The 57,671-nt window shown below is 33.4% G+C and carries 56 protein-coding genes and 1 pseudogene (2 of these 57 running past the window's edge); 53 read left to right on the plus strand and 4 right to left on the minus strand.

Annotated features, from left to right (window positions below):
• On the plus strand, positions 1-797 hold the 3' portion of the coding sequence (locus tag RBU61_RS05975; protein WP_308878703.1) for a Cfr family 23S rRNA (adenine(2503)-C(8))-methyltransferase. It extends 238 nt beyond the left edge of the window; 797 of the gene's 1,035 nt are visible here — the last part of the coding sequence; its start codon lies off the left edge, out of view; it ends in the stop codon at positions 795-797.
• A gap of 250 nt (positions 798-1,047) precedes the next feature.
• On the plus strand, positions 1,048-1,860 hold the full coding sequence (gene ant(9) / locus RBU61_RS05980; RefSeq protein ID WP_308878704.1) for an aminoglycoside nucleotidyltransferase ANT(9): 813 nt from the start codon (positions 1,048-1,050) through the stop codon (positions 1,858-1,860).
• Positions 1,861-2,027: 167 nt separating this feature from the next.
• Here the strand turns inward: ant(9) and RBU61_RS05985 are convergent, their stop codons facing one another.
• On the minus strand, positions 2,028-2,408 hold the full coding sequence (locus RBU61_RS05985) for a VOC family protein (protein ID WP_308878705.1): 381 nt from the start codon (positions 2,406-2,408) through the stop codon (positions 2,028-2,030).
• Between the two features lie 100 nt (positions 2,409-2,508).
• Here RBU61_RS05985 and RBU61_RS05990 point away from each other — a divergent pair, with 100 nt between their 5' ends.
• From RBU61_RS05990 to RBU61_RS06015, 6 genes are all read left to right on the plus strand, one after another.
• On the plus strand, positions 2,509-2,838 hold the full coding sequence (locus RBU61_RS05990; protein ID WP_308878706.1) for a helix-turn-helix domain-containing protein: 330 nt from the start codon (positions 2,509-2,511) through the stop codon (positions 2,836-2,838).
• Positions 2,839-3,830: 992 nt separating this feature from the next.
• The gene (locus RBU61_RS05995) at positions 3,831-4,460 is read left to right on the plus strand and encodes a TetR family transcriptional regulator (RefSeq protein ID WP_308878707.1); all 630 of its coding nucleotides are present in this window, start codon (positions 3,831-3,833) and stop codon (positions 4,458-4,460) included.
• Between the two features lie 27 nt (positions 4,461-4,487).
• Positions 4,488-5,036 (plus strand): GNAT family protein, encoded by a 549-nt coding sequence (locus RBU61_RS06000; protein ID WP_308878708.1) that lies wholly within the window; start codon positions 4,488-4,490, stop codon positions 5,034-5,036.
• A gap of 674 nt (positions 5,037-5,710) precedes the next feature.
• Complete coding sequence (locus tag RBU61_RS06005; protein ID WP_308878709.1) at positions 5,711-6,115, plus strand: cytidine deaminase; 405 nt, start codon at positions 5,711-5,713, stop codon at positions 6,113-6,115.
• Positions 6,116-6,206: 91 nt separating this feature from the next.
• Positions 6,207-6,599 (plus strand): GNAT family N-acetyltransferase, encoded by a 393-nt coding sequence (locus RBU61_RS06010; RefSeq protein WP_308878710.1) that lies wholly within the window; start codon positions 6,207-6,209, stop codon positions 6,597-6,599.
• A 259-nt stretch (positions 6,600-6,858) separates the two neighbouring features.
• Positions 6,859-7,596, plus strand: a complete 738-nt coding sequence (locus RBU61_RS06015) for a class I SAM-dependent methyltransferase (protein ID WP_308878711.1) — start codon at positions 6,859-6,861, stop codon at positions 7,594-7,596.
• 41 nt (positions 7,597-7,637) lie between these two features.
• Here the strand turns inward: RBU61_RS06015 and RBU61_RS06020 are convergent, their stop codons facing one another.
• Positions 7,638-7,940 (minus strand): LPS biosynthesis protein, encoded by a 303-nt coding sequence (locus tag RBU61_RS06020; RefSeq protein WP_308878712.1) that lies wholly within the window; start codon positions 7,938-7,940, stop codon positions 7,638-7,640.
• Between the two features lie 132 nt (positions 7,941-8,072).
• Here RBU61_RS06020 and RBU61_RS06025 point away from each other — a divergent pair, with 132 nt between their 5' ends.
• From RBU61_RS06025 to RBU61_RS06205, 39 genes and pseudogenes are all read left to right on the plus strand, one after another.
• Positions 8,073-8,969 (plus strand): AraC family transcriptional regulator, encoded by an 897-nt coding sequence (locus RBU61_RS06025; RefSeq protein WP_308878714.1) that lies wholly within the window; start codon positions 8,073-8,075, stop codon positions 8,967-8,969.
• 256 nt (positions 8,970-9,225) lie between these two features.
• The gene (locus RBU61_RS06030; protein WP_308878715.1) at positions 9,226-9,933 is read left to right on the plus strand and encodes a class I SAM-dependent methyltransferase; all 708 of its coding nucleotides are present in this window, start codon (positions 9,226-9,228) and stop codon (positions 9,931-9,933) included.
• Positions 9,934-10,243: 310 nt separating this feature from the next.
• Complete coding sequence (rlmD, locus tag RBU61_RS06035) at positions 10,244-11,419, plus strand: 23S rRNA (uracil(1939)-C(5))-methyltransferase RlmD (protein ID WP_308878716.1); 1,176 nt, start codon at positions 10,244-10,246, stop codon at positions 11,417-11,419.
• 323 nt (positions 11,420-11,742) lie between these two features.
• Entirely contained in the window at positions 11,743-12,243 is a 501-nt protein-coding gene (locus tag RBU61_RS06040) for an NUDIX hydrolase (protein WP_132983287.1), read from the plus strand.
• 211 nt (positions 12,244-12,454) lie between these two features.
• Complete coding sequence (locus RBU61_RS06045; protein ID WP_072973756.1) at positions 12,455-12,958, plus strand: RNA polymerase sigma factor; 504 nt, start codon at positions 12,455-12,457, stop codon at positions 12,956-12,958.
• A complete protein-coding gene (locus RBU61_RS06050) occupies positions 12,945-13,832 on the plus strand; it encodes a zf-HC2 domain-containing protein (RefSeq protein ID WP_308878717.1) in 888 nt (295 codons plus the stop codon). Before RBU61_RS06045 ends, RBU61_RS06050 begins: the two co-directional genes overlap by 14 nt.
• 302 nt (positions 13,833-14,134) lie before the next feature.
• The gene (locus RBU61_RS06055) at positions 14,135-15,001 is read left to right on the plus strand and encodes an AraC family transcriptional regulator (protein WP_308878718.1); all 867 of its coding nucleotides are present in this window, start codon (positions 14,135-14,137) and stop codon (positions 14,999-15,001) included.
• 3 nt (positions 15,002-15,004) lie between these two features.
• The gene (locus RBU61_RS06060) at positions 15,005-15,460 is read left to right on the plus strand and encodes a GyrI-like domain-containing protein (RefSeq protein ID WP_308878719.1); all 456 of its coding nucleotides are present in this window, start codon (positions 15,005-15,007) and stop codon (positions 15,458-15,460) included.
• A gap of 1 nt (position 15,461) precedes the next feature.
• The gene (locus RBU61_RS06065) at positions 15,462-16,412 is read left to right on the plus strand and encodes an ABC transporter ATP-binding protein (RefSeq protein WP_308878720.1); all 951 of its coding nucleotides are present in this window, start codon (positions 15,462-15,464) and stop codon (positions 16,410-16,412) included.
• Complete coding sequence (locus RBU61_RS06070) at positions 16,412-17,167, plus strand: ABC transporter permease (protein ID WP_308878721.1); 756 nt, start codon at positions 16,412-16,414, stop codon at positions 17,165-17,167. Before RBU61_RS06065 ends, RBU61_RS06070 begins: the two co-directional genes overlap by 1 nt.
• Positions 17,168-17,471: 304 nt before the next feature.
• The gene (locus RBU61_RS19530; RefSeq protein ID WP_374212488.1) at positions 17,472-17,693 is read left to right on the plus strand and encodes a TetR/AcrR family transcriptional regulator C-terminal domain-containing protein; all 222 of its coding nucleotides are present in this window, start codon (positions 17,472-17,474) and stop codon (positions 17,691-17,693) included.
• A 341-nt stretch (positions 17,694-18,034) separates the two neighbouring features.
• Positions 18,035-18,982 (plus strand): GNAT family N-acetyltransferase, encoded by a 948-nt coding sequence (locus RBU61_RS06075; protein ID WP_308878722.1) that lies wholly within the window; start codon positions 18,035-18,037, stop codon positions 18,980-18,982.
• 495 nt (positions 18,983-19,477) lie between these two features.
• The gene (locus RBU61_RS06080; RefSeq protein WP_308878723.1) at positions 19,478-20,011 is read left to right on the plus strand and encodes a histidine phosphatase family protein; all 534 of its coding nucleotides are present in this window, start codon (positions 19,478-19,480) and stop codon (positions 20,009-20,011) included.
• A gap of 239 nt (positions 20,012-20,250) precedes the next feature.
• Positions 20,251-21,809 (plus strand): IS3 family transposase gene (locus RBU61_RS06085; RefSeq protein WP_308878724.1). Its coding sequence is split into 2 segments (ribosomal slippage): positions 20,251-20,884 and positions 20,884-21,809, totalling 1,560 coding nucleotides; the frame shifts between segments, so codons are not numbered across the junction.
• A 362-nt stretch (positions 21,810-22,171) separates the two neighbouring features.
• Positions 22,172-22,585 (plus strand): hypothetical protein, encoded by a 414-nt coding sequence (locus tag RBU61_RS06090; RefSeq protein WP_308878725.1) that lies wholly within the window; start codon positions 22,172-22,174, stop codon positions 22,583-22,585.
• Between the two features lie 737 nt (positions 22,586-23,322).
• On the plus strand, positions 23,323-24,150 hold the full coding sequence (locus RBU61_RS06095; RefSeq protein ID WP_308878726.1) for an exodeoxyribonuclease III: 828 nt from the start codon (positions 23,323-23,325) through the stop codon (positions 24,148-24,150).
• Positions 24,151-24,505: 355 nt separating this feature from the next.
• The gene (locus RBU61_RS06100) at positions 24,506-24,916 is read left to right on the plus strand and encodes a hypothetical protein (protein ID WP_308878727.1); all 411 of its coding nucleotides are present in this window, start codon (positions 24,506-24,508) and stop codon (positions 24,914-24,916) included.
• A gap of 422 nt (positions 24,917-25,338) precedes the next feature.
• Positions 25,339-27,324 carry an ABC transporter substrate-binding protein gene (locus RBU61_RS06105; RefSeq protein WP_308878728.1) on the plus strand — a complete coding sequence of 662 codons (1,986 nt, stop codon included), beginning with the start codon at positions 25,339-25,341 and terminating at the stop codon, positions 27,322-27,324.
• 14 nt (positions 27,325-27,338) lie between these two features.
• Complete coding sequence (locus tag RBU61_RS06110) at positions 27,339-28,289, plus strand: ABC transporter permease (protein ID WP_308878729.1); 951 nt, start codon at positions 27,339-27,341, stop codon at positions 28,287-28,289.
• Positions 28,289-29,239 carry an ABC transporter permease gene (locus RBU61_RS06115; protein WP_308878730.1) on the plus strand — a complete coding sequence of 317 codons (951 nt, stop codon included), beginning with the start codon at positions 28,289-28,291 and terminating at the stop codon, positions 29,237-29,239. Before RBU61_RS06110 ends, RBU61_RS06115 begins: the two co-directional genes overlap by 1 nt.
• A 24-nt stretch (positions 29,240-29,263) precedes the next feature.
• Positions 29,264-30,310: an ABC transporter ATP-binding protein gene (locus RBU61_RS06120; RefSeq protein WP_308878731.1), complete on the plus strand. Its 1,047-nt coding sequence runs from the start codon at positions 29,264-29,266 to the stop codon at positions 30,308-30,310.
• Between the two features lie 3 nt (positions 30,311-30,313).
• Complete coding sequence (locus tag RBU61_RS06125) at positions 30,314-31,270, plus strand: ATP-binding cassette domain-containing protein (protein WP_308878732.1); 957 nt, start codon at positions 30,314-30,316, stop codon at positions 31,268-31,270.
• Positions 31,271-32,035: 765 nt separating this feature from the next.
• Positions 32,036-32,527 (plus strand): prolyl-tRNA synthetase associated domain-containing protein, encoded by a 492-nt coding sequence (locus tag RBU61_RS06130; protein WP_308878733.1) that lies wholly within the window; start codon positions 32,036-32,038, stop codon positions 32,525-32,527.
• A gap of 113 nt (positions 32,528-32,640) precedes the next feature.
• Positions 32,641-33,348 carry a GNAT family N-acetyltransferase gene (locus RBU61_RS06135; RefSeq protein ID WP_308879768.1) on the plus strand — a complete coding sequence of 236 codons (708 nt, stop codon included), beginning with the start codon at positions 32,641-32,643 and terminating at the stop codon, positions 33,346-33,348.
• 144 nt (positions 33,349-33,492) lie between these two features.
• The gene (locus RBU61_RS06140; protein ID WP_308878734.1) at positions 33,493-33,729 is read left to right on the plus strand and encodes a hypothetical protein; all 237 of its coding nucleotides are present in this window, start codon (positions 33,493-33,495) and stop codon (positions 33,727-33,729) included.
• Positions 33,730-34,015: 286 nt separating this feature from the next.
• Positions 34,016-34,264 (plus strand): hypothetical protein, encoded by a 249-nt coding sequence (locus RBU61_RS06145; RefSeq protein ID WP_308878735.1) that lies wholly within the window; start codon positions 34,016-34,018, stop codon positions 34,262-34,264.
• 351 nt (positions 34,265-34,615) lie between these two features.
• Positions 34,616-36,979 carry an excinuclease ABC subunit UvrA gene (gene uvrA / locus RBU61_RS06150; RefSeq protein WP_308878736.1) on the plus strand — a complete coding sequence of 788 codons (2,364 nt, stop codon included), beginning with the start codon at positions 34,616-34,618 and terminating at the stop codon, positions 36,977-36,979.
• A 237-nt stretch (positions 36,980-37,216) separates the two neighbouring features.
• Positions 37,217-37,651 (plus strand): MarR family transcriptional regulator, encoded by a 435-nt coding sequence (locus tag RBU61_RS06155; protein ID WP_308878737.1) that lies wholly within the window; start codon positions 37,217-37,219, stop codon positions 37,649-37,651.
• A gap of 377 nt (positions 37,652-38,028) precedes the next feature.
• Complete coding sequence (locus tag RBU61_RS06160; RefSeq protein ID WP_308878738.1) at positions 38,029-38,700, plus strand: response regulator transcription factor; 672 nt, start codon at positions 38,029-38,031, stop codon at positions 38,698-38,700.
• Positions 38,700-40,001 carry a HAMP domain-containing sensor histidine kinase gene (locus RBU61_RS06165; RefSeq protein ID WP_308878739.1) on the plus strand — a complete coding sequence of 434 codons (1,302 nt, stop codon included), beginning with the start codon at positions 38,700-38,702 and terminating at the stop codon, positions 39,999-40,001. Before RBU61_RS06160 ends, RBU61_RS06165 begins: the two co-directional genes overlap by 1 nt.
• Before the next feature lie 30 nt (positions 40,002-40,031).
• A complete protein-coding gene (locus tag RBU61_RS06170) occupies positions 40,032-40,712 on the plus strand; it encodes a hypothetical protein (protein WP_308878740.1) in 681 nt (226 codons plus the stop codon).
• Between the two features lie 284 nt (positions 40,713-40,996).
• On the plus strand, positions 40,997-41,191 hold the full coding sequence (locus tag RBU61_RS06175; RefSeq protein WP_308878741.1) for a helix-turn-helix domain-containing protein: 195 nt from the start codon (positions 40,997-40,999) through the stop codon (positions 41,189-41,191).
• Positions 41,188-41,874, plus strand: a complete 687-nt coding sequence (locus RBU61_RS06180) for a response regulator transcription factor (RefSeq protein ID WP_308878742.1) — start codon at positions 41,188-41,190, stop codon at positions 41,872-41,874. Before RBU61_RS06175 ends, RBU61_RS06180 begins: the two co-directional genes overlap by 4 nt.
• A complete protein-coding gene (locus tag RBU61_RS06185) occupies positions 41,861-42,850 on the plus strand; it encodes a HAMP domain-containing sensor histidine kinase (RefSeq protein ID WP_308878743.1) in 990 nt (329 codons plus the stop codon). Before RBU61_RS06180 ends, RBU61_RS06185 begins: the two co-directional genes overlap by 14 nt.
• An 82-nt stretch (positions 42,851-42,932) precedes the next feature.
• The gene (locus RBU61_RS06190) at positions 42,933-43,616 is read left to right on the plus strand and encodes an ABC transporter ATP-binding protein (RefSeq protein ID WP_308878745.1); all 684 of its coding nucleotides are present in this window, start codon (positions 42,933-42,935) and stop codon (positions 43,614-43,616) included.
• On the plus strand, positions 43,613-46,153 hold the full coding sequence (locus RBU61_RS06195; RefSeq protein ID WP_308878746.1) for an ABC transporter permease: 2,541 nt from the start codon (positions 43,613-43,615) through the stop codon (positions 46,151-46,153). Before RBU61_RS06190 ends, RBU61_RS06195 begins: the two co-directional genes overlap by 4 nt.
• Before the next feature lie 508 nt (positions 46,154-46,661).
• On the plus strand, positions 46,662-46,931 hold the full coding sequence (locus RBU61_RS06200; protein WP_308878747.1) for a hypothetical protein: 270 nt from the start codon (positions 46,662-46,664) through the stop codon (positions 46,929-46,931).
• Between the two features lie 103 nt (positions 46,932-47,034).
• Positions 47,035-47,376 (plus strand): annotated as a pseudogene (locus tag RBU61_RS19535) (lysostaphin resistance A-like protein); the annotation flags it as partial.
• A gap of 672 nt (positions 47,377-48,048) precedes the next feature.
• Positions 48,049-49,023 (plus strand): GNAT family N-acetyltransferase, encoded by a 975-nt coding sequence (locus RBU61_RS06205; RefSeq protein WP_308878748.1) that lies wholly within the window; start codon positions 48,049-48,051, stop codon positions 49,021-49,023.
• A gap of 336 nt (positions 49,024-49,359) precedes the next feature.
• Here RBU61_RS06205 and RBU61_RS06210 read toward each other — a convergent pair whose 3' ends face one another.
• Both RBU61_RS06210 and RBU61_RS06215 read right to left on the minus strand, forming a co-directional pair.
• Positions 49,360-50,145, minus strand: a complete 786-nt coding sequence (locus tag RBU61_RS06210) for a type II CAAX endopeptidase family protein (protein WP_308878750.1) — start codon at positions 50,143-50,145, stop codon at positions 49,360-49,362.
• Between the two features lie 352 nt (positions 50,146-50,497).
• On the minus strand, positions 50,498-51,403 hold the full coding sequence (locus tag RBU61_RS06215) for a DUF2935 domain-containing protein (RefSeq protein WP_308879770.1): 906 nt from the start codon (positions 51,401-51,403) through the stop codon (positions 50,498-50,500).
• A gap of 782 nt (positions 51,404-52,185) precedes the next feature.
• On the opposite strand from RBU61_RS06215, the gene RBU61_RS06220 reads away from it, so the two are divergent.
• The 6 genes from RBU61_RS06220 to RBU61_RS06245 form a co-directional block, all read left to right on the plus strand.
• Positions 52,186-53,019, plus strand: a complete 834-nt coding sequence (locus tag RBU61_RS06220; RefSeq protein WP_308878751.1) for a MerR family transcriptional regulator — start codon at positions 52,186-52,188, stop codon at positions 53,017-53,019.
• Between the two features lie 131 nt (positions 53,020-53,150).
• Positions 53,151-54,137, plus strand: a complete 987-nt coding sequence (locus tag RBU61_RS06225; protein WP_308878752.1) for a serine hydrolase — start codon at positions 53,151-53,153, stop codon at positions 54,135-54,137.
• Positions 54,138-54,686: 549 nt separating this feature from the next.
• Positions 54,687-55,058: a DUF1232 domain-containing protein gene (locus RBU61_RS06230; RefSeq protein WP_308878753.1), complete on the plus strand. Its 372-nt coding sequence runs from the start codon at positions 54,687-54,689 to the stop codon at positions 55,056-55,058.
• 45 nt (positions 55,059-55,103) lie between these two features.
• On the plus strand, positions 55,104-55,445 hold the full coding sequence (locus RBU61_RS06235; protein ID WP_308878754.1) for a hypothetical protein: 342 nt from the start codon (positions 55,104-55,106) through the stop codon (positions 55,443-55,445).
• Between the two features lie 149 nt (positions 55,446-55,594).
• Positions 55,595-56,476, plus strand: a complete 882-nt coding sequence (locus RBU61_RS06240; RefSeq protein WP_308878755.1) for an MBL fold metallo-hydrolase — start codon at positions 55,595-55,597, stop codon at positions 56,474-56,476.
• Between the two features lie 381 nt (positions 56,477-56,857).
• Positions 56,858-57,671 carry the 5' portion of an AraC family transcriptional regulator gene (locus RBU61_RS06245; RefSeq protein ID WP_308878756.1) on the plus strand. Its footprint extends 92 nt past the window's final position, so the window shows 814 of its 906 coding nt (coding positions 1-814); the start codon lies at positions 56,858-56,860; its stop codon lies beyond the right edge, outside the window.

The raw sequence follows: 57,671 nt of genomic DNA on the forward strand, positions 1-57,671 counted from the left end.
TATTCGAATTGACTGATGGAGAAAGAATAGAAGCTGTTGGACTAAAGTATAAACAGGGGTGGGAATCGTTTTGTATTTCTTCCCAATGTGGCTGTGGTTTTGGATGTCGTTTTTGTGCAACGGGAAGTGCGGGATTTAAACGCAATCTTACTGCTGATGAGATAACTGACCAATTACTTTATTTCTATTTCAATGACCATAGATTGAATAGTATTTCATTTATGGGAATGGGTGAGGCTTTTGCAAATCCGGAGTTATTTGCTGCAGTAAAAATTTTAAGTGATCAAAATTTATTCGGGTTAAGTCAACGAAGAATTACTATTTCAACAATTGGCATTATACCGGGAATTCAAAGATTGACCAAAGAATTTCCACAAGTGAATCTGGCTTTTTCACTTCATTCACCATTTGAAAGTCAACGAAGTGACTTAATGCCTATAAATAAAAGATTTCCATTGAATGAGGTAATGAAGACATTAGATGAGCATATCATTCATACGGGGCGACGAGTGTTTATTGCTTATATTATGCTTGAAGGAATTAATAATTCGAAAGAGCATGCAGAGGCAGTTATAGGTTTATTGAAAAATCGTGGTTCATGGAAGCATTTATATCACATTAACTTGATACCTTATAATGCTACAGACAAAACAACTTTTAAATTTCAATCTTCAAGTGCTATCAAACAATTTTACAATACACTAAAGAAAGCTGGTATTAGTGCAACTGTTAGAACACAATTTGGTTCTGAAATTAGTGCTGCTTGCGGACAGTTGTGTTATGAAAATGAATTATGATGTTAGCTCAAAAATATCCATTTGAGTAAAGAAATAGTCTCATTTTAAAGATCTTGAAAATTTTTAATTAAATATTGAAGAGTGTTGTAAGTCCCTCAGATTTTAGATTTGAGGGACTTTTTGGTTAAGATAGATAAACTTTTATACAAGACTAAAGATTAACGTTTATTTTGCTTTATTAATTTTTGCAGTTATAATAAAACTAAATGTGTAAATACAAGAGATTTTGAGGATGGAGGAGGAAAATTACATGGCAAATAATATACACCTTAAAAGTGCACCAAATCAAGCCCTTCAGGTATTGGAAGTAATCGAAGAGCTATTTGAGAATCAGTTGATAGGAATTTATCTATATGGTTCAGCGATACTTGGAGGTCTGCATATTAACAGTGATGTGGACATTTTAGTGATTATTAATCAAGATTTGACAGAAGCAACAAGAAACGAGTTGACTAAGCGCTTAATGTTTATATCCGGAAAAATTGGATGTAAAAACTTAAAAAGACCCCTTGAAGTGACTGTAATAAATCAAAATGATATTTCTCCTTGGCAGTTCCCACCTAAATGTGAATTTATGTATGGAGAGTGGCTAAGGGAGCAAATGGAGGCAGGGGATATTCCCCAAGCATATTATGACCCTGACGTGGCAATACTCTTGTGGCAGGCAAGAAGCCATAGTTTATCTTTGAAAGGACCGGAAGCGATTAAAGTAATAGAGCACATACCAATGAAAGACATCCAAAAAGCAATTAGATGTTCTTTACCAGAATTGATTGCTGGTGTAAAAGGTGATGAACGGAATGTGCTTTTGACATTAGCCAGAATGTGGTTTACAATATCCACTGGTGAAATTTGTTCAAAAGATATGGCAGCAGAATGGGCAACTCCCAGACTTCCACAAAATCTTGCTGTACTACTTGAAATAGCTCGAAAAGCTTATCTGGGTGAATGTGATGATTGCTGGAGCGATTTAGAAGCTGAGATAACTTCACTTGTTACCTTTATGAACAAGTCCATTGAAAGTTTGCTTGATAACATAGATAATTCCGATTTAACGAAGTAATTTTTAAAAGGATGAAAACTCTTTGGAGAGTAATAGTAAATTAAAGGTAATTTTAAATAAGACAATAAAAAACCACGACAATTTGTAATTGTCGTGGTTTAACTGTACTTTTAAAACGGTAAATAGACAAGATTTAGAACTTTAAGTAGTTCTTTACTTGATTTGACTTAACCACGAAATTCGATATGTTCGTCGTCTGGGCCTTTAAAGACTACTCTTTTCCAACCTTTTTCTCGAGGAGTTCTGGGCCTGGTGATATGCGGCTTGGTCACAACAGGCACACCCGCTTTTATGAGTCTATCGTAATCTGCATCGAAGTCATCGCTAATAAGGCAAAAGTGGTATCCGGAATTCACTTTTTTATTTGTCCAATTCTCAAGTTCTAATACAGTCTCACCTAGCTGAAGATAGACAACTTTTTCAATCTCGGGTATACCAGGAACATCATGTTCAAAATATTTTTTAAATCCAAAGTTTTTTTCATAAAATTCAATAGACTTTTTTCTGTCTTTTACAGAAATTGCAATATGATCAATGTGTGTAAACATTTATCTAGCCGGCCTTCTTTGAATATTTCTTTACGGGCACTTTTCAGTTCAATACTAACCAAATAGTAAGTATTAAATAAATATAATTGGAGGAAGCACAATGTCGTGTGATAAATCATGTCCGATTGAACATACTGTAAATTTGATAGGGCATAAATGGAAAGTCTTAATAATAAGAAATCTGGTTAATAACGGAACTCAAAGATTCTCTGAACTAAGTAAAGGAATTAGTGGAATAAGCCAGAAGATGCTAACACAGCAACTGAGACAGTTGGAGTCAGACGGAATAGTTCATAGAAAGGTTTATCCAGAAGTACCACCGAGGGTAGAATACTCACTAACTGAACTTGGACACTCATTGAAACCAATCTTGGATTCTATGAACACATGGGGTGTTGAACACATTAAGCAAATCAGTATTAAACAATAAAAATCAATCCTAGTAATTTTTAAAAATGTCACCTTCTAAGGAGCTATTATATTTTTAAACATACCTATCTAGAAAGATATCCTACAACCTACTGGGGATATCTTTATTTTCATCAAATTATACTATTAATAATAACCTATGTAACGCCTGGAATTTGAGACACCTTGAGGATATATCAAGTTCTTGATTCATCAATCTTAAATAACTTAGCTTAATTTGGCACTACATTTTTACACTTGAGTAATAATGTTAATCTAGGCGAAGGCTTATGGAAGGTCTCTAGTTATCTTTAAGGTCTATTGTAAAGTTTGCTGTTGAAAGTATAAATATAAGAGTCTAGAGATTCATTTGCATCCTCGATGTTATGAATATCATGAAACCTGTTGAATAGTTTTTAAACTAATTAAAATGGTAATAACGTGAGCATTAGCTCCTGTAGGTGAATTAAAACTGAACTATAAGAAATCTTCGCAAGATGGATTTGGGGATTTAAACTATAGTATAACTGGAAAACCTTCGCAAAAGAACTTATGGGAAGATATACTCCAAATCAAATGACTTTAAAACAGGGAGATTAGTATTGAATAGCGATCAACCGAACTTGGTACTGTATTAATCGCTCTGACTATGTCCATATAGTTGATGAATTTTGGGTTGATTAAAAAAAGGAGAATATTATGATTAATATAATAACCAATCCACGTTGAAATAGGACAGATAAACCACTATATGTAGTGTTTTTTTAGAGCAAAAAATAAGCAAAAAAATGAGCTAAAAAAGTGTATTTTTCGGCTCGTTTTTTTGCCCAATTTATAGATGATATCGAGTTTTTGATCAAAAAACAATAATCCCTCGCTTTCTAGTTCCTTTAATTGCATGCTTAGGTAACTTGCTTAAACGAAACCATATTAAAATTATAACTTGACTTAGATATTACTGCTGCTTATAATTAAAATAGACATGGATATCTATTTTGGAAGGAGGGAGATTAAATGTCACCTAGGGTCGGAGATATGTATAAACAAAATAGAAAAGAAGAAATACTTGAAGCAGCAAAACGTGTTTTTATTATGTTCGGATATAATAAAGCTACAATGCAAGATGTAATTGAAGAAGCTAAAATGTCAAGGGGAGGTGTCTACGCTTACTTTGATAATATTGAACATGTATTTGTAGAAGTTCTGAAGCTTGATGATAAGAAGGATTCCAAAGTTTTTATAGAACCAGTTAAAGGGATATCATTATGGACTCAGCTGGATGAATTTTTACAATTACAGCAAACAGAAGTCGAAAATGTTAAAGATTCGCTTGTACGTGCGAAATCAGAGTTTTTTTTACGGTTAGACTCTATTAAGAACAAAGAATCCGTGCATTATATCACAAAAAGATATATCAAATTGAAAAATGCGATTGAGAAGTTTATTAATATGGGGATAGTACAAAATGAATTCAATCCTGTTCTTCCACCTGAAAGTATAGCTCTATATATGATTTCATTTATTGACGGGTTGACACTCAATTCGCTTAATATTGGTAAAAAAGAAACCAGAATCGACGATCAGCTAGCTGCATTCAAGCACTCTCTAAGATCAATACTTAGGCCTGAAACAGTAAAAGAATAAAAATAAATCAATGAAAGGAATGTTCATATGCTATTTGAATCAGATAGAATCATTTTACGTAAGATGACATCAGAAGACACAGAATTATATCATCAATGGAGAAATGATATAGAGGTTATGCAGTCTACTGCACCGCTTTTAGATGTTTACAATATTAAAGAAACAGAAGAATTTGTTACTCATGTGATATTAGGGTCACATTTTTCCAAGAGCTATATTATAGTCGAGAAAAAATCTAAGAAACCAATTGGAGTTACTTCTTTGATCAATATTGATTATAAGAATCGCAATGCCGAATGTATTATTGATATTGGAGATAAAGAAGCATGGGGTAAGGGTTATGGAGCGGAGGCTATGAAATTACTTCTTGATTTCAGCTTTTTAGAAATGAATTTACACAGAATATTCTTAAGAGTTTTTTCTTTTAATGATAGAGCTATAAAACTATACGAGAAATTAGGCTTTCAACAGGAAGGAAAATTACGGGAAACCATTTTTCGTGGTGGGCAATGGCACGATATTCTCCATATGTCAATTTTGGAAAATGAATACGCAGAAAAAAGGAAAAGTCAGTAAAAAAAATGCAAAGAAATACATATTGTATATGTGAGAATATAAGAAGATTGTCACTGAATGTGTCAATTATCAAAGAGCCAGACGTTAAGACGCAGAGTTGATAACCATTGAGAAAACTCATGGTCATCGGCTCTTTCATATGTCCGCCAAATAAAAAAACGTATCCAATGATCATCTCATTTTTAAATGTAGTCATGGATATTTCCCAGACATAACTCATTCTTTAAGCATTTGTCTAAACCTCCAAAGATGCAAATCTACTTTAACTTGACACTATGTAGATATAAAGAGTCTTTTAGGTCTTTGATTAAAATTTAAATTGGTTATTGTTATGGATAAATATCAAATCCAATTTAAATAAATATCTTTCTCAATTTCAGACATAAAACAATATTATTGGGAAAGCCATTCAGCTTTTGCATAAGAGGTGCTAAAAAATATGACATCAGGGTTATTATTTAACTCGTCTGTTTTAAAAACCAAGCTATTACGGTAAAATTTGGTTGAAGTAATAATGATAATGGGATAAGATTATACAATAAAAAGGAATTTGAAATTGTAATTTAAAAAGAATTAAGATTACAAAGCATAAGTTTTATTTCATGATAAAATGCTGTAGTCAAGATTTTCAAATTAGCCCAGTGATAGTTTGGGATTGAAGGAGTGATAGGATTATGGATATTTGGGAAGAAATGTATAAGAAAGCTAGAATAGTTCAGAATGGAAGAGAGATTTCTCCATTCATAGAAGCCGGCGGCGTTGCTGCTGCAATTTTAACTAAAGAAGATAATATTTATGTTGGTGTTTGTATTGACACTGCCAGTACTCTAGGAATGTGTGCGGAGAGAAATGCCATTGCTAACATGATTACAAATGGAGAAAGTCAAATAGTTAAAGTCGTAGCGGTCATGCCCGGCGGTAAAGTTGGTTCCCCCTGTGGTGCTTGCAGAGAATATATGATGCAGTTAGACCGTGAAAGCGGCGAGATTGAAATTTTGCTTGATCTTGAAACTAAAAAAACGGTTAAATTAAAAGAGCTCATTCCAGATTGGTGGGGATATGACAGATTTAATTCATAAACGTTGATAAACAAATTCCAGTAAATTAAGCAGACTAACTGGTGTAAAAATAGGAATTTGAAGGAAAGGTTTATATAATAGGAGGCAGTTTATGGAGCTAAGATATACAACGAAGTTCCCAGCAAAAGAAGACTTATATGCCCTTTATGGGAATCTGGGATGGAATGACTTTTTAAAGTTGTCTCCGGAACAGTTATTAATTGCAATGAAGCAAAGCTGGTATTCTATTTATGTATACAGTGGAAATAAACTTGTTGCAACAGGCAGGATTGTTTCAGACGGGATTATTAATGCCTATTTATGTGGACTAGGCGTTGATTCTCATTTTAGAGACCGGGGAATCGGAACAGAAATAAGTAAAAGATTGATGACTCATTGTCTTAAAAATAATTTACATATACAACTTTTCCGCGAAGAGAACTTAGTCCCGTATTATAAGAAAGTGGGGCTCGAAAAATTTGCAATAGGTATGCAGGTGAAATAAAGAAATAGCTGGACAAAATTAGCAAATCTTGAAGTAATCATCTATAAAACTTGGGCATATAAACGGAAATAAACAGGAATTGGAAGGATTAAAACATCGCTTATAAAGCCAATTTACATTAGTTTGGGAGGTTTAAATGATTAAATATTTAGATACTTGTAAGGAAACTAATCGCCTACAAATACGACCATTAAATATTGAAGATAGTAGATAGTTTATAGTTATATATTAAGTGCATTTATGTGGAGGAGATATTATTATGAAACATGATAATTTAGAAGAATATAGAGACCCTATAAATTATGATTTAGAATTTGGAGGGGAAACTGATAAATATAACTTTTATCTTGAACTTGCTAAATCAAATCCAGGAGAAGTTTTGGAACTGGCTTGTGGTACTGGGCTTACAGGAATACATTTGGCACAATCAGGCATAGAGGTTTTAGGGGTAGATATAACTAAGGATATGATAGAGTATGGAAGAATTAAGGGAGAAGGTTTACCTATAACTTTTATAGAGGGAGATGCTAGAACATTTCAAACAGAAAAGCGTTTTTCTATGGTATTTTTAACGGGAAATGCATTTCAAGCATTTTTAAATGAAGAGGATCAAAATAGATTACTTCAAACAGTATACAAACATTTGAATACAAATGGAATATTTGCATTTGAAACTAGAAACCCTTTGGGAACAGATTTATCTGAAGAAGATGAAGATATTTGGGGAGAATTTACAGATAAAGATGGAGTAGTAGTGAAAGTATCTGGAACGCAGTCTTATGATGATAAAAATAATATAATGCACTGGACTACTTTTCGCGACTGGGGATTTAAAAAGACTACATCTAGAATAGCTTGCAAATTTACAGATAATGAAACTTTAAAATCCTTATTAGAAAGAAATGGATTCGTCATAGAAAATCAATATTCAGATTGGAACAAAACAGAATTTTCACCTTTAGATTCTAGTATTATTAGTATTTGTAGAAAAATTTAGTTGAAATAAAAAAGTAGAGAAATTTAAACTTCTCTACTTTTTTATTTATTAAAATCTTCTGCTATGGTGTGTTCTGTTAATTCAGATATGTTCATTATCTTTTTATTTATCATATTATGAAAACAATTAGGCAAATGGTCTTCATGTGCCCTATGTATTGCAACACATTCAATACATTTACCATGAAATTTACAGGCTTTTGTACAAGAGCAATGGTCCTGTGTTTTCATAGCATTTCTTAAATCTTCAACAAATTCATCTTGAATTTTCAATCCTTCTGCTCTATTTCCCTTATGAAACTCTTCCATAGCTTTTTTCTCTTTTGGATTTCCATCAATAATCATATAATCCCTCCTAGATTTTAAAACATTGATTATTATATTTACTGATATATAATAATATCATCTTAAAATATTTTTAAATAGGCAAATATCAGCAAAATAATATAATAATATTATCAAAAATAGGTGATAGAAATGAAAGAAAATATTATACATTCAACAAATCCATTGGAAAGCACATCATTTCCATTTTTAACTTTAGAGATTAAAAATGAAAACTGCTTCCCAAGTAACTTAGGTTTTAGAAAAATTCACTGGCATGAAGAATTACAGTTTATATATGTTTTAGAGGGAATAATAAAAATTAAAACAATAAATGAATCAATTGAATTGAAAAAGGGAGAGGCAATATTTATAAATAAAGGGGTTTTACATGAAACTACTGAAAAGTCAGATTGTCATTATAGGAGTTTTATATTTCATGAAAAGTTTTTAACCTTTTATTCAGGAAGCTTTATGGAGAAAAACAATGTTTTACCTATTACTAATAATTTTGCCATTCATTCTATAGTATTTAAACCCACAAAACAATGGAAAGTGGAAGTCTTAAAAATACTAGAAGAGTTAAATAAGTTAGAAAAGAATAAACTAAATGAAGAAAATTATGAGTATAAAGTTTCTATGAAATTAATAAATATTTGGTTTTTTATTATATCTAATATAGATATAGAAGAAGTGAAATCATCTACAACTAATAATGTTAAATATAATAGAGTTAGAAAATTTTTGTCTTATATAAGTTTAAACTATGAAAATAATATTTCATTAAAAGATATTGCAGAAAGTGGTAATGTAAGTGAATCAGAGTGTATTCGTTGTTTTAAGAGTATCATTTACACAACTCCATATAAATATTTATTGGAATATAGATTGAATAAAAGTATAGATTTATTAAAGAATACAGATTATTCTATAACGGAAATAGGAGCTATGGTTGGATTTAATCATAGCAGTCATTATATTAAATATTTTAAAGAACATTTAAATATGACTCCATTAGAATTTAGAAATATAAATAAAAAATCAATATAAAAACAGTCATTATATATTGGCTACTTGGCATGAGTTAGTTCAGTTTGAATCTATTTCTGTTATTTTTTAAGTTTTCTTATAATTAGATAATAATAGATTGAATTCAGTTTTTGATGTATTAGAAAAAACTTTCCAGAATTTTTGTATCCAATATAAGATCCCTATAAATAGTAAAATAAGAAACAATTATATTGTATAATAAACTATATAGATAGTAAATCTTGTTATAAATATATAAAATTAAAAGGAGGCCAATATGTCTAAATTTTATGATGAAATATCAAAATATTATGATGATATATTTCCAACCGGAAAATATCAAGTAGATTTATTAAGAGAAGTTTTAGGAGAAGAAAGCAAAGATATATTAGATATAGCTTGTGGTAATGGAGGATATTCAAAGGTACTAAGTGATTTAGGACATAAAGTGACGGCAGTAGATTTAAATGAAAGTATGATAGAAATATTAAATAAAAACTATGAAAATATTAATGGAAAAGTCTTAAATATGTTAGATATAGATAAATTAGGTGAAAAATATGATTTAGCTTACTGTATAGGAAATTCACTAGTTCATTTAGATAATGATGAAGAAATATTAGATTTTTTAATTAAGTCTAAAGAAATATTAAAAGAAGATGGAAATTTAGTATTACAAATAATAAACTATAATAGAATATTAGATAAAAAAGTTGATAGTCTACCAGCTATAGAAAATGAAAAGTTAAAGTTTTATAGATTCTATGAATATGTAGAAGATGAGAATAAAATTGATTTTAAAACAATATTAGAAGTTGATGATAATAAATTTGAAAATAGTGAACTTCTGTATCCAATAAGGTCAGAAAAATTAAAGGAATTATTAAATAAAGCAGGATATAATGATGTTAAAATCTATGGAAGTTTTAAAAAAGATGAGTATGATGAAGTAGAATCTTATGCTACTGTAGTTGTGGCAAAGTAATAGAGAATCCCCTTGTTCTAATTTTATTATAGAGCAGGGGATTAAAAATTAATTATAATTTAACCAATCAATGGAATACTAAATTATTAAAGGTACACCTTTACAAAATAAATCTTCACCTATATCAAACTTTGGGTTATGATGTGGGTATTTCCTCTATCTATTTCTTTTATACTACTTAAATAATTATAGCATATTTTATGTATAATATTTTATTTTTAATTTATACTTTAACTAAGTTTTTACTTATATTCTAAACTATTATATAATGATTAATAATACATAATAAAATTAAAACTTAAGAGGAAAGGTGAAAATTATGAGAGAATTATCGGGAAAAACAATAAGACCAAAATGTAAATATTATAGTGAATGTGGTGGGTGCCAGTTGCAATACCTTTCCTATGAAGACCAACTGGTTTTAAAAGAAAATCAAGTAAAAAAATTAATGGGAAATCTTTGTGATGTAAATGAAATCATTGGAACAGAAAGTCCATATAGATATAGAAATAAATCTCATTATACTTTTGGAAAGAATAGGAAAAATACGATTATATCAGGAATGTACGCTAAAAATTCCCATAGTGTTATAGATATAGATACTTGTATAATCCAAAATGAAAACTCAGATAAAATAGTGCAAACTATTAAATCTATGATGAAATCTTTTAAAATGGAACCATATAATGAAGATAGTAGAACTGGATTTTTAAGACATATACTTATAAAAAATGGAGTGAATACTGGAGAGTATTTAGTAGTATTAGTTGTTGGAGATAAAGTTTTTCCAGGTAAGAAAAACTTTATAAAAGCATTATTAAAAAAACATCCAGAAATAACTTCAGTAGTATTAAATGTAAATAATAGAAGAACATCAGTAGTTCTTGGAGATTATGAGACTACAATATATGGAAAGGGATTTATAGAAGATATATTATGTGGAAAGAGGTTTAGAATATCCTCAAAATCTTTTTACCAAATAAATCCTATTCAAACGGAAAAATTATATAAAAAAGCAATAGAAATGGCTAATATAAATAAAGATGAAATAGTAATAGATGCTTATTCAGGCATAGGAACAATTTCAATTGTGGCAGCTGATTATGCTAAAGAAGTTATAGGAGTAGAGTTGAATAGAGATTCTGTTAGAAATGCAATATCAAATGCCAAGATAAATAAAGTTGATAATGTATATTTTATAAATCAAGATGCAGGAGAATATATGGTGAAAAAATCATTAAAAGGTGAAAACGTAGATTTAGTAATAATGGATCCACCTAGAGAAGGTAGTGATGAAAACTTTTTATCATCTGTTGTAAAATTATCCCCTAAAAAAGTGGTCTATATTTCATGTAATCCTGAAACTCAAGAAAGGGATGTAAAGTATTTAATAAAACATGACTATAAGATAAAAGAAATTCAACCAGTAGATATGTTTCCACAGACAGATCATGTTGAAGTCGTAACACTGCTTGTGAAAGAGTAAAACGACTGAAGAAGCAGATGTACGTCTCATGTCAGGAATGTCCAAGAACATGAGCAGAGCGAAGTGTGATTGGGAACATTCTACGACGGAGAGTATAATTCTGATGACGTATTGTGGTTCAGAGGAGAAATAATAAGACTTGAGCACAACATATAGTGGTTGTAGGCTGAAAAAAGGGTCAAAAATCGGCTAAAATATAGATGACATTGGATAATTAGAGTTATGATAGATGGTAATTGGGAAAATTAGGTTGATAAATGGATGGATGACTTATATACTATAGATGAACGTAAGTAAATTATTGTCTATAAGGAGATTTTAAAATGGAGTTATTTGCTAAACTTGGGGTAGCTGGAATAATAGAGAAAAATGTTGATGGAATAGATTACATATTAATTCAAGATAGGTGCAAGGATGAAGCTATATTGGAGTATGGACTATTACAAATTCCTGCTGGAAAAATAAGAGAATTTGAGAATGTTTTCGATTGTTTGAGAAGAGAGATTTGGGAAGAAACTGGATTAAAGGTTACAAATATTAAAGGTGAGAATGAAGTAATAGTTTTTGAATCTAATGGATATAAAGTGCTAAACTATACTCCGTTTTCTTGTAGCCAAAATATTCAAGGAAAATATCCAATAATGGTGCAAACATTTATATGTAGGGCTGATGGAGAATTATTAAACAAGAGTAATGAAACGAAAAATATTAGATGGATATCATTAATAGAACTAAAGGAATTATTAGAAGGTGATAAGAGTTTATTTTATCCAATGCACGTTTCTACTTTAGAAAAATATTTAAAAATGAAATTAAAATATTAATAGTTCACGTAATTTATATATTGCGATCTAAGTATTATTTATAATCAAATATATAAATAGGAAGTTGTAGGGAAGATTATTTATATAACCTCTATTATAGCTGTCTGCATTTGTGGACAGCTATTTTCAAAAGCCAAATAAAAATATTTGAAAAGTTTTGTAAGATTTCTATATATGCGAAGTCTTATAAGTGAAAGGAGGTGGTAGAGTAATGGAGTTTGAACAGATATACAATACTTACTTTAACCATGTATACTTATATATCAGAAAGTTATCAGGTAATGAACATATCGCCGAGGAGATAACAAGCGAAACATTCTTTAAAGCAATGCAATCCATTGATAGCTTTAGAGGAGATTGCGATTTACGTGTGTGGTTGTGCCAAATAGCAAAAAATTGTTATTATTCCCATCTAAAAAAGCAAAAAAATATTAGCAAAATTGAAGGCGTGGAAGTAGAAGATTTAGTAGACCTCAATTCATTGATTGATGAAAAAATCATTACCCACGAACAAACAGTACAAATTCAAAAGGTATTGCATACTATCCCAGAACCTTATAAAGAAGTATTTATGTGGAGAGTTTTTGCAGACTTGAGTTTCAAGCAAATTGGTCAAATATTCAATAAGACCGATAATTGGGCTTGCGTTACCTACCACAGAGCTAAAAATCAAATATTAAAACGAATGGAGGAACAAAACAATGAAAAATCGTGAGTGTAGTATTGTTCGTGATATATTACCTTTGTATGTTGAAAATGTTATCAGTGACGATACAAAACAATTTGTAGATGAGCATTTAAGTCATTGTGCTGAGTGCAAAAATGAATTGGAACTATCACAAACAGATATACCTGTTAAAAAAATTTGTTCGGAAAAGGATAGCGGTGTTGAAGTGATAAAAAAAATAGGATTTGATATAAAGAAAAAACGAGTATTTACAGGTATTCTTTCAGCAGTTATTTCAGCCATCGTTGTAATATTATCATTTGCATATTTAACAGCACCTGAATATCTACCTTATGATGAATCATTTGATATTATTTCTATAAAGGATAATAATGGCTGTGTAACGCTTTCTTTTACAGGTGAATATGAGATTTATCAAAGTGAGCAAGGTGTATATGATATTAGTATCTATAATACAATCTGGAACAAACTCTTTAATATCGAGAAAAAGCAAGATATAACGGTAAATCCAAACGGAGAAACAGTTAATACTATTTATTATGTGTCTAATGGTGGGCAAGAAAATAAAGTAATCTATGGAAGAAATCCAATTAATAATGGAGGAGTTATGACCTTACCTCGATTGTTTTTGAATTATTATTTTGTCACTGCCATTTTGTTTGCACTTGTTTTGGCAATACTTGTTGTAATATTCAGAAAGAAAGAAAAAGTTAAAGCCATAATAGTAAAAATACTATTTATTCCCATTTCTTATATTGTAAGTCATATTATGATTAAAGGATGGAATGCCACTTCATATTCAGCAACTCGTGATTTTTATTTGATTTTGCTTTTAGTAATACCTATTTATTCTCTATTTTATATTTTGTATAAAAAGAAACATTCGAAATTTAGGCACTAACTATTATGAGCATAACACGTATTTCACAAATTCTAATTTGTAGCCGCAAATAATTACTTAAAAAATGTAACTATAAATGCACTAAGATGTAAAAATCTGGTGCTTTTATTTTATATAATCCAAAACTAAATAAAGAAACCCAAAGAGGCGAAGTCTTCGGTTGATATGCTCCCCTTATGGTAGACAGATTTAAAAAATAAAAATTGGACGTGGTATAGTAAAGTAGAGTTTACAAAAGAGGGCACAAAAAGCGAGGAATAAATTTATTTTACATAGTATGATTTTTACAAGGAGGTGAAGAAATGGAGTGGCTAAAGAAACTAAGCAGCGCTATTGACTATATCGAAAAGAACTTGGAGAATGAGATTTTATGTGAGGAAGTAGCAAAAATAGCATGTTGCTCGCCTTATTATTTTGGACGTATGTTTACCTATGTAGCCGGTATTCCGTTGTCTGAATATATTCGCCGCCGGAGAATGACACAGGCCGCCTTTGAACTGCAATCCACAGATATAAAAGTATTGGATGTTGCACTGAAATACGGATACAATTCCCCGACATCTTTTAACCGGGCGTTTCAGGGCGTTCATGGAATTTCTCCCTCTGTTGCCAAATCTCAAGGGAGTGTGCTTCATGCGTATCCCCCCATTAAGTTTTCGGTTAAAGTTACAGGAGGTGATGCTATGCCATATTGTATGGAAGAAAAAGAGTCTATGAGGATTGTAGGTATCCGTATTCCACTAACAGAGGACATGGAGGAAAACCAAAAATTGGTTCCGCCTTTTTGGAACAGAGCATTACAGGATAACAGATTCGCAGAAGTCTGCGAACTATCGAATCAAATTCCAGGTGTAGTGCTGGGGATTACTGTTTATCAAAATCCAGATGATATTTACTATTATATTGCAGCTGCAACGGACCAGCCTGTTACTGCAGGAATGTTTGAGTATGAAATTCCGGCAGCAACATGGGTGATATTTGAAAGTGACGGACATTTCAAAGAATCCATTCAGAATATTTTCAGACGTTTTCTTACAGAGTGGCTTCCATTCTCAGGTTATACTTATGCAGAATTGCCAGACATAGAAGTATATCCTATTAGTCAAGAAAAACCGCAAGAGGGGCATTCCGAAGTATGGATTGCTATAAAAAAGGAAAAGGAGAATTAAAAAATGGAATACCAAATTGAAATCAGAGATATTGAACCAATTCGAGTTGCTTTTCTGAGATACAAGGGAATTGCAACCGAGGCCAACAAGGTTTTTCCTAGCGTTTTTCAGTCTATTAAGGGAAAGACAAGTGGCGCACCGTTCTTTTGCTATTATGTGATGAACCCGAAAACAAAAATAGGTGAAATGGACTTGTGCGTACCCACTGAGGAAACACCCATCAAAAATGGAATTGAAATAAAAGAACTTCCACGTATCAGAGCAATCAGCGTTACACATATTGGCTCTTATGAAACCTTGCATAATGCTTATACAGCAATTGACCGATATGCTGCTGAATATAATCTGCAGCTTAGGCCGCCGTTTAGAGAGGTTTTCATCAAAGGCCCTGGAATGTTCTTGAAAGGGGATCCTGCTCAATATGTTACGGAAGTTCTGTTCCCTATTAAGGAGGAATAATATGACCGCTATTCGAACCGAAAATTTAATAAAAAAGTATAAGAACGGCGTACAGGCATTAAATGGCCTAAATTTAGCAGTAAAGGAGGGAGAAATTTTCTCCCTCTTAGGACAAAATGGTGCCGGGAAATCAACGCTTATTCATATACTGACCACTTATCTAGCTCCTACCTCTGGTCTTGTTACCATGTTAGGAAAAGACATTTACTGGGAAGCGTCTGAAATTCGCACACAAATATCCTGCGTAGCACAGCAGACATCTATTGATACACACTTGTCTCTCACGGAAAATATGATGTTTCAGAGCAAGCTCTATAAGGTGCCTAAACTGGAAGCACAAAAACGCATGAAAACATTAATTTCCTGCTTTGGGTTAGAGCGATACTTGAAATATCCTGTTTCATCCTATTCCGGCGGGGTAAAGAGGCGGCTTGATATTGCACTCAATATGATGTCAAATCCAAAAGTACTATTCTTGGACGAGCCAACTGTGGGTATGGACATCCAATCCCGCATGGCGATGTGGGACATGATGAAAAAAATCAGAAATGATTTTGGAACCACGATTTTTTTGACAACCCATTATTTAGAGGAAGCTGACCAGTTAAGCGATACCATATGTATTATGAAGAATGGGAAAGAGATACTTCAAGGTACGCCTCATGCTCTCAGAGAATACTTGCGACAGGATATGCTGAAAATCAGCTTTGTATCAAAAGAACAAGCCCAAAATTGTTTTGAGCCGTTAAAAAGTGTTGTTGGTCTGAAGGAATCTGACCTGCGCCGTGATAAAATTATTGCCTGTTTGAAAAACGGACATAACGATTTAGAAAAAGTGAATTGGTGGCTGCTGGAGCATGGTATTCCTTTCTTGGGAATAGAAATTATGCAACCTACCTTAGAAGATGTTTTTATCAGGCTAACTAGCGAAGATGATAAGGAGGTCAGCTAATGGGTGTTTTTATTTTACTTCAGCGCAATATAAAGTGGCGCTTTCACAACGCTTTCACTATTGTAATGACAGTTCTACAACCTATACTTTGGCTGGTTTTATATAGCGCCGTTGCCGGACAGTCCATGCAGGGTATTGGAGTTGAAAACTATACGGCCTTTATTCTTCCCGGACTTGTTGTACTTGTAAGTTTTGGAGCTTGCAGCAGCAGTGGAATTATGAATTATCTGATGAAAACCGATGGGAGTTTTTACAGGGTGTTGATTGCCCCGGTTCAAAGAAGTTCAATTGTACTCGGCCAAGTATTAGAAGCAGTATTATGTACTTTTATTGAAGTTGCTATTATGTGCATTGTCAGCCTGTTCTTTTCTGTTAAATTTGCTTCCGGGTTTATAGGAGTGCTCCTAATTGCTTTGATAATATTTATGACAGCATTTTTTATGGCAGGACTTACTTATGCGATTAGCCTTTGCCTTCCCAATGAGGTCATTTACGAAACCGTGATGAACGCAATTGTTCTGCCAATCTTCTTTCTAAGCACGGCATTATTTCCGGCAGACAGATTATCTGGGGGATTGGCAATTGCAGTTAATCTAAACCCGTTTACTCATGTAATTAACGCCTTACGAGCTTTGACTTTACAGGAGAATATTGCTGCCCGTGATGTTACACTTGTCTTTTTTTTACTAGCGGTTATGTGCTTTATCAGTTTTTCTTGGGCATTACACAGATTAAAAAAGGAAACAAGCTTATAACCATCGAACTTTTACTCAGTTTAGAATTGGATAAACCCGCCAAACTCACGTTTTTTGTTGGGCGGGTGCCCATTCTATGTTTACTGTTGACTAATTTTTTAATATAAGTCTCAACGCATTACTAGACTTTATGAATCTAAAGAAGATATTTTAAATGAATACGTAAGATCACTATATCTACACTATTTTGAATTATTTAAAAATCAAGATGATCTTTCACTTGCAAATGTAGCAAAAATATTTTTCTCATTTTGGAAAGATTATAAAGACTTTTTGTTAATGCTACATCAACAAAATCTAATTCATGTTATGCTTTTTTCAATTTAATGAATTGCTTCCCAATGTATATGTTAACTTCAAAGCTCATTTATCACAGACAAAGAATAAAAAAAGCATAGAATATATAGTGTTTTATAATGCAGGTGGATTTTGGAATTTATTGATTAAATGGCTGGAGGATGGTCGTACAAAGACTCTGGAAGAGATGTCTGCTATAGTAAATGAAGTATTGAATTTGAAACAATAAATCTATTGGTAACTGTCGATAAAATAATTTAGGAAAGTCTTAATAGAATGAAGGCTTTACTTAAATTTTGGGAATGATACTTTGCCACCAAGGGGCCACCAGGTTCAAGCGGCATCTTTTTTGTCTCCTCAAGGCACGTTGAGACGTGCGTTTTATTAACTCGAAAAAATGTTGAGGATTACAATGTCGAGATTAGAATAGACATGTAAGCTAATCCTAAGTCTGTGATAATTTTGATAATTACCCGTAATAATTCGGCTGAAAAAATACCTTGCAGATACTTATGTAAATTGCAAGGTGTTTTTTTGTGATTTATGGTAAAATGCATTGAGGTGATAATTATGGAATGGATAAATCAATTAAATAAAGCGATAGGATATATTGAATTGCACTTAAAGGAAAAACTGTCTTATGAAGAAGCTGCGAAAGCTTGTTGCTGTTCTCTGTCAAAATTTCAACAGATTTTTATGTTATCAACTGGTGTAACATTATCCGAGTATGTACGCTATAGGCGAATGACCATAGCCGCACATGAATTGATTAACACTGATGTAAAAATTATTGATTTGGCTCTCATGCTGGATTATGATTCTCCTGAGGCGTTTACAAGAGCATATCAGGCTTTCCATGGATTACCTCCATCAATTACACGAAAAACAAATATGTATGAAGAATTTGACCGCATTATTTTTCAGATGCAAGTATATGGAGGAAAATCAAAAATGGGAACAAACAAAATATTACGTATCGAAACCGAAAAGTTGATTATCCGAAAGTTTGTAATGGAGGATTGGAAAGACTTATTGGAAATCGCAGTATCTAATGAAAAGTCACCATTTGCTGATTGCGATTATGCTTGGCCGACTGATGAAGTATCGATAACTAAAGTGGTTGAGTATTTTTCGAAAGAGAATCAGTTTTGGGCGGTGGAAGTAAAGGAGTTGCATAAAGTTGTTTGCTTTATCAATTTCAATTTCATGGATGATGAGCAGACTTTGGATATAGGACATGTTATTAATGCTGATTATCTGGATAAAGGATATGAATATGAGGCTCTTAAAGCATTGTATAACTACGGATTTATACAGCTTGGGGCAGAAAGAATTCAGGCAGACTGGGCATTACATGATAAGGATAAATTGACCCCACTTTTAAAATTAGGTATGAAAATAGCGGAAACAAGAATGGCTGATAAGTTTAGACGAGACTCGGATGGAAATATATCGAAATTTGAGGGGTGTAAGTTAATAATTACAAAGGCAGATTGGCTTACCAACCCCGCAAAATAGAAAAGTAAATCAAATATTTTATGTAATGGATATCTTTTGAGAATGAGGGAATTTTCGGTTTGAAAGTAAGGAGATGAAAAATTGAAATAAAGGAAATCATGAGTGGTTTTTGATGAAAAGGGGCTTACGAAAAGGAATCACTAGGCCTTGCCGTCATCATTATTGCCACCTTAAGACGCATTGGGAGTATAATTCTGATGACGTATTGTGGTTTAGATAAGGAATAATTGGACTTGACCCCAATATATAGTGGTTTTGAGATGGAATTGGGGTCAAAAATCGGTTGAAAAACATTGTTTTTTGACCTCTAAAAATAGTGTATTTGACAGATGACATTGTATACTTGGAGACATTTGAAGGGTAAAAGGTTGAATTTGGTTGATGTAATCATAGGTTATTTATATACTATAGATGAATATCACTAGTATTAAACGACGCATGTTTGTTGTTTGTATTACACTTATATAAAGGTTTATATTATAGGGTGAGGATAAGGTGAAAATTGGGCTAGTGAGACATTTTGAAGTGATTCATTCTTATAGTAAATTTATGACATCTAAAGGGTTTGAAGAATGGGTAAACATATACGATACAGCACCAGTTAGGCAGGATTATCCAGATGAAAGTCAAATTAAATGGGAAAGATGTTTGTCAAGTGATTTACCAAGGGCATTAAGTACTGCTAGACATATATATAAGGGGGAAATAATTGGGACTAAAGAATTAAGGGAAGTACATATTTCACCTGTCTTTAAGACAAATATAAAACTCCCTTTTGCATTATGGACTGTTTTAGGGAGAATGGAATGGCTATGTTCACATGGGTCTCAAAACGAAAAAAAGGCTGAAACTGAAGAAAGAATACGAAACTTCATATCTTATGTTATCTCCTCTCAGGAGAATAATACTTTGCTAGTAACACATGGATTTTCAATGAAGTATACTCAAGAAGACCTTTTAAAACAAGGATTTAAGGGTGAGAAGTTTATAAAGGCACAAAATGGTAAAATGTATATCTTTAAAAAATAGCTGGATATTAGTTGTATATTATTTATACATAAGTCACTAACAAGTGAAAAAAATTAAATGTTATATGAAAAATTAAAATAATAAAATCATAAATGCATTAAGATTCATATAAAATCTTAATGCATTTATTTTTTAATAAAAGCTAAATGGTGAATTAAAATGGCAAAGTTAAGGTTGATATGCTCCCCTTATGGTAGACAGATTAAATAAAAAAATCTGATACCAAAGGGGAGTTTTTTATGTCTAAAAGAAGTAAGTATACTAAAGAACAGAAATATGCCATCTTAAAAGGAATAGAATTTGGTGAGTTGTCTATAGAAGATTATTGTAAAAAATTTAATATTTCTGAATCAACTTATTCAAATTGGAAGTTTTTATACGAAACATACGGAATTGAATCTCTGGAAGAAAGTAAAACCTGGAAAAAATATCCCAAAGAATTAAAAGAGAAAGCAGTTTTAGAATACTTAAATGGTTGGGATTCACAAGTAAATATTTGTAGAAAGTATGCAATATCATCACATTCAACGTTACAGAGATGGATTAAAAGGTATAATAGTCATAACGAATTAAATACTACAAAAGGTAGGGTTGATGCTGTTATGACTAAAGGTAGAAAGACTAGTCTAGAAGAAAGAATAGAGATCGCTAAATACTGTATAAATCAAAATAAAAATTATCAAGAGACCTCGGAAACTTATGAAGTTTCATATCAACAAGTCTATCAGTGGGTTAGAAAGTTTGAAGAACTAGGAGAGGATGGACTTATTGATTGTAGGGGTAAGGCTAAAGTAGAATTAAGTTTAGAAGATAAAGAAAAAAATGAATTAAGGAAATTAAAAAAAGAAAATGAAAGATTAAGAATGGAAAATGATTTTCTAAAAAAGTTGCAGGAGCTAGAAAGGAGGGGGTATTAGGCTCATATTTATCCAAGCTTAAATATGAAGCCATAGAACTCCTGAATAAAGAGAATAATTATTCCATAACTTCCTTATGTCAGATAGCAGATATTTCAAGATCATCCTATTATAAATGGCTTAATACAACGGAAACAAAAAATGAGAAAATTAATGACGGTTTGATTAAAGAAATTATCTCTTTATATGAAGAAGTAGATGGGATCTATGGTTATAGAAGAATTACCATGAATATCAATCGTAAATTAAATAGTAAATATAATCATAAAAGAATATATCGACTTATGAAAATATTGGGATTAAAATCAGTAATTAGAGTCAAAAAGAAAAGATATATAAAAGTGTCCGCTGAAGAAATTGCAAAAAACAAATTAAATAGAGAATTCTCAGCATCTAAATTTAATGAAAAATGGTTATCCGATGTTACAGGATTTAAGTATGGTGTTGGCAAGAAGGCCTATTTAAGTGCCATTTTAGACCTTTATGATAATAGCATTGTTGCTTATGAAATCGGACATAGAAACAATAATTCATTAGTATTTAGAACATTTGATAAAGCCATTGAATCCAATCCTGGTGCAAGACCTTTATTTCATAGTGATAGAGGCTACCAATATACCTCATATGGGTTTAGAAAAAGACTGGAGATAAATGGTATGGAGCAAAGTATGTCAAGAGCTGGTAAATGCATTGATAACGGTCCTATGGAGAATTTTTGGGGGATATTAAAATCAGAAAGATATTATCTTAAAGGGAAATATGATACCTATGAAGAATTGAAAAATGATATTAAAGGCTACATAAAATTTTATAACAACAAAAGGTTACAAGAAAGATTAAACAGCATGAGTCCACTTGAATACAGAGCTCATGCTGCTTAGAATATTTTATTTATTTAAATTGTCTACTTGACAGGGTGCAGTTCAGGTTAACCAAGAACCAAATAAACTTCGCCATTTTTTTATGCCTAAAGACAGAAAGAAAGGATTAAGAATAATCTCAAAATTATTTATGTAGAGTACATCATTGGTGGGAATAGAACAACTAATGGTTATGGTTACAAACTTTCAGCTAGGGAGAAGCAGCATAGTCATTAACAATTATTTTAACTATGGATAATTGGAGATATTTCAAGAGAAAATGGGTAAGTTTGATTGATAAATGAATGGTTGAATAATATAATATAGATGAACATTAGTAGTTTTATATTTCATAAAGATACTATTTGCGTGAAGGTAAAATTATGAAACAAAGCAAGTATATTTATGCAATTTTTGAATTTCTTATATTAGCATTAGTCCTCTTAATATCATTTACTGTTTTAAATTCAGAATATCTATTTGGTTGGGCTGCACATAACTGGAAGTTTTATTTAATTTTAAGTTCAGTTGCTCTACTGTTTCTTATTTTGAAAAAAAGACTTGTTTCTGTATTTATGACTATAGGAATCACCACTGGCATTTTTGTTGGTAACTATCTTGGAGCACTGATAAAGAGTTATAATGAAAGCAAGATTCTTGATGGTATGAAGGCAGAAGAAATATATGGACTTAGACATCATCCTGGATTCGAAATTTGGATTAGTATAATTATTTTGTTTATAGTAATTGGAGTTATCATGCAAATTACTGTAAAAAAGAAAAGGTTCAATATATAAATTATACTACAAGAAAATTCATTATTAATTGACACAAGTTCTTAATGCCACACATTATTTACATTTCACGACATATCTGTAGAAAAAAAGTCGTATTCTTTGTAGTATGTATAATAGTGATTAACCAATATTGAGAACGAAGAGGTGTATTAAATGACGGATACTGCAAAACAGAAAAGATTAAACTTAAGTATATTAATATCATTTTATACCATTCTGTATAATATCCTTTAATATTGAACTTGTAAAATCTGCTTTCAGGGTATTTAGTGTATCAATATCTTTTATATCAAATTTATTTATTAATATTTCAGTATTAGGATAGATATGGATCCTTCACTCTAATTAGAATCCTTAGCTCTATATTTTTTATCTAATACTTTTCTGATATCATCTGTGGTAATTATACAAACAGTGACTTTTGCTATGAAGGGTAATCAAATTAACTTACATATCTATAATTATTTGTATAGATCTATTAATAATGGTATTGGCAACTAGAAGTATGTAGTATGGACTAAAATGATAGCCCTATGGGGGTAAATGTGAACTTATGACATCTTTATTGACTTTATGTCCCAGGCTGAGGTGGCCCTTAAGTTAAAAAAATGATAGAATTTAGTATGATGCAATAATTTATAATTTGTCATAAGAAAGTAGACAAGTATCATAAGTAGATTATTGGTAAATTCATAGAATCTTTGAGACAGATTGGGAAACTAAAAAGGAGGAAAATAATGAAATTTATTTCATGGAATATTGATTCATTAAATGCAGCTTTAACAGCTGATTCAGCGCGTGCTATATTATCTAGAGATGTACTAAATACAATTATAAAATGTAATCCAGAAATTATAGCATTACAAGAGACAAAGTTACCAAATAATGGTCCCACTAAAAAGCATTTAGGAATTTTGGGGGATATGTTTCCAGATTATGAAATTGCTTGGAACAGTTCGGTAGAACCTGCTCGCAAGGGTTATGCAGGTACAATGTTTTTACATAAAAAGGATTTAAAACCATCCGTTTCCTTTCCAGTGATAGGTGCACCAAGTACTATGGATGCTGAGGGTAGAATTATCACGCTAGAGTTTGATCATTTTTACCTAACGCAAGTTTATACACCTAATGCAGGAGATGACTTGAACCGTTTAGAGGATCGTCAGATATGGGATATAAAATATGCAGATTATTTAGTAAATCTAGATAAAGAGAAATATGTTATCGCAACAGGTGATTTTAATGTAGCACATAAAGAAATAGACTTGGCTCACCCTAACAATAATCGGCGTTCAGCTGGCTTTACCGATGAGGAACGTCAAGGATTTGCAAATCCTTTAGAAAAAGGGTTTATAGATACCTTCCGCTATGTTCACGGTGATGCAACAGGTATGTATACTTGGTGGGCTCAGCGTGCTAAAACAAGTAAAATTAATAATTCAGGCTGGAGAATTGATTATTGGCTAGTCAGTGACCGAATTGCAGATAAAGTTATAAAATCTGAAATGATTGATTCAGGTCCGAGACAAGACCATACACCAATATTACTAGAAATTAATTTATAGTTTGTAAACAATGAATAAATAATGTTTGAAAGATTCCTAGTAAGGATATCTAAATCTAATTTTAAAGAATGGAATATTATAACTTTACAAGAAGTATTATATTTATTAGTGATGATAAAAGCTAATTAATTAGCTTCTTTTTATAGTTTTGAAATTAAGAAATACATCCTTCCACCAAGGGTATAATATCAGATTACAACATCATTATTGTCACCTCAAGGCATATAGAGTGCATGGTAAGACTATTGACAAGCAGTAATTTGACGCTATCTATAAGTTGTTCTAAGTTGCATTAATATTGTAAAAGTAACTATATATTATTATAAATAATTAGCAATTGGAAAGGATTTTCAAAATGAAAAAATTATTAAGGATGTATTCATATTTGATACAGCCAACTATATATAAGATTACATCAAGGGCATTTTTAGGAATTACTTTTTCATTACTTTGGAATTATTTTATAAATGAGAATGGAACGTATATAATGGTTGAAAAAACATTCTTTTTTGTGGGAATTGTTCTATTAACTATGGCATGGTTTAACTATCTAAAGTTAGATGGAATTAGTATCGGTATGAGAGGAAAGGATAACAAGAGAAAAGATAAGTCTGGACATCAATCAAAGAATATAATTGATTTTTTAGAAGAAGACGTTACAAGTGACGAGCTTGAAGAAGATGATGAAATACTATCAGCAATAATAGCTAATATTTTTACAGGGATTTGTTTTTTAATTCCTTCAATAATCGCTATATATTTATAAATAATTGTTGGTTTTTAAAAATATACTATAAAAAAATAAATAGACCAGGTCTATTTATTTTTTTATAGTATAAGAATATTATATAAGGTTTATCAATTAAAATATAAATTATCAAAAATGAAATTAAATATACATCTGAACTAATAAAATTAAATACAAATATTTGTGAATAACTTAAATTAGTAAGTATTAGACCTTGAAGGAATTATGTAATTTATTGGTATTTATGAGAGTGTTAAGCTATTTAAAATCTGATTGACAACGTAGATTGTTTTTGGTAAACTATTTTTAAAAGTATAATCAATGTTCAGAATATTACCAATAGGCTTTATCTTTGGAATAGTAAATTTCTATATCGAAATTATGATAAAATGAACGATTATATTTTGTTACTTTTTTTATCAAAAAAAGGGGGAAATGTTATGAAAAAGTCAAAACTTAAATTATTATCATTAATTTTAGTATTAGTCTTAATACTTAGTGCTTGTGGCAGTGGAAATTCAAAGACTACTGATAGTAGTAACGATGGTATTAACAATGAAGAACAAACAACAGCTGATTCTATTAAGGATTTAGTTATATCCAAGGTACAAACTAGAGAATTAGAAACATTCAATGTTTTATATAGCCAAAGGGCTGAGGACTCTGAAAACTTAACTAATTTACTTGATCCGTTATTAGAGGTAGACACATATGGTGAATTAGTTCCAGGAATAGCAGAGGAATGGGGTACAGAAGATGGCGGATTAACTTGGACATTTAAAATTCGTGATGGCGTAAAATGGGTAGATATGAATGGTAAAGAAAAGGCAGACCTTACAGCAGAAGATTTTGCAACAGGACTTGAGTGGGTTCTAAACTTCCACAAAAACGACTCATCAAATACATCAATGCCAATCGAAATGATAAAAGGCGCTGAGGAGTATTATGAGTGGACAAAAACCCTTTCAGAAGGAGAAGCTAAAGCTCTAACAGCAGAAGCTGGTTCAAAATTCCGTGAAATGGTTGGTATAGAAGTAGACGGTAACAAATTAGTTTATAAATGTATAACAGAAAAACCATATTTTGATACAGTAGCAACTTATAACTGTCTATATCCATTATCACAAAAAATGGTTGATGAACTAGGTGGAGCAGACAATGTTAGATCCATGAACAATGAAAATATGTGGTACAGTGGTGCTTATACAATGACACAATATATCCAAGGTAATGAAAAAGTATTTACTAAAAATCCATTATACTGGGATAAAGAAGCAAGTTTATTTGACACAATAACTACAAAAATGGTTGAGTCTCTAGACGTAGCATATCAATTATACCAATCAGGAGAAATTGACTATGTTCAGTTAACAGAGAGTCAAGTAAATACAATAAGTAAGGATCCAAACCACCAATTCCATAACTATTTAGTATCAGACGTATTATCTAAATACTCATATCAAATCCACTTCAACTTTAACAAAAACAAAGAAGATGGAACACCTGATACAAATTGGAATACAGCAATTGCAAATAAGGCATTTAGACAGGCTTGGTACCATGGATTAAATTTAGAAAATTATTATAAGAGACAAAATGCATTAGATCCATATATAGGAGAAAATAATGCCTATACTATGAAAGGCTTAGTATATACTTCAGATGGTACAGAATATACAGAATTAGTTAGACAAGAATTAGGCTTACCTGAACCTAATGGTAAGAAAATGGTAAGATTAGATGAAACAAAAGCAGCAGAGTTAAAGAAACAAGCTATGGAAGAATTAACAGCATTAGGTGTTACTTTCCCAGTGGAAATTGACCATTATGTTGCATCAGGTAACCAAACTGTATTAGATACAGCTAACGTATTAAAACAAATATTCTCAGAAGGCTTAGGAGATGATTTTGTTAAATTCAATATAAAAACTTATGTATCATCAATAAGAAAAGAAGTTGTAGATCCACATCTTCACTCAATAGCAATTAATGGATGGGGCGCAGACTATGGTGATCCACAAAACTATCTAGGACAAGAAACATATGGTAATGACAATGCTTATTATTCAGCAAACTATTCATATATAAATGATATAACAGAAGAGACAGAAGCAAACAAAGAATTACTTGCAGCTTATAAAGAATTTACTAAATTGGTAGAAGAGGCAGATGCTATAACTACTGACTTAGATGCTCGTTATAAGGCGTACGCAAAAGCAGAAGCATATATGCTAGATAACGCACTTGTTATACCAGCTATGTACCAACAAATGGTTGCGCTGGCTAAGTATGATAATACTAGTAGAATGAATGCAATGTTTGGTATACAAAATGAGAAGTTTAAAAACATAAGGACAAATTCCAAGGGATATACTACAGAGGAAGCCGAAGCCCTTCAGGAATCACATAATTCAGGTAAGAAATAGGATGGTGACTATATATGTTTAAATATAGTGTAAAAAGACTGTTACAATCTCTTGTAACAGTCTTACTAATAGCAACAATAGTATTTTTGCTTATGAGAATGCTTCCAACTGATTACTATTTTACTGAAGAACAGTTGATGAAATTTACAGAAACGCAAAAAAATGAGCAGTTATTAGCTGCAGGATTACTAGATCCTATGCCGAAGCAATTATTAAACTTTTATGGAAAATTAGCTCGTTTTGATTTTGGGGAATCCCGAAGAATTCAAAATGGAGTACCAGTAGTTAAAATCATATCAGATAGATTTGCCATATCTATGAAATTAGGAATTACAGCACTAGGTATTTCATTAGTTACTGGAGTTACAATGGGTATGATGCAATCAAGGTTTAAAGATAAATTGGGAGATCATATTGGTACAGCCTATACTATTTTTGCCAATGCGGTACCGCCTTTGGTATCATATTCATTAGTCTTAATATTTGGTACAAGACTATTAAAATTACCATCTATGTATTCCACAAGAAATCCAGGGCCATCAAGTATATTACCAGTTATATGTTTATGTATAAGTAGTATTGCATGGTGGGCACTATGGACTAGAAGATATATGGTAGATGAAATAAATAAAGATTATATAAAACTAGCAAGAATAAAAGGAATGTCTACTAAAAAGATAATGGGCAAACATGTACTTAGAAATGCATTTGTACCATTAGCTCAGTATTTACCAATGTCATTCCTAACAACTATAACTGGTTCAATTCTTGTAGAACGTTTTTTCTCTGTTCCTGGAATGGGTCCTTTACTAGTTGACTCAATAAACAGATACGATTTAAATGTTGTTCAAACAGTAACAGTTTTATATGCGGCACTAGGTATACTAGGTGTATTCTTTGGAGATATACTTATGATGTTAATCGACCCAAGAATTACACTTACTAGTGAAGGAGGTTCTAGATAATGACTGCTCATAATAAAACATTAGATGAAAACATAATAAACGAGGACGAACTTTTTTACTTTGTAGAGTACTCTCCAGAAGCCGCAGAAAAGATTGGCTACTCAGACTATTCTTATTGGAAGTCTGTATTTCAAAACTTTTTAAAGAAAAAATCAGCAGTAGTATTAAGTTTTATATTCTTTGCACTGGTAATATTCTCATTCATAGCCTTAAAAATAGGCAAATATGATTATGCAACCTTAGTTCCAGATACTACAAAAGGATTTATTAGTCCAAACTCTGAGTATTGGTTTGGAACAGATAACTTAGGTCGTGACTATTGGTCTCAAGTTTGGTACGCTTCTCAGATATCTATTAAACTAGCTTTAATAGTTGGTATAGGAGAATGTATATTAGGGGTTATTATAGGATGCTTATGGGGCTATGTTAAAAAGCTAGATAGGTTTTTTACAGAGTTATATAATTTAATATATAATGTGCCGAGTATAATATATTTAACCTTAATTGCACTTACAATAGGTCAAAGTTTTCGAATCATGGCAACATCCCTTATTGCCTTTGGCTGGTTAGTAATGGCAAGAAACGTAAGGAACTTAGTTATGATTCATAGAGATAGAGAGTATAACCTTGCATCTAGATCATTAGGTACACCTACTTGGAGAATTTTATTAAAAAATATTTTACCACAATTAATAAGTGTTATTATATTAAGATTAGCACTTTCAATACCGCAAACAATTGCCACAGAATCAATGTTATCATACTTGGGACTAGGCCTTGATATAAATACACCTTCATTAGGTATATTACTTAGAAATTCAAGAACATTCTTCTTGGATTATCCATATTTATTGGCATTCCCAGCGGTTATTGTATCTATTATTTCTATAACATTCTATCTTTTAGGAAATGCATTTTCTGATGCATCAGATCCTAGGAATCATGTATAAATTTAAGAACAGGAGGAAGAAACAATGGCAAAAAAACCAATTTTATCCGTAAAAGATATGGAAATTCAATTTAGCCTACGTGGACAAAAATTAAAGGCAATCCGTAACTGTTCTCTAGATTTATATGAGGGTGAAACATTAGCAATTGTAGGAGAATCAGGTTCGGGAAAATCCGTATTTACAAAATCCTTTGTAGGTATGTTAGATGCCAATGGTAGTGTTACTAATGGGTCTATTATGTATAAAGGAAAAGATATTTCAAAATATAAGACAGAAAAAGAATGGCTTAGTATTAGAGGTAAACAAATAGCTATGGTAATGCAAGACCCTATGACTTCCCTTAATCCATTAAAGGTTGTAGGAAAGCAGATTCAGGAAAGTATAGAGTTGCATCAAGGTTTAAAGGGAGAAGATGCTAAAAAAATTGCAATTAATATGCTGGACAAAGTAGGAATTGATGATCCAGAGCGTCGTTATAATCAGTATCCACATGAATTTTCAGGTGGTATGAGACAGCGTGTAGTTATTGCTATAGCAGTAGCTTGTCTTCCCCAAATATTAATTTGTGATGAGCCAACAACGGCTTTAGACGTTACAATTCAAGCGCAAATATTAGATTTGATTCGTAGTTTACAAAGAGAATTCAATATGACAGTTATATATATAACTCATGACTTAGGCGTTGTAGCCAACGTGGCTGAACGTGTAGCAGTTATGTATGCTGGCCAAATAGTAGAATATGGACTTATAAATGAAATATTTTATAATGCATGGCATCCATATACTTGGGCATTATTGTCTTCACTTCCCCAGTTAACTGTGAAAGGAGAAGCACTTCCATCTATAGAGGGTACCCCACCAAATTTATTCCATGAAATAAAAGGTGATGCATTTGCTCCTCGTAATAAAAGAGCATTAGCAATAGATTTTGTAAAAGAACCACCATTCTTTAGTATATCCGAAACTCACAAGGCGAAAACTTGGTATCTAGATCCAAGATCTCCAAGGATAGAACAGCCAGATACTATTAAAAGATTACGTGCTCATAGTCATAATGTAGGGAGGAGTTAAAGGATGACTGAAAAAGAAAAACTAATTGAATTAAAAGATTTGCAGATAACATTTGGAAAAGGTAAAAAGAAATTTGTAGCTGTGGATGATGTTAATTTTCATATTTATAAAGGTGAAACTTTTTCTTTAGTAGGGGAATCAGGCTCAGGAAAAACTACTATAGGTCGTGCTATAGTAAGATTAAATCCAACATCATCAGGTGATATTTATTTTAAAGGACAAAAGATAAATGGTAAAATTTCTAAACAATTGGATGAAGAAGTTATTAGAAAATGTCAGATGATATTTCAAGATCCTATGGCTTCTCTAAATGAAAGAGCAAAAGTTGAATATATAATATCAGAAGGATTATTAAATTTTCATCTATATAAGGATGATAAAGACCGGGCGGAAAAGGTTCAAAAAGCATTACTTGAAGTAGGTCTTTTGCCAGAGTTTGCTTCTCGATTTCCACATGAATTTTCAGGTGGTCAAAGGCAACGTATTGGTATAGCAAGGGCATTAGTTATGGAACCAGAGTTTATAGTAGCAGATGAACCGATATCAGCATTAGATGTTTCTATTCGTGCACAGGTTCTTAATTTACTAAATGAACTTAAAAAAGATAAAGAATTAACATATTTATTTATTTCCCATGATTTATCTGTAGTACGTTTTATATCTGATAGAATTGCAGTTATAAGTAAAGGTAGAATAGTTGAGTTAGCAGAATCAGAAGAATTATTTAGACATCCTTTACATCCATATACAAGATCTTTACTATCAGCAGTACCACAGCCAGATCCAGAAAGAGAAAAGAAGAAAAAACTAATTGTTTATGATCCCTCAGTTCATGATTACTCTGTGGATAAACCAGTTTGGGAAGAAATTATTGAAGGACATTTTATCTACGGAAATCAACGTGAACTTGAACAATATAGAAGAGAAATTGCTGTAATGGATGCAATTAATATGGAATAATATTAATGATTTTAAATACACCTTAGGAAGATAGATTTCTTTACTAAGGTGTATTTTTGTGTATTCATTTAAGGAGAATAAAAAGATGGACAAGACAGTGCGACCATATATAGTTGGCTTTCTGATAACAATAATCCTTAGATTAATCTATAAATTCTTTATAAAAAAATATTAGATTTAATACTTGGTGTTTGTTATAATGTAAACATCTAGTAATAAAGCAGTTTAAATAGGTGTATCACTTGCTTAGGTTGAGATTTTTCTATGGTCAGATATTAAAGGAATTGCCTGAAGTTTTTATTGCGTGCAATTAACCACTAAATTAGTAAATGAAGCACGACAAAGATAGAAATCTAGATAATGAAGATATGATTTCCAAATTAATTTTAGGAATGAAAACTTTGAAAAAATGTTTCAAAATAGGTATTAAAGACATATAACTTTCCACCAAGCTACGATTGAGAGTATAATTCTGATCACGTATTTGTGGTTCGGAGAACAAATAATAGGGTTTGACAACAACATATAGTGGTTTAAGGGTGAAATTTGGGTCAAAAATCAGTGAAAAAACACTAAATTTTGGCCCTGAAAAATAGGCTGAAATATAGATGACATAGAATAATTTGAATGTTGAAGGAAAGAAATAGAAAAAGCTGAGGAGATATATGGAGTAATAATTTGATTGGCTGACAGAGAGAGTATACAATGAATATAAGTAGAAAAAGGCGAAGTAAATACTATTTATATTTTGGGAGGGCATTAATTATGAAATTAGAGAGGCAAAGAGTATTTGATTATTTATCTGATATGAATATAACTTATGATATTATTGAGCATCCTGCTGTTTATACAATAGAGGAAATGGACAATCTGTGTATTGATACCAATAACCAAGTAGTTAAAAACTTATTTGTGCGGGATGATAAAAAGAAAAGATATTTTCTCATATCTGTGCAAAAAGATAAACGAGTTGATTTAAAGGAATTAAAGACAAAACTAAATAGTAGACCTCTAAGCTTTGCATCTGAGAGTGCATTATATGAAATTTTAGGATTGGACAAAGGTTCTGTCACACCACTTGGTGTATTAAATGATACAAGTTGCAAAGTTGAAGTTGTATTAGACAGCGATGTTCGGTATTTTCATCATATCGGTATTCATCCTAACGACAATACAGCAACAGTTTGGATAAAGCCTGAAGATTTGGAAGCAGTAATAAAAAAGCATGGGAATGCATTTTCCTATGTAGAAATCTAAGAGTATTTGATAGACTATGAGTAACACATCTTTGTAAAATGAGCATTTTCTTTGATAAATTAGCTATAAGGTTAAGGCACAATGATAAAAAAGGATGAATTAAGAAAGTGGGTATGTTAAATATACTAAATAAGCTAGAACTTATGGAGATGCAGGCTAAGACTCTCTTTACACATGATAATAATAATTTTATTAGAAATATAAATGATTTAGACGGTGCCCCTGCACCACGTTTCTTCTTTGGTCGTACACCTGATGGCAATGTGCTGCGCTTTCGTTACGATTTACCACAAGTCATAATAAGAAAACTTACAAGATTGGTCACTGAAGAGCCCATAAATAATAATTTATCAAGAAACACAGTTATTTTAGAAAAAATAAAAGGGATCCTTCAAGAACACAAGGAGGCTCAGAAAATTTACGAAGGTCCTGCATATAAAATACCGAGAGGAATAACTTTTCCAAGTGATGTAATAAAAATAACTAATGATAATGTACACCTTTTAAAGAATAGCTTTGGCTATATGATATCTGAATTACAATTTTGGGAACCATGCTTTGTAAAGTTTGTTAATGAAAATGTTGCGTCTATATGCTTCAGTTCACGTATTGCTGATGCGTCTCACGAGGCTGGCGTTGAAACTATTTCTGACTTTCGTGGAAAAGGATTTGCTGCTGATGTGGTTGCAGCCTGGGCAGCAGATATTTATAAAATAAATCGAATCCCTACTTATAGTACCTCATGGGATAATGCTGCATCACAATCTGTAGCAAACAAGCTAAAATGTGAATTATACGGTATCGACCTTTCTATCTATTAGATAGTTCATCATTTTTATAAAAGATACATAATGCATTCAATTACCCATTTTGTATATAATACCAAGCAACTAAATTCCAACTTATAGAGCAGTTTGAAATTAAGGTTATTTATATAATTGGCAAGTTAAGTACAAGGAGATAAAATGAACGGATTTCTTTTGTTAATCCCATTTATACTGATAAAATACGGACTTTTAAGCATATTAAACAAGGAAGGGTTAAAGCGTGCGGCTTTCTTCGCTCCTCTGATTGGAAGAGAAAAAGCAGCGTATTGGTTTCTGTTAAAAAACTGCGACGCCAAGGGGGTACCAGGCTCGATGGTCATCAGAATTGCAGCAACAAGGCATGTAGAAACTGTTATGTTAATAGAGAAAAAATAGGTTAAAATCAAAGAGTTTTAACATTTCATAATTAAATATTGCTGTGTTTTTTATTCTCTTAAACGAAAGTTTAAGGGAATTTTTCATTTACGGGAAATTTTGATAAAGCTTTATTAGTTTCTTGTTTGCCATCAGATAGCAGTGTTTCTACAATTGCTATGGCTTCTTCAGCATTTCTTTGTTAATTTTTAATTTGTTGCAAATAGCTCTTAGTAAATCCTAAATTATCTTTAACTAGAAATGAAACTGCTGATTACTTACAAATCTCAATGGATACTCTACGAAATTGGGAAATGAATGGTTTGCTGACAGTCAAGCAAAAACAAAATGGCTATCCTATGATACAGATGAAGATATCAAGCTATTAAAAATTATTCGCTCTCTCCGTTGTGGTAATTACTCCCTTGCTACTATATTAAGGATGCTCAATGCACTTTCAGAGAATCCTGAAGCAAATATTTATCAGGTTATTGATACACCAAAAGAAAATGATGATATCATATCTGTTTGTGATAAGTTACTTACATCATTATAATATGCTGAGCAAAATGCTAAAAATATGATTACTCACCTTGAAAAAATGAAAAAAAGGTTTACAACTAACTCTAAAGAATTTGGTGTAAACCATCCATTGTAACACCAGACTTTGAATTTATTGTATACTGGTCTTATTATAGTGTAATATCAAGTATGAGGAGTGATTAAATAAATGAATATTATTATAAAAGGTGCACGAGAAAACAATTTGAAAAACGTAAATTTAGAACTGCCAAAAAATAAACTAATTGTTTTTACAGGACTGTCTGGAAGTGGTAAATCGACATTGGCACTTGAAACCTTACAGCGTGAATGTCAACGGCAGTATATGGAGTCAATGGGAATGACAATGGAGGTTGGGACGAAACCCATGGTAGATTCTATTGCAGGCCTATCTCCTGCAATTTCTATCAATCAATCCAATGCAAACCGCAATCCACGTTCTAATGTAGGCACAGTTACCGAAATTGCACCATATCTAAGAGTGATTTTTTCCAAACTAGGTCAGCGTCATTGCCCTCACTGTGAAAAATTAGTTATACAAAATTATTCTGAGGAATCACAAACTGTCTTTGCTGAATTACCTGACCAATCAGAAGAAATCTCAGAACTATTTGAAGAGATGATTCCATGTCCTCATTGTGGCAAAAATATTATTGAACTTACTTCAAGTCATTTTTCTTTTAATAAACCATCGGGTGCTTGCTCAACCTGTAAAGGGATTGGTATTGTCAGTCTGCCTGATATTGACCTCTTAGTTGATAAGAATAAGACTATAAAAGAGTTTGCAGTCCAGGGTTGGGATCAGGCATATGTGGATAGATATGGTGCTTCCCTTGTAAATGCAGCAAAGCACTATGGATTTGATATCAATATTGATGCACCAGTATCAGAATATGGAGTTGTTCAAATGGATCTGTTACTTTATGGTGTACTAAGTGAGAAGTTTTCAAAGCACTTTCCTGATGTTAAGCCGCCAAAAACCGTGCCCAACGGGCGTTTTGAAGGAGTAGTTGTCAACTTAATGCGACGATATGAAGAAAAGAACTCCTATAGTTCTAAGCAAAAGCTAGAAAAATTCTTGATTCAGCAAGAATGTCCTGATTGTCATGGAGTACGTTTTCGTAGAGAAACCTTGGAGGTAACAGTCGGTGGAAAAAACATCATGGATATTCTGGCAATGCCCCTTACGGAGGTTGTAAACTGGTTAGGAGAACTTACTTCCAAATTATCTACAGAAGCCATGATAGTAGTACACCAAGTACTAGAAGATTTAACAAAACGAATTAATCGTATTATAGATGTGGGTGGAGGATATTTATGTTTAAATCAACCAAGTTCATCTCTTTCACCTGGTGAGATCCAGAGGATTAAACTTGCTTCAATTTTGGGAAGCAATTTAACAGGGGTACTCTATATCTTAGATGAGCCATCTACTGGATTACATGGGCGAGATACCCAAAAGGTTATAGACTCTCTTTACAAGCTACGGGAAATGGGCAACACAGTCATTGTAATTGAACATGATTTGGAGATAATACAAGCAGCAGATCATATCGTTGATTTTGGTCCAGGAGCAGGAAGAAATGGTGGACAAATTGTTGCTACGGGAACTGTGTCGGAGATAGTATCCTGTACAGATTCTATTACAGGTCAATATTTAAAGGGAAATATGTATGCTCCAAAACGCAGAAAGACTTCTGGAAATGGGAAGATACTTACTATAAAAGGTGCTAATACCAACAACCTAAAGGATTTAAATTTTGAAATTCCATTGGGTCAATTTGTTACCATAACAGGTGTTTCTGGTGCTGGAAAATCAAGTCTTGTTTTTGGTGAGATTGGCAATGCTGCAACAGTTTATTTTAACCAGCCAAATAATAATTCTCAAGGACATATATCAGGATTTGAGACTTTAGATAATGTTATTACTATAGATCAATCTCCAATAGGTCGTTCTTCACGTTCTAATGCTGCAACCTATACAGACATATTTACAGGCATTAGAAATTTGTTTGCAAAACTTGCTGTTAAGCAAAAGAGTAATTTGCAAGCACGTCATTTTTCCTATAACGTACCTGGAGGACGCTGCGAGAAGTGTCAAGGATCAGGGAAAATATCTATTTCTATGAATTTTCTTCCTGATGTAGAGGTTACTTGCCCTGTCTGCCGTGGCAAGAGATATCAAAAGCCTGTCTTAGCCATAAAGTACAAAGACCACACCATAGCAGATGTGCTGGATTTAAGTATAGATGAAGCTACTATACTCTTTGAAGTGGAAAAAGAACTTTACCAAAAGCTTACTATTTTGCAGAATGTAGGTCTTGGATATCTGGGTTTGGGTCAGGCTGCATCTACCCTATCTGGCGGTGAAGCACAACGACTCAAACTTGCGAAAGAACTATCTAAGCAAAGTAGCAACAAAACACTATATTTGTTTGATGAACCTACCAGTGGGCTTCATCCCTACGATGCAAACCGATTGATTAATGTGTTTGATAGTTTGGTAACACAGGGCAACAGTGTTATTATGATTGAGCATAATTCTGAAGTTATTTTGGCATCTGATTGGGTAATTGACTTGGGTCCCGAAGGAGGAAAACATGGTGGGGAGATTATAGCACAAGGAACACCAAAAGAAATTGCACAAATTAAAGGCTCTGCAACAGGAGAACTTCTTTCTAAAAGACTAGAGGAAGTGAATGAACAATAAATTATTTCCTATTCATTTATTAATTACTTTTATAATTGATTATTTATATAAACTCCCTTAAAATACATAACTATAATTATTAATAATGTATTTTATTCATTAGATAATAAAATAATATAAGGTAATTGATTAGTCAGAATGAATACAAAAACATTGCTGTAAAAATCCTTGACAAAATTACCTAATGGTATTAGTATATTAACTATATTAGGCTTATTCTTGAAAGTAGGTGAGACAATGGATTATAAAGAGCTTGCAAAACAATTTCTTCATAACTCGTACCAGTTTAGAAGTCGTGGTCATCAAAAGAGAATTGATGAAAATATGCAGGGTGAGACTTTTGCTATATCATATATTTTAAGACAAGGCGGGGTTGTTTTGCCCAGTGAAATCAGTAATGAAATGAATATCAGTTCTGCTCGTGTTGCAGCTATACTAAACAATCTTGAGAGCAAAGGATTTGTAACACGTGAAGTGAATAAAAGTGACCGAAGAAAAATTTTAGTTGGTCTTACTCAAGAAGGAAAAGAATTTGCAGAAAAGCATAATAAAATGGTTGTTAACTCTACAGCAAGAATGCTAGAAATGTTAGGTGAAGATGATGCCAAAGAACTAGTGAGAATCATAGGAAAGCTAGGGGAACTAGGGCCTCAAATTATAAATAACAAATAATGCAGTCGTTAATTGTGACTGCAAAAAAATCGCAATTAGCTAATAGTGTTAGAATATAGCTGTATTAGCATATACTGTTATTATAAAAGGAAGGAAGAACTTCCTTTGTTATAGTACATAGACTTTCTACAATAAAAAATGCAGATATAATCCTTGTGATGAAAGATGGGGACATTATAGAAAGTAGTAACCATAATAAACTACTTGATAAAGGTGGGTTCTATGTAGAACTTTATAATAGTCAATTTGAAACGGTAGCTTAAACTTTTCATTTAAAACACGATTAAATAGAGTCATTCATATTAAGTTCATATAGGTTAGTTATTATATATTTGTATTAAGGGAAATACAAATATTTGTTTTGAGGGGGTGAAGTTGTGACTAATATCCTTATAGTTGATGATAATAAAAAAATAAGAAAATTAATAGAAATTTACTTAGCAAGGGAAGGGTTTAAAGTTTTTCAAGCAGATGATGGTGAAGTGGCTTTAGATATTCTTGATGAGGTAAAGATAGATTTAATTATAGCGGATATAATGATGCCAAATATGGATGGATATGAATTGGTTGAGGAACTTAGAGGGGCTAAATATAATTTACCTATACTTATGGTGACGGCAAAAAATACATATCCGGACAAAAAGATGGGATTTGAACTAGGTGCAGATGATTATATGACTAAACCCATAGATATGGATGAACTGATTCTTAGAGTTAAAGCCTTACTTCGTCGTTCTAAGATTTCTATAGATAAACATATAAGCATAGGTGATATTATAATTGACTATGAGGCCTTAGAAGTAAGAACAACGACAGATACTATACTACTTCCAATGAAGGAATTTTATTTACTCTATAAGTTGCTATCCTATCCTAATAAAATATTTACTCGACAACAGTTAATGGATGATATATGGGGATTTGATAGTGAGGCAGATGAAAGAACTGTAGATGTCCACATAAAGAGGATTAGAGAAAAGTTTAAAGATATTGATGAATTCCAGATAGTAACTGTAAGGGGATTAGGTTATAAAGGAGTACACAAATAATGAGAAGAACAATCTACAGTAAGTTAGTGCTAGGCTTTATATGTGTATTTATCATAAGCAATATATTTGCTTCGCTATTTACTTTTCTTAATACTGAGATAAGTACCTTGGAACAATTAGGGAAACAATTAACTGAAAGTGTGGATATAGTTAAAGATGAATATGAAAAAGGAAATGTTTCTAAAGAAGGTATCCAAAGACTTTTTAAGGATAACTATATTAACATAAGTTTTATAGATGATATAGAAGGATATGGAATTGAGGAAGAGGCAGTTTCATTATTAAAAATGGGAAAAACTCTAACACTAAGAACAAATGAATATGGAAATACCTCTATTACTACTCCCGTAGCCATAGGGAGGATAAAAGATTATTATATAGTAGCTAAGCCTGAATTTGAAAATTTGGGGTTTAGTGCTAGGAGTATAATAATGTCTATAAATACAATGGCTATTATTAGTGGGAGTATATTATTCTTGTTTGTAGGAAGGTTAATGGTAATTCCTATAAAGAAATTAATTAAAGCTACAGAGAAAGTTGCCCAAGGAGATTTTGATGCAAGATTAGAAAACAAGAGAGTAGATGAAATGGGAATGCTTATATCTAGTTTTAACACTATGGCTGAAGAATTGAAATCTATAGAAATTTTTAGAAATAATTTTATATCTGATATTTCTCATGAATTTAGAACACCTTTAACCTCAATAGAAGGATATACAAAGCTATTAATAGATTGTAATGAAGAGGAACGGAGAGAATATGCAGATATAATTATAGAAGAAACTAAAAGATTATCTATATTAACTACAAATATTCTTACATTGAATAAAATAGATAATCAAAACATACCTACCCTTATGGAAGATTTTACTTTAGACGAACAAATAAGAAAGTCAATTCTTTTGTTAGAAAAAAAATGGATTGATAAAGATATTGAATTAGAAATAGATTTAGAAAAGATTCTATATAGAGGTAATTCAAGTTTAATGTATCAAGTCTGGATAAACCTAATTGATAACGCTATCAAGTTTTCTCCAAAAGGTCGTAAAATTGAAATAAAGTTATATGAAGAATATGGAAATACTATTTTTTCAATTAAAGATAATGGTGTTGGAATATCTAAAGAAGATCAGAAAAAGATGTTTGAAAAGTTCTATAAAGGTGACAAATCAAGAAATACAGATGGTAATGGGCTGGGGCTTTCTATTGTCAAAAGAATCGTTGAGATTCATAATGGAAAAATGTTAGTAGAATCTAGTATAGGTGTAGGAACAAATATAATAGTAAAATTATATAAGTAAATACTATAAAATTTTAAAAGGAGAATTATTATGCAAGCGATTATTGAAACTTTGTTTGACATTGTATATCTTTCTACTGTAATTCTAATGGGAATTACGATGATAAGAAATAGCAATGGTAATAAACAATATAAACTATTTGGAATTATGGCTGTATCTTTAGGATTAGGTGATGCTTTTCATTTAGTACCTAGAGCATGGGCTCTTAACACAACAGGACTTGAAAACTTTACTGCTGCATTAGGCATTGGGAAATTTATTACCTCAATTACAATGACTATATTTTATATAATATTGTATTATGTTTGGCGTTTGCGTTACGATATAAAAGGGAAACATAACTTGACTATTTCGGTGTATGCTTTGGCAATTGCTCGAATTGTAATTAGTCTTTTCCCACAAAATGCATGGACTAGTGCTACTCCTCCATTATCTTGGGCTATTTATCGTAATATTCCTTTTGCGGCAATGGGTATTTTGGTAATTGTATTATTTTATCAAAGTACTAAGAAAGCAAATGATATAGCCTTTAAGAATATGTGGTTGACAATTGTATTGAGCTTTGCATTTTATATACCAGTAGTTTTATGGGGAGATGTAAGCCCTCTTATTGGAATGCTTATGATACCTAAAACTTGTGCCTATGTATGGACCGTTTTAATTGGATATAATGAGATGAAGGGATTAAAAAAACATAAAGAAGCTTATTAATGAATCTGTATTATTTTGTACGGGAGAGCAAATAAGTTTATGGTTTAAGGAGGATACTAATACGCAAAGCCATCTATTACTGCATATTAGTATCTTTTTCTAATGCCAAAGCATATTGAGATGATTTGCTTTATAGAGAAGAAATGGGGTGGAATAGCCGCCTAGCATCTTTAGCCTATGCGGGAGCGTGAACTACTTTCCACACTCCCGTATTTTTTTGTTTTATACCTCAGCTTGTATATTTCCGTCAAAGGAAATATAATAAAATTATGGAGGTGTTATGCGTGGATTATATAACGACAAAGGAAGCAGCGAAAAATTGGGGAATCACAGACAGAATGGTAGTGTACTATTGCTCTGCTGGACGGATTAAGGGAGCTAAAAAAATGGGAAATACATGGCTTGTCCCTGCTGACGCTGAAAAGCCGACTGATGGACGATATAGGAGCAGTAAAGTAAAGGATGGTGAAAATAAATGAAACGGATATTTTTGGTTGAGGACGATAAGGCAATCGCTAAAAATCTTATGCTTTTGCTCCGCTCCGAGGGATTTACAGTCACCCACGCTCCTACGCGAGGTGAAGCCATTGCCGCGCTTGCCGGGAATAAATTTGACTTAGCGCTGATTGATATTTCCTTGCCTGACGGAAATGGCTTTACGGTTTGCACGGCAATCAAAGAAGCACAAGATATTCCTGTTATCTTTTTGACGGCTTCCGGCGATGAAGCGAGTGTTGTTACCGGGCTGAATATGGGGGCGGACGACTATATCACAAAGCCTTTTCGTCCACGTGAATTGATAGCACGAATCGGAACTGCCCTACGAAAATTCGGACGTTCTCCATCGGCTTTTGAAATTTGTGGGCTTCATGTCGATACGGCAAGCGGTGTTGTGAAAAAAAACGGCAGCGAGGTTTTTCTTTCAGCTTTAGAATACCGCTTGTTGTTAGTGTTTATTAGTAACCCCAAAAGTATTATCACGAGGGATAGGCTGCTTGGCGAATTATGGGACGCAGCGGGCGAATTTGTCAATAACAACACATTGACAGTGTATATCAAACGCTTGCGGGAGAAGGTAGAGAATGACCCCGCAAACCCGCAAATCATTCTGACCGTTCGTGGGACAGGATATAGATTGGGGGGCGGGTATGTTTCGGAATAGAGAGTTTCAGCAGTTTGCTATTTTGTTCTCCTTAATTACCGTTGCCGCTGTAACGCTGGGATTTGCAATCAATAGGTTGGCTGGAATCCTTTCCATTGCTTCTGCCGTCGCCTTTGGAACAGCGTTTTTTGCGTTTACCAAAGCCCGATATAAAAGCATTGCGCAGATTTCAGATCAAATCGATCTTGTGCTTCATAATGCTGACCATCTGTATATTGGTGAATCGGACGAGGGTGAACTTTCCATTTTGCAAAGCGAGATAACAAAAATGACGCTGCGTATTCGGGAGCAAAACCATGCACTGAAAAAAGAAAAAGAACATCTTGCTGATTCGCTGGCTGACATAGCCCACCAACTTCGCACCCCTCTCACATCTGTGAACCTTATTCTGTCATTGTTAGAGAATAACCCTGACGAAAATGAACGGAAAGCATTGATACGGGAAACAAAGGAATTGTTTGTACAGATGGATTGGTTGCTTACTTCACTATTGAAATTATCCCGCTTGGACGCGGGCATTGTGGTGTTCCAAAGCGAGCAGATAGACGTGAACAACTTGATATGCACCGGGCTTCGCCCGTTCCTAATCCTAATGGAACTGCACGATATTGATTTGCAAATAGACGTGCCGAAAGGGATAATCATTCAGGGCGATTCGGGTTGGCTTTCGGAAGCAATTCAAAACATTCTCAAAAATTGCATGGAAAGCGCAGGCGAGAAGGGAAAGATTGAGATTGTCTGCACAGACAACCCACTGTTCACCGAGATTGCCATCCACGACAGCGGGGCAGGCTTTGAAAAAGAAGATTTACCCTGCCTGTTTGACAGGTTCCATCGTGGGAAAAACGCAGGTGCTACAGGATACGGGATTGGATTGGCTCTCTGCAAGATGATTATAACACGGCAGGGAGGGACGATTACCGCAAAAAATCACACGCAGGGCGGTGCGATTTTTGCTATCCGTTTTCCAAAGTGACTAATCTCTCACCGAAAAGTCACCGAGATGTAAGTTGAAAGTTCTATTATATAGGTAAACCATGAGAAAGGAGACTCACATAATGGAATTTTTAAAAATTGAAAATTTATGCAAGGTCTACGGCAAGGGCGAGAACCAAGTTAACGCCATTGACCATGTTTCGCTTACAATTGAAAAGGGAGAGTTTACCGCAATCATCGGCTCCTCCGGCTCCGGCAAATCCACATTGCTTCACATCATCGGCGGCGTGGATGTGCCCACAAGCGGAAAGGTGTATTTGGAGGGGCAGGATGTATATGGCCAAAGCAATGAAAAGCTCGCCATTTTCCGCAGGCGGCAAGTTGGACTGATTTACCAGTTTCACAACCTCATTCCCACTCTGAATGTGGTGGAAAACATCACCCTGCCTATACTGATGGACAAGCGCAAGGTCAACGAGGAGCGGTTGAATGACCTGCTCGAAATGCTTGGGTTGCAAGACCGCAAAACGCATTTACCCAATCAGCTTTCGGGCGGTCAGCAGCAGCGCGTTTCCATAGGACGCGCTTTGATGAACGCCCCGGCGGTCATGCTTGCCGACGAACCCACAGGCAGCTTGGATAGCCGAAATGGACATGAAATCATCAAACTGCTGAAAGAAAGCAATAAAAAATATGGGCAGACCCTGATTCTCGTCACCCATGACGAAAATATTGCCCTGCAAGCAGACCGCATTATCGGCATATCAGACGGCAAAGTAGCGAGAGACGAGAGGGTGCGACCATGAATATTTTTAACAAAGTCACCCTGCAAAGCTTGAAAAAAAGCCGTACCCGAACGATTGTAACGGTGATCGGAGTGGCTCTGTCCGCTGCCATGATTACGGCAGTCGCTACCTTTGCCGTGTCCCTGCAAAGCTATATGATAAACGGTGCTGCTGTCAAATATGGTGATTGGCATATTGAAATCCCCGACGCGGATTCCTCCATTATGCAGGAACAGGCAGAGGAGAGCCCAGTGGCAAATGTGGTAGCGCTACAGAACATCGGCTATGCCACACTGGAAGGCGGACAAAATCCAGACAAGCCATATCTTTTTGTTACCGGATGGAACGAGGAAGCCTTGGATGCTCTGCCCATCAAGCTGCTTTCCGGCAGACTGCCGGAGAACAGCAGCGAGGTCGTGATACCAGCTCATATTGCGGCAAACGGCGGAGTGAAAATTTCAGTGGGCGACACGCTCACACTCTCGGTCGGCAACCGCATGAGCGTCGATCAGAAGCTCAGCCAGCACGATTCTTATTGTGCCGGGGAAGAAACGCTTACACCTACGACAGATAAAACATATACGGTTGTGGGCATCTGCCAACGACCGGCAATCGAGGAGTATGCTGCACCCGGGTACACTTTAATCACAGCAGAGGATACAGCCGCAGCGGATAGTCTTACCGTATTTATCACGCTTAAGAACCCATATCAGGTCCATTCTTATGCAGACAGCATATCAGACAATAACAGTTACGTTTTGAACGATGATGTACTGCGTTTTATGGGACTTTCAGGGGAAAAGATACTTACAGTTCTCCTGTATTCCATTGGTGGTATTTTGATTGCCCTGGTTATGCTCGGCTCGGTGTTCCTGATTTATAATTCATTCAACATCTCATTGAATGAACGCACACATCAGTTTGGAATTCTCATGTCGGTAGGTGCCACGGAAAAACAGCTGCGCAATTCTGTGCTGTTTGAGGGACTTTGCATCGGTACAATCGGCATTCCGATCGGCATTTTGGTCGGGATACCAAGCATCAAGCTTGTGCTTTCTCTTGTGGCAAAGAATTTCGCAAATGTTATGTATGACAATGTACCGTTGACTTTGGTGGTATCTGTTCCTGCTATTGTTGCTGCGGCGGTTATCAGTATGATTACCATTCTGATTTCGGCCTATATTCCGGCAAAGAAGGCCGCCAGTACGCCTGTGATGGAGTGTATCCGCCAGACAAACGAGGTCAAGGTGGAAGCCAAAGCGATAAGAACCTCAAAGCTCGTGGAACGCCTTTACGGTTTAGAGGAAACATTTGCGTTAAAAAACTTTAAGAGAAACAAGCGGCGTTACCGCAGCATTATCCTGTCACTTACGTTAAGCGTCGTATTGTTTGTGTCGGCAAGTTCTTTCGGAACCTATCTGAATCAGATCGCGGAGAATTCATCTGTGGTAGTTGAAGAATATGATATCTGTTTCTATACGCGAGACATGGAAGAAAGCGAGCTGTTCCAGCTTTATGATGAGCTGAAAACTGCCAACGGCGTTACCGAAAGCTCTTATCAGGCACTTTCGACCTATTCCTGCGTGCTCAATACAAGTGATTTGTCAAGTCGTTTTTTTGACGAGTATGGTAAGCCCATCGGTTATGATGGAACAAGTGAAACAGTGGAAGTGCTGTTGGATATTCAGTTTGTTGAGGACAGTGTCTATCAGAACCTGCTCGAAGGTCTTGACCTGTCCGCGGAGGAATACACTGGACAGGACAAAAAAATGATCATGGCAGGAATTCTGCCCGAGCGTTGGTATACGCAGGAACAGCCTATGGAATTTACGCTCCGCTCCAAGACCGGGGAGCAGACGAAAACCATCCGTGCAACCTTTGTAAAAGACTACCCGGATCTGCTGCCCACGGAGCCGGGTGAGTGGCCCGGATACACGCTTATGGTGATGGCTCCCTACGAGGTAAAGCCGCAGTTTGACGCACTAGGTGCGACTGTAAAGCCTACAAAGCTGGGCATGACCTTCAAGTCGGAAAATCCCGGTCAGTCTACAGCTGAGATGCAGACGATGATTGATGGAGCCAGCATTACCGCCGACTATAATCTGTACAATGTCTATGAGATACTGGAGCAAAACCGCAATATCACATTCATTGTCAATCTGTTCTCGGTTGTTTTTATCACGATGATTTCGCTGATCGCGGTTGCGAACGTCTTCAACACAATTTCCACCAATATCAAGCTGCGCAGACGGGAATTTGCCATGCTCCGTTCTGTAGGGATGTCTGACCAGGATTTCAATAAGATGATGCGCTTTGAATGCTCTCTTTATGGAGCGCGGACGATGCTTTGGGGTCTGCCCCTCTCAGGAATCCTTTCCTGTCTGATTTATAAGGGCATGATCATCGGCGGCGGAAATGTTGATTTTGTATTCCCGTGGGGCAGTATGGCAATTAGCGTATTCAGCGTGCTCTTTATCGTATTCATTACAATGTTGTATGCCATTAACAAGATAAAAAGAGAAAATATCATTGATGCACTTCGGGATGATATAATTTGATTTAAAAACAATATTGACTTGATATAAAATTAAAAAAACATCTGCGTGATGGGGTTCGAGTGATTCGCAATTGTCTCGAAAGGCAATTTAGACATTGAAAATACAGAATTCATCCTACAGAAGTAATGTAAATTGCAAAGGAATGTTACCCTGCGGTAATAAAAAACCGCAGTTTTCCTTTTTCAAAATTGGAAATGCACACACACATCATTATATAATTGTTAATAAATAATTTGTGCCCGATTGTGTTATGCAATCGGGCATTTCTGTATTTTTTTCTAAATTTTTTTGTCCCAAATGCAACTGGTATCCCTTTCGTATCGGAACTTAGTGCGAAAGAGGACAAAGGTTGAACACTCACTCTCTTTCATGACAAGGAAGAAACGAGAAAAATTGAGGAGACGGATGGAGTAATAGCTTGATAGGTTAGTAGAGAGACTATATAATGTATATAAGTAAATAATGCGTAGTAGTGTTTAAAGTTACTTACATATGAAGGAGAAGAAAAATGAAAAGAATTAAACCTGTTCCATTATCAATCATATGGACAATAGTGATTTTGATATTTCCAGTGCTGTCAGGTGTAATTGCTACTGTATTTAAAATGAACCAGATTGAGATATTTCTGATACAGGGATGTTTTATGTTACTTTCCATAATTATTCCAGTCATATATGTATGCAAAAAGAAAGTTTATGCTGAAGAAATTGGATTGAGAAAAGCTGAACCAGTAAGTATCAGGAAAACCCTGTTTTTTTATACCCCTATTACTTTCTGAATTACCTCTTATAATGGTTGGTGTTGATTTTAAAAGTTTTACATATGCTAGTGTACTTGCTTTTTTTACCTTAATGGTAGGAATCTCGTAAGAACTCTATTTTAGAGGTATTATATTAAAGTTGCTGCAAGACAACTTCTCTGTTAAGCAAACGGTTGTAATTTCTGCTTTGGTATTTGGAATCGGACATAGTGCTAGCAAAAGCATTGTGCAGGTATCACTACAAATTATTAATGCTATTGTGTTCGGAATCCTTGCTGCTGAAATTGTCATATTTACAAAGAGTTTATTTCCTGTGATAATATGGCACTTGTTGTTTAATTTTGTAAATTACATATCAGTAGCAAATAGTACAAGTGAGTATATAGCAATTGGACTTCAAGAAACAATTATGATTATTTATGCGTTATACTTATGGAATATAGTATCTCTAAAAAAAGTGTAGATAGATGAGAGATGTTAGCATGAGACTATTAGAGCAATCTTTAGTGTACATTCAGCATCTTCTTCACATAGCTCTAAGATATGTCGATTATAATCCACCAGAACAAAGAAATGCGGTACAGGAACCATAAAATTCCGGCGCTGGTAGCCCATCTTATTCTCTACATTGCCATGTTCATGACCTTCACCAGGGTTCATGAACATGGCATGGAATCCATAGTGCTCTTGGAAACGCTTGAATTAATAATTGTCTTTGTTGCAATATTAGGGCTGGCTATACATTCTGGTATTTTAAGAAAAAATTCAGAGTAATTATGTTTTTATATTATACAAATTTAAGTAACCTTCTGTTTTTTTGTATTTCCTTACCTCGTCCCAAATTTCACATTGATAGATTGGTTACTAATAGCGGATAAAAGTAATTTAAACTGGATGAGTTAAAGCAAGCAGGACATTTTCAGAGAAAATTGATATACCGAAATATGATTAATGCTTAACGTATTTAGGAATGCAAAGTAAGGTGATTACCAAAATACGTATTATTATTGCCTAGAATGATAGTTTATGTTAAGCTGAAATTAAATAGCGTTTTACTTCGATTAAGTGAAGAGCTCCAGCCGTAAGTTTTGCTGGAGTACGCAATATAACGTAAACTTATCATGGGGGAATAGAAATGAAAATATGTGAATTCAGGCCAATTGACATTGGTGATGTACCTGCAATGGTTGATCTGTTAATATGTAGGCAAAATCTTGAGAGTAAGACATTCCCATTCCTGAAAAACAGCTGCCTCAATACAAAACATATCACGGATTTGCTTAAAAAATTGTTCATTAATAGTAAAGTAATTGGGATAGGTGCATTTGTTAATGATGAACTGGTAGGTTATATAATAGGAAAGATGAAGATTGATAATGGAAGAGGCAAGCATATCTGGGTACCCTATGAGGGGATTGCAATAAGAAAGGACCAATCCTCAGAACTGATAAGGAATCTATATGCAAAGGTTTCCATTCTATGGCTCGAACAAGGTTGCTTTAGTCACTATACTTTAATACCTCTTGGAAATCAGGTGTACTATGAGGCCTTCCTGCAATTAAGCTTTTTTATCCAACAAGTACATGGGATAATGAACATTGAAGATTATAAGCCTTTTGAAAATGTATCTGATGCAGATATTAGACTTGCCAATAAAATGGATAGTGAAGCAATGGGTAGAATGTCTAGCATAATCTACTCATATCAAAATTCAGCACCTGTATTTGAACCTGTCTTACCTGAAGTTGTAGTGAAGATAAATGAGGGGTACAAAAGGATAGTAGAGGATGATGAAGCAACTATCATTATTGCGGAAAAAGATATGAAGGAATTAGGATTTCAAGTATATGAGCCTATTACTTCAGATTTGATGGCACCTGACGATGGAGTAGAGTTAAGTATTGCGGGCATTTATCCTTCTCAAATGAGAAGTGGTGTTGGTAAAAAATTAATGAATGAAGGCAGCAGAATTGTGAAAGAAAAAGGATATAATAACATAACAATAGATTGGAGAATAACCAACCTTGCCTCTTCAACATTTTGGCCCAAGTGCGGATTTAGGCCAATAGCTTATAGAATGGTTAGATGCATCGACAGCAATTTTGTATAGGAAAACTTTAACAACCCAAGTATTAAGAAGTTGTAGCGGCTGTGTGAACAAAACTCTGTAAATAGCCTTTTATGATAATCAAAATAGGAAGTCGTAAACATCAACTCACTGCTTCCTATTTTCATACCTTCTTGCACTGTTTTTCTTCGTCTATAAGTTCCCTCGGTATTATTTTGGACGATTATGGGTTTAAACTATATCAGACATAGCATAAAAGTGAACGGTAGGAATGTGATAAAAGTATATCTAATGAAAACCCCCAAAAATCATCCTGCCCCTAAGGTTTTACCAGCTTCAAGTGGCATCATTAGTGTGAAATTCTCATAATCTATACATTTATGATTCCTGGCACGTCATCTTTCTTATTACTATAATTGCTATAACAATCATCATGATTGCTGTTATGAATCCTGTCTCACCAACAAAATATGCCTGTTTATTTGCACTAGTTAATGGTCCATATATAATCTGATCAAAGAAATTATGACTGGCATGGAGTATAATAGCCGGCCATACACTTTTTGATTTTAATCTTAAACAAGCCATAATTGTTGTCATAGCAATAATTTCAATGGTGAACATTGGAAGCTGGTACCCAATATTTGTCCCTGATTGATACAAACCTGTTATCATAAGTGGGAAATGCCATACTGCCCATATTAGCCCACTTATCAAAATAGCAATCTTTATATTCCACATATTAACTAGTTTTGGTAGTAAGAATCCTCTCCATCCAATTTCTTCACCAGTAGCAGTAAAAAAAGAGGACAGGACTAATAATAGAAGATATCCAATGGAATTGGTATAAATTTCACCAGTGAATGATGAACGGTTAGCAATCCAGTAAATCCCATACGAAACTCCTAAATAGATTATTGGTACAAATATACCTATCAAAATATATTGTACATTACACCTATTCCATCCCAATACTTTTTCTTTGTGATAAAATATTCTATGTACAATAAATGCTGCTATTGCAGGACACCACATAAGTATAGATGTCATCCCTGCTGCTGCATCGCCACCTTTTATTCTTATGTAATAGCAAATACTGCTTAACACAAATGTAATGATTAAAAATATAACCACTGCTCTTTTATTTTTTGTCTCTTTTACCATATTATCCCTCCAATTATATAAATTCGCCTTATCAGCGTAACTTTCATCAACCACCGTTTCAAGAATATTTTACTCGGCGGGATACATGAAATTTTACCATCATTAAGCAAGTTCCTCAAGATTGGAATTATGAATATTTAGTAATAATTTCCACTTTACTGAAAATAGAGTATCTCCAAGACTGATTCCAAGGAAGGTAAAGGGACAGGTTGTATTTGTAGATAGCCATGAACACAATGAATATGGAAGCACGACAGTGCCATGAAGGAGCAACTGAGCAGGCCGAGACGCTACCTAAAAAAATGATCACCCTGCCTTGCAGAGTGATCAAAGCAGCTATACGCTACCCTGTTTATTTCACTTCCTTTAATATTCTTAAATAATGATTAGCTTCTCTTAGAACATGATCTCCTAAGAGTGGAATGATAATGGATCTGATTTTACATGCTAATAGACCTTCAGTTCCGGCTCTTTTAAAGTTCTTTATATTTTCTGTTGCCTTTAAGCTTTCATTTAAGATCTCCTTTTGATTACTTCTATTGCAATTTTCTTCTAATATCTTTTCAAAGGTTTCTGCTAATTCCTCCGCTGTTTCTTTTAATTCCTCTTCTGTAGGGTCAAGTAGACCATCAATAAACTCTGCATGCTCTTCCATTATCTGATTCCAGAAGTTCATGTCATCACATATGGTTCTATTCGGTAGTTTTCTATTTTGCAGAGACTTCAATGATTCCATATACAACTCAGCCTCTCGAAGAATATGCTCTATCAGTAGAGGATATAAGGTAGTAAATGTTTTACATTCTAACTGTGATTTAAGAAGTTCTTTCTTAAGTTCAATGACCTCTTCTAATAGATTCATGGATCTCATATTTATGTTGCAGATTTTTTCTTCTAACCACTCTGTATAATTGAAGTTTGGATCTGATCTTAAATCATATTCAGCTTCCGTGATTTCCATGTTTAGCGAAGCACCGGTTAACTCCGATGATATTTCTTCTGCTTTCAAAGTAAAAGGTGTTACGAGCTCATTTGATTCAAGAACTTCATTTCTTACCGCACAATTACCAAATATGACGGTTTCGGCTAATAGTGATTCAAAGGATTTTTTGAGTATATCAGCCTCATCAATTTTAGCTTCATTAACTGGTGGAAGACTAGTTTCTATAAAAAATAGATGCTCTTTCATAATCCTTTGAAAAAATAAATTTATCTCTAGTGATATTTGGATAAACTCTTTCCTTGATAACAGATAAATCCCCCCCTAATTATAATATTACTTAATATATAATATTATTAGAGAAATTTTATGTGATTAATTTACTCTAAAAATGAAGTATAATCTGTATTCGAAGTTAAGACATAAAAATCTTGATGCATTTATTTTATATGACTCCAAAACTAAATATTGAAAATAAAAGAGGCTAAGTTTTTAGGTCAGGTTAAAAGTTAGTCCCTTTTTTGTATCTAAAAACAGAAAGAGAGGAATGAGAACAATGTCAGGATTATTTATGTAAAGGAATAGAACAACTGATGATGCTGGCACCTAATTTTCAGCCAAGAAGAAGTGGAATAGTCATTAACACTTGTGGATATATTCATTTAAAATAGGTAGCCTCCTTTGGCCATGTAGTATAAAATAAAAACCTAGGGGAACACTGAAACAGTCTATCTGCCTAGGGAAAAAGCTTGATTTTATACTGGTTCTTGACTTTTTTTCTTGAAATGGATATGTGTTTTATCGAGATTTAAAATGCAAATCTATTCCAGGAGTGGGATGGGATTACATCAAAATATAAGAAAAAAGAGTTTTGCGAAAGTGTATGCTTTTACCAAGTTGTTTAATACTTCTTGGCAAAAGCATTTTGTGTTTATAGGCGATATACAGTGAAAGATATTCCACTTTAAAAGAACTTGCAATAACTTTTATATTAAGCTAAACTGCTAGTTACCTGTAGGAGGCAGTTTAAAGTGTGGTTGACTTTGACCTTAGGGCAAAGTTTATACTAGGTATAGCAGGTATTAGAAAGGAGAATTTGCATGCTATCAATTGGAGAGTTTTCAAATATATGTAAAGTATCTACAAAGACGCTTCGTTATTATGCTGAAATAGGGCTAATTTTGCCTGATGAAATCAACCCTGAAAATGGTTATAGATATTATTCTATCGAACAATTAGAAACAATGTTATTTATCAACCGCCTAAAATCATACAAATTTCCTTTAGAGGAAATAAAAACAATACTTGAATCAGAAGAATCACAGGATGAAAAACTTTACTTGGCACTTACAAGAAAGAAAAAAGAAATTGGAAAACAAGTACAAGAATTTGAAAAAACTTTAGACCAACTAAATAATGATATATCAAATTTGAAACAAGGCAAATCAATTATGTCATATTTGGAAAGCATTGATATTCAACTTGTAGAAGTATCAATGATGTATCTTCTATCTATCCGAAAAATGGTTCATGAATATGATTTTGCTGAAGAATATGGTAATTGTTTTAGTAAATTATTTAGGAAAATTGCAGATGACAAATTAACTATGATTGCTCCGCCAATGGTGCTTTTTCACAGTGCAGAATTTAGTCCACTTGGTTTAGATACTGAATTTGCTATTCCAGTAAAGGAGTATGTTACAGGTACAAGGGATTTTTACCCAGGACTATGCTTAAAAACAGTTCTATATGGTTCTTATTCTGACCTATCTTCTGTATACACCAAACAACGTGAATGGGCAGAAAAGGAAGGCTATGAATGTAACAATGCCCTTTATGAAGTATATGTAACTGACCCTTCTCAAGTTTCAAAAGAAAATGAGCTTATAACTGAAATTTATTATCCTATCAAAAAGAAAGTGTCAAATATTTAGACCAAGAAACCAAGACTACTTAATTTTCACAGTATGAGTTAACTTTATAAAAATAGGATAATCGTAAGATTGTAGAACTAAGAAAAGATGATTGAGCTAAAAAGACAATAAATCATAAAGGAGAAATTTATATGAATCAAGAAAAAATGATAGAGTTGGAAAAGAAAATAAACAATGATTACAGCAATATTGCAGGCATGGTTGTACTAAAAGACGGTAAAACACTATATGAAAATTACTTTAATGAATGCACTGCTACTAGCCGAATCCATATTTATTCAGTAACAAAAAGTATTATTTCCATATTAATTGGGATTGCCATAGACAAAGGGCACATCAAAAGTATCAATCAGAACATATTGGATTTTTTCCCAGATTACATAGTTAAAAGAAGAGAAAAAACAATACAGAATGTTACACTTAAGAATTTGCTAACAATGACAGCTCCATATAAATATAAGTTTGCACCCTACATAAAGTATTTCACCAGTGATGACTGGGTAAAATTTACCCTTGATTTATTAGGGGGTAGGGGGCAGATAGGGAAATTTAGATACACTCCCCTCATAGGACCAGATATTTTGTCGGGCATTCTTGTAAAAGCAACTGGGCAATCTGTGTTTGATTTTGCAAAAGAAAATTTATTCTCGCCATTGGGAATTACTGTTGAGAGTAATGTGATTTTTCATAGTAAAGAGGAACAACTCGCATTTAATAAAGCTAAAAATATCAGCGGCTGGGTTGCTGACTCAACTGGAGTAAATGCAGGAGGATGGGGTCTTACTCTCTCTCCTACGGATATGGCAAAGATAGGCCAATTATGCTTAGATGGCGGAATGTGGAATGGAAAACAAATTGTATCGACTCAATGGATAAATGAGAGTATAAAGGAACATAGTCGATGGGAAAAAATCAATCTTTCATATGGATATTTATGGTGGATTATTGATGGTAAAGAACATGCCTATGCAGCTATGGGAGATGGAGGAAATACCATTTATGTCAATACAAAGAAAAAGATGGTGGTTTCTATTGCTTCTCTTTTTGTGTCAAAGGTCAAGGATAGAATAGAACTTATTAGAGAGTATATTGAACCAATATTTGAGAATTGTGAGTAGTAAAGCAATAAACGATTCTTGACTGGTGTTGATAGCTTGTAAAAAGAAATGGAGTGTGGAAGATAGGAACACTGTAAAATAAAATGCTAACCTTAATCGGAGAAAATACAAAATTAGGAGCTTTGGCGGAAGCTTTTGATGAAGAATATAAGAGTATAATAAATATAGTATTGTCTTAGAACAATATAAAGTAGGATACTTGAGAGATCGACAGGTAACTTATAGAAGTCGTAATATTGCTTATAGGGCATAAATATATGAATCAGTCAAAGATTATCCAAGAAATCTGAAAAATTGGCTGGTGAATATTCAACTTATTGGAGTATAATGAATGATATCATATTGATAATATGGAGAATTGAGATATTGTTGAATTGTAGCTGGCATCATCGAAGAAACCTATGGAAAGTGGTATAATATAAGGAAGATCTTTATGATGGTGACATCAATACTTTTGGTATTGGACATATTATTATAATTTACTATAATAATAGATAAAATTCAATTTGAAGTTTAGATTATTGATGTAATCTGGGAGGATGGTATATATTGAAGAATCTTAAAGAAAGAGCTAACCAATTAAAAGTAGATATTCCGGCTGTTTTCATAGCGTTAAGAAAAAAAGAAACTCCAATCATAGCAAAAATATTTGCTGGATTGACAATTATATATGCTTTATCTCCAATTGATCTTATTCCAGATTTTATACCGGTGTTAGGTTATTTAGATGATATAATTATATTGCCGGGCCTTATTGCTCTGACAGTACGATTGATTCCGCCTAATATATTTGAAGAATGTCGCATTGATGCAGAAGAATTGTGGATAGAAGGTAAACCTAAGAATTGGTATTTTGCCTTACCAATTGTACTAATATGGTTTCTTGTGATTTTTATTGTTATAAAAGCAATATGGTCCTGATAATGAGCATAATTTAGAGTTGGTAAATTCTGATTTGGAGGTGTAATGATAGTGGCGAAGCATGAGTTTGGAATTATGTACAAGGAACCATCGATTAAAGAACGATTTGATACTTATGAACCCCAAAAATATAATTGCATTGCGATTCATGACGATTTCATTGAACCAATTATGATGGATTTGCAAGGCCTAGATTGTTATTGGCATACCTTGCAAAGAGAAGGGAAAGGTCTTGCATATTGTGGTATTACCCTAATACCGCCTAAATCAATGGGAGTATTTATCAGTACACTGTCATCTTACAATAAAGAGGAATATGCCTCTTTGATTGTTTTAGCTAAGCAAGCAAAAGAAAATGGAAAATATATAATTCATTATGGAATCTGAATCCCAAGCTGCCTTTGTAAAAGTATGATACTATCTTATTACTAATACAGAAATAAAAGCATTGAAAAATGATAAAATTGAGCTTTGAACAAGAGGAAAATGAAAATGGTCATTCCCAGACATTTATAAAATACACGGGAGGGAGAGCAATGTACGAATTAATACAAGTAGGAGAAAAGACATATTATATCAATTGCCCAGCCAAAATAGGGATATATAGAATAAATGAAAGTGATGTATGCCTAATTGATAGTGGTAACGATAAAGATGCAGGGAAGAAAGTACAAAAAATTCTTAAAGCACAGAATTGGAAATTATCAATGATTATCAATACACATTCACATGCTGATCATATTGGTGGAAATAGTTTATTACAACAGCGTTTAGAATGTCCTGCATATTCAGTAGGAATTGAGAATTCATTCATTCAAAATCCCGTTTTAGAACCTTCTTTTCTATACGGGGGATATCCCTGTAAGGAATTAAGAAATAAATTTTTAATGGCGCAAGCAAGTACAAATTCAGAACTGACAGAAGAAGTGTTACCAGTGGGGTTAGAGATGATTCGCTTAGATGGCCACAGTTTTTCTATGGTCGGATTAAAAACTGCTGATGATGTGTGGTTTCTCGCAGATTGTCTAACCAGTTCTAATATTATTGAAAAATATCATGTTTCTTTTTTATATGATGTAAGAGAATATTTAGAAACATTAGCTAAAGTAGAAAAGTTGCAAGGAAAATTATTTATCCCCGCACATTCGGAGCCGACAGAAAATATAAAGGATCTCGTGGACATTAATAGGAATAAAGTGTTTGAAATAATAGAATTGATTAAAAAAACATGTAAAGAACCCAAATGCTTTGAAGAAATATTAAAGAATATCTTTGATAGTTTTCAATTAACAATGGATTTTATCCAATATGCACTTGTAGGTAGTACTGTACGTTCTTATTTGTCATATTTACATGATAAAGGAGAATTGGCAGTTGAATTTGAGGATAATAGGTTGCTGTGGTTAGCAGGTAGCTAATCAGCCTACTCTTTATCATCCAAAAAAATCAATAAAGAAAATTTAAAGGCATCAAGATGAAAAATCTTAGTGCCTTCGTTTTCATATAAGCCAAAAAACAATTAAATAAATTTGCGGTTAGGCATATGACTTATAAGATATTTGAAAGCTTAGCAGGAAGATATGCATATCCAAGCAATTCTAGACATGATCGCACCTTTGGTCGCCAAATTCAACACTGGATTCTTATTTGTGGAAACACTTACCGATGCGTGTGGAACTCCATCCTACCTGTGATAGGTAATATATAGTTAAAAAGACTACAAGTTAATACTTGCACCTAAATTGACGGGTAATTACAAACCAAGTTTGCTATTATTTTCTTGAAGGGAGGTCATAGAAGTGAATACGTTTGCTCAACTAAATAAGGCTATGCAGTATATAGAAGAAAATCTTATGGGAGAAATTGATGGTCAGGAGTTGTCTCAGATTGCCTATTGCTCAGAGTATCACTTTAGGCGAATGTTTTCTTTTCTCGCTGGAATGTCTTTAAGCGAATATATTCGTCGCAGACGATTAGCTTTGGCTGTGACTATCTTAAAAAATAGTGAAGAAAAAATTATCGACATTGCATTACGGATGGGGTATAATTCGCCGGACGCTTTTGCTAAAGCATTTCAAAACATGCATGGTGTATCACCATCCCAGGCGAGAAAAAGTAATGTTATCTTGAAAGCATTTCCGCCAATGACCTTCTATATAACAATTCAAGGAGGGAACGAAATGAACTATCGAATTATAGAAAAAGAAGCCTTTTTCATCGCCGGGATAAAAAAGCGAATACCTTTGATTTACGAGGGCAAGAACCCGCATATGGATTCTATGTGGTCAAGTCTGACAATGGATGATTTTACAGAACTTAAGCAACTTTCCAATGTTGAGCCAATGGGAATTTTGTGTGTATCAGCGAACACGGAAAGGCTACCTGAACGTACTTCCTTGGTCGAAGGCGATTACCTTGACCAATATATTGGAGTTGCTACTACAAAGGTGGTGCCGGAACGATGGGAAATATTATCTGTTGATGCTTGTACCTGGGCAGTATTTACAATAGTAGGGGAATTTCCTAAAACCTTACAGGATACATGGGCAAGAATTTTTTCTGAATGGTTCCCTACATCTGGTTATGAGTCAACAGGGGGACCAGAAATATTGT

Origin of the sequence: Tissierella sp. MB52-C2, from assembly GCF_030931715.1 — a bacterium.
Lineage (GTDB): Bacteria > Bacillota > Clostridia > Tissierellales > Tissierellaceae > Tissierella.

Excerpts from the sequence above, each read along its gene's own strand:
- RBU61_RS06205 (WP_308878748.1), top strand. The coding sequence starts at position 48,049 with ATGAAAATATGTGAATTCAGGCCAATTGACATTGGTGATGTACCTGCA.
- RBU61_RS06125 (WP_308878732.1), top strand. The coding sequence starts at position 30,314 with ATGACTGAAAAAGAAAAACTAATTGAATTAAAAGATTTGCAGATAACA.
- RBU61_RS06005 (WP_308878709.1), top strand. The coding sequence starts at position 5,711 with ATGGATATTTGGGAAGAAATGTATAAGAAAGCTAGAATAGTTCAGAAT.
- RBU61_RS06220 (WP_308878751.1), top strand. The coding sequence starts at position 52,186 with ATGCTATCAATTGGAGAGTTTTCAAATATATGTAAAGTATCTACAAAG.
- uvrA (WP_308878736.1), top strand. The coding sequence starts at position 34,616 with ATGGAGGTTGGGACGAAACCCATGGTAGATTCTATTGCAGGCCTATCT.
- RBU61_RS06240 (WP_308878755.1), top strand. The coding sequence starts at position 55,595 with ATGTACGAATTAATACAAGTAGGAGAAAAGACATATTATATCAATTGC.
- RBU61_RS06180 (WP_308878742.1), top strand. The coding sequence starts at position 41,188 with ATGAAACGGATATTTTTGGTTGAGGACGATAAGGCAATCGCTAAAAAT.
- RBU61_RS06110 (WP_308878729.1), top strand. The coding sequence starts at position 27,339 with ATGTTTAAATATAGTGTAAAAAGACTGTTACAATCTCTTGTAACAGTC.
- RBU61_RS06195 (WP_308878746.1), top strand. The coding sequence starts at position 43,613 with ATGAATATTTTTAACAAAGTCACCCTGCAAAGCTTGAAAAAAAGCCGT.
- RBU61_RS06050 (WP_308878717.1), top strand. The coding sequence starts at position 12,945 with ATGAAAAATCGTGAGTGTAGTATTGTTCGTGATATATTACCTTTGTAT.
- RBU61_RS06140 (WP_308878734.1), top strand. The coding sequence starts at position 33,493 with ATGAACGGATTTCTTTTGTTAATCCCATTTATACTGATAAAATACGGA.
- RBU61_RS06225 (WP_308878752.1), top strand. The coding sequence starts at position 53,151 with ATGAATCAAGAAAAAATGATAGAGTTGGAAAAGAAAATAAACAATGAT.
- RBU61_RS06120 (WP_308878731.1), top strand. The coding sequence starts at position 29,264 with ATGGCAAAAAAACCAATTTTATCCGTAAAAGATATGGAAATTCAATTT.
- RBU61_RS06115 (WP_308878730.1), top strand. The coding sequence starts at position 28,289 with ATGACTGCTCATAATAAAACATTAGATGAAAACATAATAAACGAGGAC.
- RBU61_RS06030 (WP_308878715.1), top strand. The coding sequence starts at position 9,226 with ATGTCTAAATTTTATGATGAAATATCAAAATATTATGATGATATATTT.
- RBU61_RS06135 (WP_308879768.1), top strand. The coding sequence starts at position 32,641 with ATGTTAAATATACTAAATAAGCTAGAACTTATGGAGATGCAGGCTAAG.
- RBU61_RS06055 (WP_308878718.1), top strand. The coding sequence starts at position 14,135 with ATGGAGTGGCTAAAGAAACTAAGCAGCGCTATTGACTATATCGAAAAG.
- RBU61_RS05985 (WP_308878705.1), bottom strand. The coding sequence starts at position 2,408 with ATGTTTACACACATTGATCATATTGCAATTTCTGTAAAAGACAGAAAA.
- RBU61_RS06090 (WP_308878725.1), top strand. The coding sequence starts at position 22,172 with ATGAAACAAAGCAAGTATATTTATGCAATTTTTGAATTTCTTATATTA.
- RBU61_RS06040 (WP_132983287.1), top strand. The coding sequence starts at position 11,743 with ATGGAGTTATTTGCTAAACTTGGGGTAGCTGGAATAATAGAGAAAAAT.
- RBU61_RS19530 (WP_374212488.1), top strand. The coding sequence starts at position 17,472 with ATGTTATGCTTTTTTCAATTTAATGAATTGCTTCCCAATGTATATGTT.
- RBU61_RS06060 (WP_308878719.1), top strand. The coding sequence starts at position 15,005 with ATGGAATACCAAATTGAAATCAGAGATATTGAACCAATTCGAGTTGCT.
- RBU61_RS05995 (WP_308878707.1), top strand. The coding sequence starts at position 3,831 with ATGTCACCTAGGGTCGGAGATATGTATAAACAAAATAGAAAAGAAGAA.
- RBU61_RS06095 (WP_308878726.1), top strand. The coding sequence starts at position 23,323 with ATGAAATTTATTTCATGGAATATTGATTCATTAAATGCAGCTTTAACA.
- RBU61_RS06130 (WP_308878733.1), top strand. The coding sequence starts at position 32,036 with ATGAAATTAGAGAGGCAAAGAGTATTTGATTATTTATCTGATATGAAT.
- RBU61_RS06000 (WP_308878708.1), top strand. The coding sequence starts at position 4,488 with ATGCTATTTGAATCAGATAGAATCATTTTACGTAAGATGACATCAGAA.
- RBU61_RS06045 (WP_072973756.1), top strand. The coding sequence starts at position 12,455 with ATGGAGTTTGAACAGATATACAATACTTACTTTAACCATGTATACTTA.
- RBU61_RS06170 (WP_308878740.1), top strand. The coding sequence starts at position 40,032 with ATGCAAGCGATTATTGAAACTTTGTTTGACATTGTATATCTTTCTACT.
- RBU61_RS06105 (WP_308878728.1), top strand. The coding sequence starts at position 25,339 with ATGAAAAAGTCAAAACTTAAATTATTATCATTAATTTTAGTATTAGTC.
- RBU61_RS06200 (WP_308878747.1), top strand. The coding sequence starts at position 46,662 with ATGAAAAGAATTAAACCTGTTCCATTATCAATCATATGGACAATAGTG.
- RBU61_RS06010 (WP_308878710.1), top strand. The coding sequence starts at position 6,207 with ATGGAGCTAAGATATACAACGAAGTTCCCAGCAAAAGAAGACTTATAT.
- RBU61_RS06210 (WP_308878750.1), bottom strand. The coding sequence starts at position 50,145 with ATGGTAAAAGAGACAAAAAATAAAAGAGCAGTGGTTATATTTTTAATC.
- RBU61_RS05990 (WP_308878706.1), top strand. The coding sequence starts at position 2,509 with ATGTCGTGTGATAAATCATGTCCGATTGAACATACTGTAAATTTGATA.
- RBU61_RS06070 (WP_308878721.1), top strand. The coding sequence starts at position 16,412 with ATGGGTGTTTTTATTTTACTTCAGCGCAATATAAAGTGGCGCTTTCAC.
- RBU61_RS06075 (WP_308878722.1), top strand. The coding sequence starts at position 18,035 with ATGGAATGGATAAATCAATTAAATAAAGCGATAGGATATATTGAATTG.
- RBU61_RS06165 (WP_308878739.1), top strand. The coding sequence starts at position 38,700 with ATGAGAAGAACAATCTACAGTAAGTTAGTGCTAGGCTTTATATGTGTA.
- RBU61_RS06025 (WP_308878714.1), top strand. The coding sequence starts at position 8,073 with ATGAAAGAAAATATTATACATTCAACAAATCCATTGGAAAGCACATCA.
- RBU61_RS06185 (WP_308878743.1), top strand. The coding sequence starts at position 41,861 with ATGTTTCGGAATAGAGAGTTTCAGCAGTTTGCTATTTTGTTCTCCTTA.
- RBU61_RS06020 (WP_308878712.1), bottom strand. The coding sequence starts at position 7,940 with ATGATTATTGATGGAAATCCAAAAGAGAAAAAAGCTATGGAAGAGTTT.
- RBU61_RS06235 (WP_308878754.1), top strand. The coding sequence starts at position 55,104 with ATGATAGTGGCGAAGCATGAGTTTGGAATTATGTACAAGGAACCATCG.
- RBU61_RS06065 (WP_308878720.1), top strand. The coding sequence starts at position 15,462 with ATGACCGCTATTCGAACCGAAAATTTAATAAAAAAGTATAAGAACGGC.
- RBU61_RS06015 (WP_308878711.1), top strand. The coding sequence starts at position 6,859 with ATGAAACATGATAATTTAGAAGAATATAGAGACCCTATAAATTATGAT.
- RBU61_RS06190 (WP_308878745.1), top strand. The coding sequence starts at position 42,933 with ATGGAATTTTTAAAAATTGAAAATTTATGCAAGGTCTACGGCAAGGGC.
- RBU61_RS06155 (WP_308878737.1), top strand. The coding sequence starts at position 37,217 with ATGGATTATAAAGAGCTTGCAAAACAATTTCTTCATAACTCGTACCAG.
- RBU61_RS06100 (WP_308878727.1), top strand. The coding sequence starts at position 24,506 with ATGAAAAAATTATTAAGGATGTATTCATATTTGATACAGCCAACTATA.